Here is a 57,671-nt window from a genome sequence, read left to right on the forward strand (position 1 = left end):
ACAGTCGGGCCACCGGCCTGCCCACCCTCAGCCACCGAAAAGGAAACGGTCCGCCGACTCCGTCGGCGGACCGTCAAGAAAGATCGAGGCTAGGCCATGCACATCAGCTATTCCGCTTGACCCAGTAGCGCTGGACGACGAAAGCAAGCGATGCGACGAGCGCCGCGCACCACATCCCGATCTCGACCTGACCGAATCCGGAACCCAGGAACAGCAGCACAACCAAGAAGACGGCAAGAATCAGGGCCATCTTCCCAACGAGAGGCTTCACGATAGCTCCTAACTAGGCACCGCTGCCATCAATTTTCGTCTTACCGCTACCGTATACCTTGGTCTTGGCCCAAGGATAGAGGGTGGCATAGCAGCCGTACTTCATTACGCAAAGCTGAACCTTGCGCTTCATCATTGAAGTAGCGGAGGAGGCCGGAACCCTGGACTTTGTGTCGGTGAGGCGCCTGTTGTCCACGTCCACGATGTCCTGCTCGTTTGTGAAGTTGTCGTAGCGAGACCCCCAGGCGCGGACCTTGCCACTACCGTAGTTGAACTCGGCGTAGGTGTGATACTTGAAGATGACCGAACCCATATAACCGCGGTGCGTGTGAGTGACATGCGTCATCTTCCACTTACCACCCTTTACCCGGGCGGCCGCTGCAAGTGGGGCGACCTTACTGCTGCTTTCGCCGCCGTCGACCTCAGTCTCCTCGGGAGTGAGGGTGACTTCGTCCGGAACACTCAGGGCGGCGTCCGCAGGCGGCATGATCTCCGCCAACCGCTCCGGAGTCAACGGCTTGCCGTCGCCTCCGACAGAACTTCCGTCCTCATCGAATACGGCCTCCTCGACCTTCACCTCTGTACGACTCGGATCATGCGCGATCTTCGCCAACTCCGGATCACGCTTCACTGCGGCTACATCCGTCGTGGATCCCGTCCCAGCACTGACCCGCTTCAAAATCGCCGCAGTGGCAGCCGCTTTCCATGAAGGCGGTTTTTCGGCCGCGCTGACAGAAGGTGTCAGAGTCGCCGCCAATACCGTCGCAGATATGACCCCTCCGGCCACAGTTCCCCACCCGCGACGGGCACGCAACACATGCATCATTATTCCTTTATGTCATCGGTCCGCGCAAGCCTTCGTGCCATGAACACGATCCCCGATCTCGCGCATGAAGATCATGTGAAGACGGCGACCGATTGCGCAAGCGTGCGAGCAGGGTTTTCGCTTCACGAAGAGGGGAGACCATTCCCGCCCAGGCGCCTTTCCTCAAGAAAGGCTCAAATTCCCGGGTATTGAATTCAAGATTGAACAATAAGCCAGGCGCTCCTACCTGCCTCTTAGGGCGCCGCGAACCCGAGCTGCCCCCCTGACACAGAACCGGCGGAGCGGGCAGGATGCACGTGCCCGCTCCGCCCGAGCGTTGGTTCCGACGGCCGGGGTCGTAGGGGTCAGGTCAGGGTGAGTGACCGCGTACCGGTCCGCTGTTCTTGACCGTCAGCGGCAGCAGCTTCTTGCCGGTGGGGCGATCTGGATGCTGGTGTCCATCTGGGACATATGGAGAAACGCTTAAACCAGCTCTACGCTGCCTGGCATGAGTAAACGAGGACAGCGCCGGCTCGCGGCTGAGCGAGCGGCCTACAACGTAGAAGCCGAGGGGACCGCAGCCGATCTCGCGCTCTTGGAGGAGCTGAAGCAGGCTGAGGCGCTGCTCCCCGAGGACGCTCCCCGGGCGCTCCTGTCGATCCGCTTATCCGTGCTGACGGACGAGACGACATCACCGGTACGTCAGGAACTCGATCTCCGCATCCTGGCGAGGGAGCGAGGTTGCCGAGTCGTCGGCGTCGCTTCGGACCTGAACGTGTCGGCGACGAAGGTCCCGCCGTGGAAGCGGAAGGAACTCGGGGACTGGCTGAAGAACCGCTCCCCCGAGTTCGACGAGATCCTGTTCTGGAAGCTCGATCGCTTCGTGCGCCGTCTCTCCGACCTCTCCACAATGATCGAGTGGAGCCTGAAGCGCGGGAAGAACCTGGTATCGAAGAACGACAGCCTCGACCTCACGACGACCGCCGGGAAGATCATGGTCACGATCATCGGTGGTATCGCCGAGATCGAGGCCGCCAACACCTCCACCCGGGTCACGAGCCTGTGGGACTACGCGAAGTCCCAGGAGGAATGGCTCATCGGGAAGCCGGCGTACGGCTACGTCACTGACGAGGACGACACGGGGAGGGTCGTTCTCGTCATCGATTCTGAGGCTCACAAGGCACTGCACTGGGCACGCCGCATGGCACTTCGCGGACGCTCGGCCCGTTTCATGGTGCGCTGCCTGAAGCGGGCAGGACTCATGAGCCAAGGGCTCACCGTGGTGACGCTCCTTCGCCGGCTCCGTAACCCCGCGCTCCTCGGCTACCGCGTGGAGGAGGACAAGTACGGCGGACAGCGCCGTTCGAAGCCGGTCCTCGGCAAGGACGGCAAGCCGATCAGGGTCGCTCCCCCGATCTTCACCGAGGAGGAGTTCGATACCCTCGGCGGAGCGCTGGACAAGCGGATGAAGAAGCAGCCGCCGCGCCGCCCCGGCGGAGCCACGCAGTTCCTCGGCGTCCTCCTGTGCGCCGAGTGCAAGACCAACATGACCGTGCAGGTCACGAGGAACGGGTTCGGTACCTACCCCTACCTTCGGTGCCGCAACTGCAAGAGCGGCGGACACGGGGCACCCAACCCGGAGCGGGTCTACGAGCGCCTGGTGGAGGACGTCCTGAAGGTGCTCGGAGACTTCCCCGTACAGGTTCGCCAGTACGCCGAGGGCGCCGAGGCGCGGCGGGAGATCAAGCGTCTTCAGGAGTCCATCGCGCTGTACATGAAGGAGCTGGAACCCGGAGGCCGGTACACGAAGACGAGGTTCACCAAGGAGAAGGCGGAGACGACGCTGGACAAGCTCATCGAGCAGCTGGAAGCGATCGACCCCAAGACGGCGAAGGACCGATGGGTCAACGTCCACGGCGGGAAGACGTTCCGTGGGCACTGGCAAGAGGGCGGCATGGAAGCCATGTCCGCAGACCTGTACCGCGTCGGCATTCGCTGCGAGGTCACGCGGACGAAGGTGCCGGGAGTCCGGGCCCCGAAGGTCCACCTTCGCCTGCTCATCCCGAAGGACGTACGCGAACGACTTGTGATCCGCGAAGACGACTTCGCGCAAGCCTTCTGATCACACACCGCGCAGAATGAAGCCGCCTTCCCGTGACGCGGGGAAGGCGGCTTCGCGGCTCACTCGAACCATGCAGTGGCGTCGAACGGTTCCTCGGTGCCGTCCTCATCCACGATCACGATCTCACTCTCGATCAGCTTCGCCACTCTGTCGTCGTTCGAGGACTGAGGAATGGGCAGCGGAGTCATCAACACCCACCGCCCTCTTGCCTGGCATCAGCGCTGAGCCGCCGACACTCCGCGATGTCTTCTGCGACCCAGCCGCGACGAGTGCAGCTCCCGGGGTATGGCCGGAGCCGACGTACTGAACTTGATTGGGTGATGTCGGTGCCGTTCACCTGACAGCCGGCCGTCGGTACCGATAGCCGTTGGGTGTGAGGTATGCGTAGGGCGGAGGGCTGACCGACGCCGAGAGGACCACGCGGGAGCGGTTACGGCTCCAGGCCGTGGAGCGTTTGGAGGGTGGGCAGAAGAGCGCGGAGATTGCCGCTGCCCTGCGGATCAGCTTGCGGTCGGTCCGAGCGGTGGCGCCGGGCCTGGCGCGAGAGCGGCGAGGCGGGAGTCCCGTCGAAGGGGCCGTCGGGAAGACCTCGACTCAGTGAAGCCCAGTTCGACAGGCTGGAGCAGGAGTTGGAGCGTGGTCCACTGGCTCACGGCTGGGCGGACCAGCGGTGGACCCTGGCACGGATCAAGACGCTGATCGGCCGGCTCTTCCACGTCTCCTATACGGTCGAGGGCACCTGGCGGCTGCTGAAGCGCCACGGGGGGGGAGCTGGCAGCAGCCCACTCTACGGGCGATAGAGCGCGATGACGACACGGTCGAGGCGTGGAGGAAGGAGACCTGGCCGCGGGTAAGAGCACCGCGGCGGAGCCCAACGCCTGGATCGTCTTCGAGGACGAGGCCGGGCAGTCGATGACTCCGCCGCGCGCCAGGGCCTGGGACCGGATCGGCCAGACCCCGTCGTGAGGTGAGGGGCCGAGGCTCGGGGCGCGTGTCGATGGCGGGGATGGCCTGCTACAAGCCGGGCCAGCGGTCCCGGCTGATCTACGCGATCCGCGAGTACCGGGGCCGCAAGGACGAACCGAAGGGCTTGGGCTGGCGCGACTTCCGCGACCTGATCGTCCGCGCTCGCATCCAGCTCGGCGGACCGATCGTGCTGGTCTGGGACAACGTCCGCCTGCACCGGACGGCCGGCATGCGCGAGTTCATCGACGCGAACGCCGAGTGGCTCACTGTGTTCCAGCTGCCTACCCATGCCCCGGACCTCAACCCACCGAGGGCGTCTGGTCGCTGGTCAAGCGGGACATCGGCAACCTCGCCGCGGCCGACCTCGGCCAGATCACCCGCGCCGTGAAGCGCAAACTGAAGATGCTGCAGTACCGAACGGAGGCCATCGACGGTTGCCTCGCATCACGAGTTCAAGTTCAGTACCAACACGCATGGCCTCTGGAGGCAGCGCAGAGACCTGGTGAGGGTGCAGAAGGCCGCTCATTGCCCTCACATGGGCTCACACCCACTCCACCTCGGAGTGAACGCCGGAGGAGCTAGCCGGCCCCGGCAGCGGCGTCAGCGGGAGCGCTGGCGCCGACCGCTCCCGCTCCCGTTGCATGCCGAGCGCACTCAGCAACGCCGCCACCTCATCCTCTGTGACCTCCGCCACAGCGTCGGCAAGACGCCGCAGCGGGTCGTCACTCACGTCAGCGACCGTTTCAGCTGTTCGGAGCCGACTTCTTGACCGTCAGCGGCAGCAGCTTCTTGCCGCTCTCGCTCAGTTGTGGCCATGTATCGAACTGAGGACACACCCCGCAGTCGAAGCACGGGGTCCAGCGGCAGTCGTCGACCTCGGTCTCGTCGAGGGCGTCCTGCCAGTCCTCCCAGAGCCAGTCCTTGTCGAGGCCGGAGTCGAGGTGGTCCCAGGGCAGGACCTCCTCGTAGGTGCGCTCGCGGGTGGTGTACCAGTCGACGTCGACGCCGAACTGGGCGAGGGCCTTGTCCGCGCAGGCCATCCAGCGGTCGTAGGAGAAGTGCTCGCGCCAGCCGTCGAAGCGGCCGCCGTCCTCGTAGACCGCGCGGATGACCGCGCCGATCCGGCGGTCACCGCGGGAGAGGAGGCCCTCGACGATGCCGGGCTTGCCGTCGTGGTAGCGGAAGCCGATGGAGCGGCCGTACTTCTTGTCGCCGCGGATCTTGTCGCGCAGCTTGCCCAGGCGTTCGTCGGTCTCCTCGGCGGAGAGCTGCGGGGCCCACTGGAAGGGGGTGTGGGGCTTGGGGACGAAGCCGCCGATGGAGACCGTGCAGCGGATGTCGTTGGAGCCGGAGACCTCGCGGCCCTTGGCGATCACGCGGGTGGCCATGTCGGCGATCTGCAGGACGTCGTCGTCGGTCTCGGTGGGCAGGCCGCACATGAAGTACAGCTTGACCTGGCGCCAGCCGTTGCCGTAGGCCGTGGCCACGGTACGGATGAGGTCGTCCTCGGAGACCATCTTGTTGATGACCTTGCGGATGCGCTCCGAGCCGCCCTCGGGGGCGAACGTGAGGCCGGAACGGCGGCCGTTGCGGGTCAGCTCGTTGGCCAGGTCGATGTTGAAGGCGTCGACGCGGGTGGAGGGGAGGGAGAGACCGATCTTGTCTTCCTCGTAGCGGTCGGCCAGGCCCTTGGCGATGTCGCCGATCTCCGAGTGGTCCGCGGAGGACAGGGAGAGGAGGCCGACTTCCTCGAAGCCGGTGGCCTTCAGGCCCTTGTCGACCATGTCGCCGATGCCGGTGATCGAGCGCTCCCGGACCGGGCGGGTGATCATGCCGGCCTGGCAGAAGCGGCAGCCGCGGGTGCAGCCGCGGAAGATCTCCACGGACATCCGCTCGTGGACCGTCTCGGCGAGCGGGACGAGGGGCTGCTTGGGATAGGGCCACTCGTCGAGGTCCATGACGGTGTGCTTGGACACGCGCCACGGGACGCCCGAGCGGTTGGGGACGACGCGGGCGATGCGGCCGTCGGGGAGGTACTCGACGTCGTAGAAGCCGGGGACGTAGACGCCGCCGGTGCGCGCCAGGCGGAAGAGGAGTTCCTCGCGGCCGCCGGGACGGCCCTCGGCCTTCCAGGCGCGGATGATGCCGGTGATCTCCAGAACGGCCTGCTCGCCGTCGCCGATGACGGCGCAGTCGATGAAGTCGGCGATGGGCTCGGGGTTGAAGGCCGCGTGGCCGCCGGCGACGACGATGGGGTCGTCGAGCGTGCGGTCCTTGGACTCCAGGGGGATCCCGGCCAGGTCCAGGGCGGTGAGCATGTTGGTGTAGCCGAGCTCGGTGGAGAAGCTCAGGCCGAACACGTCGAAGGCCCGCACCGGGCGGTGGCTGTCGACAGTGAACTGCGGGACCTGGTGCTCCCGCATCAGCGCCTCGAGGTCCGGCCAGACGCTGTAGGTGCGCTCGGCGAGGACGCCGTCCTGTTCGTTGAGGACCTCGTAAAGGATCATGACGCCCTGGTTGGGCAGTCCGACCTCGTAGGCGTCGGGGTACATGAGCGCCCAGCGCACGTCGCAGCCCTCCCAGGGCTTGACCGTGGAGTTGAGCTCTCCGCCGACGTACTGGATCGGCTTCTGCACATGCGGGAGGAGCGCTTCGAGCTGCGGGAACACAGACTCGGCGGCTTCGGCAGGCATCTCGCGAACCTTCGTGTGCTGACGGGGGTCTCCCGGAGTGGCCGGGAGGGGTGACCATCCAGCCTAACCCGGTCGGGCGGGTCCCCCGCACGCCGATCAGAGGGTGATGCCCTTGGTGATCGTCTTCCAGGTGTCCGGAAGGGCGGCCTCGGTGAGTTCGGCACGGCGTTCCTCGCGGGCGTGGAGGACGCCGTAGGTGAAGGTGTCCTCGCCGGCGGCGTGGGCGACGGCGGCGAGTTCGCGCAGGGTGTGGCGGGCCATGACGCTGTCCTGGTGGTCGCCGAGGAGTTCCTGGAGGGACTTCATGGCCTTGACGAGGTCCTTGGCGTCCCGGCCGAGGGCGGGGACGGCGGCTTCGGCGGCGTAACGGGTGCGTTTGGTCTTCTTGCGGGCGTCGTGGAGGGCGAGGTCGCGGTCGTGGCCGGGCGGCAGTTCCAGGGCGGTGGTGACGAGGCGGGAGAGCTTGTCGAGGTCCTTGCGGACGGCGCGGGTGAGGACCTTGGCGGGCTTGGCGTGGGCCTTCTTCCGCAGGGGCGGGTCGGCGAGCAGGGCGTCGAGGGTGTCGAGGAGGGCGAGGTGGCGGGCGGAGTCGAGGACGCCGGTGACATGGCCGTGGGCGCTGCTGCGGCGGGCGCCGGACCAGGCGGCCAGGCGGTCGCGGACGGGGCCGCGGACCAGGTCGTCGGGCAGCCGGTCCAGGGCGGTGGTGAGGCGTTCGGCGAGGACCTCCTGGTCGCGTTCGAGGCCGAGTTCGCCGGCCAGCCACTTGAGGTCGGCGCCGATGGGGTCGGTGGTGTCGCGGTGCAGGACGGAGCGGAAGCTGCGGAAGGTGCTGCGCAGGCGGCGGGTGGCGACGCGCATGCGGTGCACGGCGTCGGGGACGTCCTGGCGTACGGCGGGGTCGAGGTCGACGAGGGCGTCGCGCTGGGCGCGGACGTAGGCGAGGACGTGGTCGCCGGCGGTGACGGGCTCGCCGACGGGCCGGGTCTTGCGCTTCTTCTTCGGGGCGGCGGCCGGGGACGGGGCGGGTGCGGGGGCCGCGGCGTCGGGTGACCGGGGTGCGGTGGCGGCGGGGGCCGTGGTGGTCAGGGCGCGGGCCAGTTTGGAGGACGAGGCGGAGGGGGTCAGGCCCGCGTCGCGCAGATGGCGGTCGACGTGGTCGAGGAAGGCGGGGTCTCCGTCGTCGGCGAGTTCGACCTCGATCTCGGTCCAGTGGGCGGTGCCGCCGTGGCCGGTGAGGCGTTCGGCGTGGACGGTGTCGACGCTGACCTCGGCGAGGATCCGGCCGTCGCGGTCGAGGAGGTGGCGGACGTCGCGGTCGGAGCGGAGCCGGACGAGGGGGGTCAGGGCGCGGTCGCGGATCCGGGAGCGGACGAGGCGGGCGAGGGCGTCGGGGAGTTCGTCGGAGAGGGGGGCGTGGATCTCGTCCCGGACTCCGGGGGAGACGGGGAACTTGAGGTGCCAGCCCTCGTCGGAGCCGCCGGTGCGGCGGCGCAGGGTGATGGAGGCCGCGGCGAGGCGTTCGTCGGCCGTGTCGTAGTAGGTGGCGTCGAGGTGGGCGACGCCCCGGTCGGCGATGGTCGCGACGTCGGGGACGCCGGTCAGGTCGGGCAGTCGGCCGTCGCGGGACTCGTACTTCCGCTCGATCTCACGCTTGGTGTCCGCCATGACGTGACTGTAGTCGCCGGGGGTGCGGAGCGGCAGGGGACGGCCGCTCCGCACCCGGCTGTCCGGGTGACGGCCTCGCTCAGGCCGACATGGGTCTCTGGATGCGGAGGGACTGCAGCAGTCCGACGGCGAGCCAGACGGCGAACATGGAGGAGCCGCCGTAGGAGACGAACGGCAGGGGCAGGCCGGTGACGGGCATGATGCCGAGGGTCATCCCGATGTTCTCGAAGGACTGGAAGGCGAACCAGGCGACGATGCCGGCGGCGACGATGGTGCCGTACAGGTCGGTGGTGTCGCGGGCGATGCGGCAGGCGCGCCAGAGGATGATGCCGAGCAGGCCGATGATCAGTGCGCCGCCGACGAAGCCGAGTTCCTCGCCGGCGACGGTGAAGACGAAGTCGGTCTGCTGCTCGGGCACGAACTGGCCGGTCGTCTGGGAACCCTGGAAGAGGCCGGAGCCGGTGAGTCCGCCGGAGCCGATGGCGATGCGGGCCTGGTTGGTGTTGTAGCCGACTCCCGCGGGGTCGAGTTCGGGGTTGGCGAAGGCGGCGAAGCGGTTGATCTGGTATTCGTCCAGGACGCCGAGCTGCCAGACGGTGACGGCGCCGATGGCTCCGGCGCCGAGCAGGCCGAAGACCCAGCGGTTGGAGGCGCCGGAGGCGAGCAGCACGCCGAGCACGATGATGACCATGACCATGACCGACCCGAGGTCGGGCATGAGCATCACGATCAGCATGGGCACGACGGCGAGGCCGAGGGCCTGGAGGACGGTGCGGTGGTCGGGGTGGGGTTTGTCCCCGGCGTCGACCCGGGCCGCCAGCAGCATGGCCATGCCGAGGATGATCGTGAGCTTGACGAACTCGGAGGGCTGCAGGGAGAAGCCGCCGGGGAGTTTGATCCAGGAGTGGGCGCCGTTGATCGTGGAGCCCAGCGGCGTGAGCACGAGCAGGATCAGGAAGACCGAGGCGCCGTACAGGATGGGCACGGCGGTGCGCAGGGCGCGGTGGCCCAGCCAGATGGCGCCGATCATCAGGGCGAGTCCGATGCCGGTGTTCAGCCAGTGCCGGACCAGGAAGTAGTACGGGTCGCCCTGGTTTAGTTCGGTGCGGTTGCGGGTCGCCGAGTAGACCAGCAGGGAGCCGAGCAGCGACAGGACGAGCGCCGACAGCAGTATCGGCCAGTCGAGGCGCCGGACCAGCGAGTCGCGGGCGAGGACGCGGGTCCATCCGCCCCGCTCGGGTCCGTATCCGGAGACCTGGAAGCTGTTCACGCCGCCGGTCATGGGGCGGACCTCCGCTGTGCCTGGCCGCGTGGCCGTCGTGGTGCGGTGGCCCGGGGCGGGGCGCCGCGCTGTGGTGGCCGGGCGGCTGACCGTCCGTCAGCGGGGCGGCCGGCGTCGCAGCAGCCGTCTCCCCCGGGTCCGTCTCCCCCGGGTCCGCCTGCCCGGCGGCCCCGGCCGCGGCGGGCGTCTCTGCGCCGGGTGTCGCGGTTGGCGGGCGGGGGCGTGTTGACGGTGCCGTCCTGCTGCCCGTCGTCGGGTGCCTGTCCGTCGTCGGGTGCCTGTCCGCCGTCCGGGGTGCCCTCGCCCTCCTGGGCGGCTTCCTGGGCGGCCTTCAGCTCCTTCACCGGGTCCTTGGCGATCTTCGGCGAGGCGATGGTGCCGTCCGTGCGGATGGCGGGCAGCTTCTTCTGCGGGGTGGGCAGCAGCGCCTTCTTCTTGTCGATCTCGCCGTCCGGGGAGACGCCGTACAGCGCGTTGTAGATGTTGCGGACGGCGGGGCCGGAGGCGCCGGAACCCGTACCACCCTGGGCGATCGTCATGACGATCGCGTAGTCCTTGGTGTAGGTGGCGAACCAGGAGGTGGTCTGCTTGCCGTAGACCTCCGCGGTACCGGTCTTGGCGTGCATGGGGATCTTGTCCTGCGGCCAGCCGCCGAAGCGCCAGGCCGCCGTGCCGCGGGTGGCGACTCCCTCGAGGGCTTCGTCTATCCGCTTGAGGGTCGTCTTCGTCATCGGCAGCTTGCCCTGCGCCTCGGGCTCGATCTCCGTGATGCTCTTGCCGTCGGGGCTGATGACGGCCTTGCCGACGGTGGGGCTGTGCATGGTGCCGCCGTTGGAGATGGCGGCGTAGATGGAGGCCATCTGGATGGGGGTGACGAGGGTGTCGCCCTGGCCGATGGAGTAGTTGACGGAGTCACCGGCGCGCAGGCGGTTGCCTTCGAGGCAGTTCTCGTAGGCGATCTGCTCGGCGTAGCTGCCGCCCTTCTTGCCGGTCCTGCACCAGGCGTCCTTGTTGGCCTTCCAGTAGTCCGCCTTCCACTGGCGGTCGGGGACGCGGCCGGTGACCTCGTTGGGCAGGTCGATGCCGGTCTCCTGGCCGAGGCCGAACTGGTGGGCGGTCTTGTAGAACCAGTCCTTGGCGTTCTTCTTGGGCTTGTTGCCGCCGTCGCGCTTCCACTCCTCGTGGGAGAGGCGGTAGAAGACGGTGTCGCAGGAGACCTCCAGGGCCCGGCCGAGGCTGATCCCGCCGAAGCTCTGCGACTCGAAGTTCTTGAAGACCTGGCCGCCGATGGAGTACGAGCTGGAGCACTCGTAGGGGCCGTCGAAGGAGTACCCGGCGTTGATCGCGGCGGCCGTCGGGATGACCTTGAAGATGGAGCCGGGGGCCGACTGGCCCTGGATGGCACGGTTGAGCAGCGGGTAGTTGCTGTTCTTGCCGGTGAGGCGGGCGTAGTCCTTGGAGGAGATGCCGCCGACCCAGGCATTGGGGTCGTAGCTGGGGTTGGAGGCCATGGCGACGACGCGGCCGGTCTTGGCCTCCATGACGACGACGGCCCCGGAGTCGGCCTCGTAGTTGCGGTTGGTGTTGCGGTCGTGCTCCTTGCGGGCGGCCTTCATCGCCTCGTTGAGCTCGTACTCGGCGACGCGCTGGACGCGGGCGTCGATGCTGGTGACGAGGTTGGCGCCGGGCTGGGCCGGGTCCGCCTGGGCCTGGCCGATGACGCGGCCCAGCTTGTCGACCTCGTAGCGGGTGACGCCGGCCTTGCCGCGCAGCTGCTTGTCGTACTGCCGTTCCAGTCCGGAGCGGCCGACCATGTCGGAGCGCAGGTAGGGCGACTCGGTGTCCTGGGCCTTGGTGATCTCCTCGTCGGTGACGGGTGAGAGATAGCCGAGGACCTGGGCGGTGTTGGACTTGCCGGGTCCGGCGTAGCGCCGCACGGCCTGGGGTTCGGCGGTGATGCCGGGGAAGTCCTCGGCGCGCTCGCGGATCTGCAGGGCCTGCTTGGCGGTGGCCTCGTCGGTGATGGGGATGGGCTGGTAGGGCGAGCCGTTCCAGCAGGGCTGGGGGGTCTTGGCGTCGCACAGCCGGACCTTCTCCATGACCTCCTTGGGGGCCATGTCCAGGACGCCGGCCAGCTTGGTGAGGACGGCCTTGCCGTCGTCCGGCATCTTCATCAGGTCGGTGCGGGAGGCGGAGACGACGAGCCGGGTCTCGTTGTCCGCGAGGGCGACGCCGCGGGCGTCCAGGATGGAGCCGCGGACGGCGGGCTGGACGACCTGCTGGACGTGGTTGCCGGACGCCTCCTTGGCGTATTCGGCGCCCTCCCGGATCTGGAGGTACCACAGGCGCCCGCCGAGCGTGCCGAGGAGGGAGAGGACGAGTACCTGGATGACGACGAGCCGGATCTGGACCCGTGAGCTGCGGCCGGTCTCGGGGATGTTGGTCACGCGCGCTTCTCCCCCTCTCGCTGCGTGGACGTGTGTGCGGGTACGCGTGTGGAACGGCGGGGACCCGGCCCCCGGTTCCGTCGAGCCTCACCCGTCCGGGTGAACTTCGCCCGGTTCACAGGCGCTTGACCCCCTTGATGCGTCCGGCGCGGGCGACGCGCGCCCGCGCGGTCTTCACGCGCAGTCCGCCGCGCTGGTTGCCGATGCGCAGGCCGGTGCCGCCGGAGAGCCAGCCGGAGGCGATGTCGCCGCCGGACTTGGTGGAGGTGTTCTCGGCGAGCGGATCGTTCTCGGCGCGTCTGGCCAGTGCCATCACGCCGGGGACGACGAACGGGGCGAGCAGCAGGTCGTACAGGGCCGCGGTGAACAGCAGGCTGCCGAGGCCGACGTGGCGGGCGGCGGTGTCGCCGACGAGGGCGCCGACCCCGGCGTAGAGCAGGGTGGAGCCGACGGCCGCGGCGACGACCACGACCATGGGGCCGGTGGCCGACTTGACCTGCCCGGTCTCGGGTTTGACCAGCCCGGCCAGGTAGCCGATGACGCACAGCACCAGGGCGTAGCGGCCGGCGGCGTGGTCGGCGGGCGGGGCGAGGTCGGCGAGGAGTCCGGCGGCGAAGCCGACGAGGGCGCCGCCGACGTGCCCGTAGACCAGGGCCAGGCCGAGGACGGTGAGCAGCAGCAGGTCGGGGACGGCGCCCGGCAGGTGGAGGCGGGCGAGGACGCTCACCTGGACCACCAGGGCCACGACGAGCAGTGCGCTGGAGAGCAGGATCCGGTTGACGCGCATGGGGTGACAGCTCCTACTGCTCTGGCTGGACCTGGCCGCCGGCCGGGGCGGACGGGGTGACGGTCACCGTCACGGTCGGCGTGGGGGTCGGCTTGGGCTTGCGGGGCAGCACCGTGTCGCGCGGGTCCTTCTGGGGCGCCTGGACGACGACGCCGACGATGTCCAGCTTGGTGAAGCCGACGAACGGCGTCACGTAGACGGTGCGGGTCAGGTCGCCGCCGGAGGGGTCGACGCGGGAGACCACGCCGACCGGGACGCCGGGCACGAAGGGCTTGTCGGCCTGCGAGCCGAAGGTGACCAGGCGGTCGCCCTTCTTGATCTCGGCCTTGCCGTTGAGGAGTTCCACGCGCAGCGGGCGGTCGCCCTGGCCGGAGGCGAAGCCGAGTTCGTCGCCGGCCTCCATGCGGGTGCCGACGGTGAAGTCGGGGTCGCTGGCGAGCAGCACGGTCGCGGTGTTGGGTCCGACGGTGGTGACGCGTCCGACGAGGCCGTCGCCGTTGAGGACGGTCATGTCGCGTTCGATGCCGTCGTTGGCGCCGGCGTCGATGGTGATGGTCCAGGAGAAGCCCTGGGCCGCTCCTATGGCGATGACCTGGGCGCCCTTGATGCCGTACTGGCCCTGGCCGGCGACCTTCAGCATCTTGTCGAGCTGCTTGAGGCGGCTGCGGTTGCGGTCGTCGCTGCCGAGCTCGGCCTTGAGGGCGGCGTTCTCCTGTTCCAGGCGGGCGAGGCGGTCGTGGCGTTCGCCGGAGTCGCGGATCGCGGAGACCGCGTTGCCGATCGGATCGACCGCGCTGGACACGCCGTTCTCGATCGGGCCGAAGACCGTTGCCGCGGCCCCCCGGGCACCGTCGACCGGTGAGTCCTCCCCGCCGCGGATGTCCACCGTGATCAGTGCGAACGCGATGGCGATCAGCAGCACCAGGAGCAGCCGGCTCTCTCGTGTGTCCCTCACGTGCGGCGGCCGTGCCTTTCCTCGTCGAGATCGGTTGTGTCGAGAACGGGTCGGAGGTGTCGGATGGTCGGATGTGCGGGTGGTGCGGGGTGGTGCGTTGGTGCGGTGCGGTGATGCGGGGTGGTGCGTTGGTGCGGTGCGGTGATGCGGGGTGGTGCGTTGGTGCGGTGCGGTGATGCGGGGCGGTGCGGTGATGCCGTGGTGCGGTGGTGCGGTGGTGCGGGTGTGCCGCCCCCGTTCGGACGGTACGGCCCGTTGTGGGAGCTTATGCCTCTATATCAACGATCCGCCGTACGAGAGGAGATCGTCCCGTACGGCGGAATCAAAACGTTGTGTCATCTGCGCGGCTGGGCGTCCAGCACCTGCTGCAGCGCCTCGAACTCCTCGACGCACTTGCCGGAGCCGAGCGCGACGCTGTCCAGCGGGTCCTCGGCGATGTGGATCGGCATGCCGGTCTCGCGGCGCAGCCGTTCGTCGAGGCCGCGCAGCAGTGCGCCGCCGCCGGTGAGGACGATGCCCCGGTCCATGATGTCGCCGGACAGCTCCGGCGGGCACTTGTCGAGGGTCGTCTTCACGGCGTCCACGATGGCGTTGACCGGTTCCTCGATCGCCTTGCGCACCTCGGCGGCGGAGATGACGACGGTCTTGGGCAGTCCGGAGACGAGGTCCCGGCCGCGGATCTCGGTGTGCTCGTCGGTGTCCAGGTCGTACGCCGAACCGATCGTGATCTTGATCTGTTCGGCCGTCCGCTCACCCAGCAGCAGCGAGTACTCCTTCTTGATGTGCTGGATGATCGCGTTGTCCAGCTCGTCGCCCGCGACGCGGATGGACTGGGCGGTGACGATGCCGCCGAGGGAGATGACCGCGACCTCCGTGGTGCCGCCGCCGATGTCCACCACCATGTTGCCCGTGGCCTCGTGGACCGGCAGGCCGGAGCCGATGGCCGCGGCCATGGGCTCCTCGATGATGTGCACCTGACGGGCGCCGGCCTGGGACGACGCCTCGATGACGGCGCGGCGCTCGACGCCGGTGATGCCGGAGGGCACACAGACGACGACCCGCGGACGCGCCAGATACCGCCGCTTGTGGATCTTCAGGATGAAGTAGCGGAGCATCCGCTCGGTGATCTCGAAGTCGGCGATGACGCCGTCCTTCAGCGGACGCACGGCGACGATGTTTCCCGGCGTGCGCCCGATCATCTTCTTCGCTTCGGCACCGACCGCGAGGATGCCACCGGTATTGGTGTTGATCGCTACGACGGACGGCTCGTTGAGTACGATCCCGCGACCCCTGACGTACACCAGCGTGTTGGCGGTCCCGAGGTCGACAGCCATGTCACGGCCGATGAACGACATTGAGTTCCCCATCAGGATTCGTCTGGCCTTCCCACGAGCTTTTGAGGGCTTTTCAGGTTGGCGAGGTGGGTGCGGTGACGCGATGGCTTCCATGGTAGACGCGCCTTCGCGAACACTGTGCGAGGGTCTTCGCCATTGTCATCAGATGGCGTCCCCCGCTGCGTGTGGAGACGGGCCATCGGGGGCATGCGTTCCCCCGAACGCCGCGCATATGCCAAAAATGGTCCGGGGGCAAAACCCCCGAACCATCCGACAGGCGGCCGAAGCCGTCGCGGGCCGTCGCCGGCCGCCGCGACGAGATCGTTACGCGCGGCCCGGGAAGAAGATCTTCACCTCGCGCTCGGCGGACTCCTCCGAGTCCGAGGCGTGGATCAGGTTCTCCCGCACGATGACACCGAAGTCGCCGCGGATCGAGCCCGGCGCGGCGGCGATCGGGTCGGTCGGACCGGCCAGTTGGCGCACACCCTCGATGACCCGGTCGCCCTCGACGATCAGGGCGACGACCGGACCCGACGCCATGAACTCCATCAGCGGCTCGTAGAACGGCTTGCCCTGGTGCTCGCCGTAGTGCTGCTCCAGCGTGTCCTGGTCCAGGGTGCGCAGTTCCAGCGCGGTGATGCGCCAGCCGGCCTTGCGCTCGATGCGGCTGATGATCTCGCCGGTCAGGCCACGACGGACGGCGTCGGGCTTGAGGAGGACGAGGGTGCGCTGGGTCACGGCGGAGCTCCTTGCGAGTCAAAGGTGTGCGGGGACACGAGATTACCCGGCGTGTCGCCGCACTTGTCACGCAGCGTCAGGCTGCTCCGCCTGTTCGGCGAACCGGGCCTTCGCCTCGTCCACCTTTCGCCCGTAATGCACCGAAGCCCACCACAGCGCCGCGAACACCGCGCCGAGGAAGTACATCGTCGGGACGAAGAACCCGGAGGCGACCAGGGCGATCTGCAGCGCCCAGCCGAGGGCCACGCCGCCCGGCCGCGTGATCATGCCGCACAGCAGCACGCACAGGAACATGGCGACACCGCACACGGTCCACACCGTGTTCATGGACATGTCCGGGTCCTTCATCGCCACCAGACCGGCGAAGCCGATGACGAGGAACTCCCCGATCAGCGTCGAGGCGCAGAGCGTACGCACCGTTACTCAGCCCTTCCCCAGAAGCAGCCGGGCCTCGCCGACCGTGATGACGGAACCGGTGACGAGCACACCGCCGCCGGCGAACTCGCCCTCCTCCTCGGCCAGCGTGATCGCCGACTCCAGCGCGTCGGGCAGCCGGGGCTCCACCTGGACCCGGTCCTCACCGAACACCTCCACGGCGACCGCCGCGAGGGCGTCGGCGTCCATGGCCCGGTGGGTGGAGTTCTGGGTGACCACGATCTCGGCGAAGACCGGCTCGAACGCCTCCAGCAGCCCGCGCACGTTCTTGTCGCCGCTCGCGCCGACGACCCCGATGAGCCGGGTGAACTGGAACGCCTCACCGACCGCGGCGGCCGCGGCCCGCGCGCCCGCCGGGTTGTGGGCGGCGTCCAGCACCACGGTGGGCGAGCGGCGCACGACCTCAAGGCGGCCCGGCGAGGCCACCGCGGCGAACGCCTTGCGCACGGTGTCGATGTCGAGCGGTTCGGCGCGCTGGGCGCCGACGCCGAAGAACGCCTCCACGGCGGAGAGCGCCACGGCCGCGTTGTGCGCCTGGTGGGCGCCGTGCAGCGGCAGGTACACCTCGGGGTACTCACCGCCCAGACCGCGCAGCGTGAGCAGCTGGCCGCCGACCGCGATCTGCCGGGACACCACCCCGAACTCCAGGCCCTCGCGGGCGACGGTGGCGTCCACCTCGACGGCCTTCTTCAGCAGCACCTGGGCCGCGTCCACCGGCTGCTGCGCCATGATCACCGTGGCGTCGCGCTTGATGATGCCGGCCTTCTCCCCCGCGATCTCGGCGGGGGTGGTGCCGAGCCGGTCCGTGTGGTCGAGGTCTATGGGCGTGACCACGGCGACACTGCCGTCGATCACGTTGGTCGCGTCCCAGCTGCCGCCCATGCCGACCTCGACGACGGCGACATCCACCGGCGCGTCGGCGAAGGCGGCGTACGCCATGCCGGTCAGCACCTCGAAGAACGACAGCCGGTACTCCTGCCGGGCGTCGGTCATCTCGACGTACGGCGCGATGTCCTGGTACGTCTCCACGAACCGCTCGGCGGAGATCGGCGCCCCGTCGAGGCTGATGCGCTCGGTGACGGACTGCACGTGGGGCGAGGTGTACCGGCCGGTGCGCAGCTCGAAGGCACCGAGCAGGGCCTCGATCATGCGGGCGGTGGAGGTCTTGCCGTTGGTGCCGGTGATGTGGATCGAGGGGTACGCGCGCTGCGGCTCGCCGAGCACGTCCATCAGCGCGGAGATCCGGGCGACCGACGGCTCCAGCTTGGTCTCGCCCCAGCGGGTCGCCAGCTCGGCCTCGACCTCCCGCAGCGCCTTGTCGACCTCCGGGTCGGCCGGCCGTGCGGGCACCCCGGCCTCCGGCGGGCCGCCCTGCGTGCGCAGGGTGCGGCTGCCGGCCTCGATCACCGCGAGGTCGGGGTCGCGGCTGGTCTCGGCCTCGATGATCTCCTCGAAGGAGTCGAGGGGGTCGGGCTCGTCGGCGTCGCTGTTCGGGGGGAGGTCGCTCACGGGAGCCAGTCTACGGAAGGGCGGTCGGCGGACGCGGTCACGGCTCCCGCGAGCGGTACGGGTACGGGCCCGGCGCGTGCACGCCGGGCCCGTTCGCCGTCCTGCGGCGGGAGCCGGCGGCCCCGCGCCACACGCCGGCGGTCAGCTCTCGGGCAGCTTGGAGAGCTGGTTGTCGATGCGGACGATGTCCTCCTCCGCCTTGGCGAGGCGGGTGCGGATCTTGTCCACGACGTGGTCGGGCGCCTTGGCGAGGAACGCCTCGTTGCCCAGCTTGGCCTGCGCCTGCTGGCGCTCCTTCTGCGCGGCGGCGAGGTCCTTGGCGAGCCGCTTGCGCTCGGCGGCGACGTCGATCGTGCCGGACAGGTCCAGCGCGACCTCCGCGCCGCCGACCGGCAGGGTCGCCGTGGCGGTGAAGGCGTCGCCCTCCGGCTGGAGGCGCAGCAGCTGGCGGATGGCCGCCTCGTGCCGGGCCAGCGTGGTGCCGTCGAGGGTGAGCCGGGCCGGGACCCGCTGGCCGGGCTGCAGGCCCTGGTCGGCGCGGAAGCGGCGGACCTCGGTGATCACCGACTGGAGCGTGGCGATCTCGCGCTCGGCGCCGGCGTCCCGGAAGCCGCTGTCGGTGGGCCAGTCGGCGATGACGACCGACTCACCCCCGGTCAGCGTGGTCCACAACGTCTCGGTGACGAAGGGGACGACCGGGTGCAGCAGCCGCAGCGTGACGTCGAGAACCTCGCCCAGGACCCGCTTGCTGACCTCGGCGGCCTCGCCGCCCGCCTGGAAGGTGGTCTTGGACAGCTCGACGTACCAGTCGAACACCTCGTCCCACGCGAAGTGGAACAGCGCGTCCGACAGCTTGGCGAACTGGAAGTCCTCGTAGTACGCGTCGACTTCGGCCACGACCGTGTTCAGCCGGGACAGGATCCAGCGGTCGGTCGGCGACATCGCCGAGGCGTCCGGCAGCGGGCCCTCGACGGTCGCGCCGTTCATCAGCGCGAACCGGGTCGCGTTCCAGATCTTGTTGGCGAAGTTGCGCGAGCCCTGGACCCAGTCCTCGCCGATCGGCACGTCGACGCCCGGGTTGGCGCCGCGGGCGAGCGTGAAGCGCAGGGCGTCGGAGCCGTACTTGTCCATCCAGTCCAGCGGGTTGACCGCGTTGCCGAAGGACTTCGACATCTTCTTGCCGAACTGGTCGCGGACCATGCCGTGCAGGGCGATGGTGTGGAACGGCGGGGTGCCGTCCATCGCGTACAGACCGAACATCATCATCCGGGCGACCCAGAAGAAGAGGATGTCGTAGCCGGTGACCAGGACGGAGTTCGGGTAGAACTTCGCGAGCGACTCGGTCTGCTCCGGCCAGCCCAGCGTGGAGAACGGCCACAGGCCGGAGGAGAACCAGGTGTCCAGGACGTCGGTGTCCTGGTGCCAGCCCTCGCCGGTGGGCGCCTCGTCGTCGGGTCCGACGCAGACGACCTCGCCGTCCGGCCCGTACCAGACCGGGATGCGGTGGCCCCACCACAACTGGCGGGAGATGCACCAGTCGTGGAGGTTGTCGACCCAGTCGAAGTACCGCTTCTCCATCTCCTGCGGGTGGATCTTGACGCGGCCGTCGCGGACGGCGTCACCGGCCGCCTTGGCGAGCGGGCCGACCTTGACCCACCACTGCATGGACAGCCGCGGCTCGATGGTGGTCTTGCAGCGCGAGCAGTGGCCGACCGAGTGGACGTACGGCCGCTTCTCGGCGACGATCCGCCCCTCGGCGCGCAGCGCGGCGACGATGGCGGAGCGGGCCTCCAGCCGGTCCTGGCCCTGGAAGGGGCCGTGGGCGGTGATGACCGCGTGCTCGTCCATGACCGCGATCGCGGGCAGGTCGTGCCGGCGGCCGATCTCGAAGTCGTTCGGGTCGTGCGCCGGGGTCACCTTGACCGCGCCGGTCCCGAACTCGGGGTCGACGTGCTCGTCGGCGACGACCGGGATCGAGCGGTCGGTCAGCGGCAGCTTGATCAGCTTGCCGACCAGGTGCTTGTACCGCTCGTCGTCGGGGTGGACGGCGACGGCCGTGTCACCGAGCATCGTCTCGGCACGGGTCGTCGCGACGACGATGGTGTCGTCCCCGTCGCCGTACTTCATGGAGACGAGCTCGCCGTCGTCGTCCTGGTACTCGACCTCGATGTCGGAGATCGCGGTCAGGCAGCGCGGGCACCAGTTGATGATGCGCTCGGCGCGGTAGATCAGCTCGTCGTCGTAGAGCCGCTTGAAGATGGTCTGGACGGCCCGGGACAGGCCCTCGTCCATCGTGAAGCGCTCACGCGACCAGGCGACGCCGTCGCCGAGGCGGCGCATCTGGCCGCTGATCTGGCCACCGGACTCGTTCTTCCACTGCCAGACCCGCTCGACGAACGCCTCACGGCCCAGGTCGTGGCGGGACTTGCCCTCCTTGGCCAGCTCCCGCTCGACGACGTTCTGCGTGGCGATGCCGGCGTGGTCCATGCCCGGCTGCCACAGTGTCTCGTGGCCCTGCATGCGCTTGCGGCGGGTCAGCGCGTCGATGAGCGTGTGCTCGAAGGCGTGCCCCAGGTGCAGGCTGCCCGTGACGTTCGGCGGGGGGATGACGACGGTGTACGGGGGCTTCTCGCTCTTGGCGTCGGCCTCGAAGTACCCCCGCTCTACCCAGCGCTCGTACAGCGGCCCCTCTACGTCGGCCGGCGCGTACTGGGTCGGCAGTCCGGTGGTGGGCGCTGATGCTGGCTGCTGAGTGTTCTCGGTCACGGGCATGAGTTTACGGGTGTCACGGCCCAGTCCCGAAACGCGATTCCTTTGTAACGGTGCGTCCCCCGCCGGTCTGAAGGGTTTCCTCCTGAGCCAGGATGTCAACGACACGTAAGTATCTGGAGGGGAACCCAGACGATGAGCTACAACCAGCCGGGCCCGTACGGCGGGCAGCCCCAGCAGCCCGGGCCGTACGGCCAGCCGGGTCCTTACGGCCAGCAGCCGCAGGCTCCGCAGCCCGGCTACGGCTACCCCCAGCAGCAGCCCGGCCAGCCCGGTGTCCCGCCGCAGCAGCCCCCCTACGGCCAGGCGCCGTACGGCATGCCGCCCCAGCCTCCGGCGCCGGGCGGCGGCGGCAAGAAGGCCGGAATCATCATCGGCGCGGTGGCGGTCGTCGCCGCGATCGGCGTGGGCGCCTACTTCGTCATAGGCGGGGGCGGCGGCGCCGGCAGCGGGCTGGAGGACGACGGGCCGCACAAGCTGGACGCGCCGAGGACGGTGCTGAGCGAGTACACGCGCGTCGGTCAGCCCGGCGGGAGCTCCGGGAGCAACGACGCCGCCAAGCTGGCCAAGGGCGGCGTCAAGGACGGCACCTCCGTCGGCGCCTCCTACTCGACCGCCGACTTCAGCGGGTACGACCCGCAGGACCGCTCCACGCTGCCGTCCGAGGCCGAGTTGCTCGGCGCCAAGGGCGTGACCTTCCTCGGCGCCTACGGCAAGGTCGCCGACCCGGAGGGCACGCTCGACAGGATCTTCGCGTCCCTGAAGGCGAACACGGAGAAGGAGCAGAACAACGAGCTCATGACCGAACTGGTCGGTGAGCCGGAGTCGGTCGAGATCAACGGTGCGGTCATGAAGTGCCAGGCGGGACAGGGCACCAACAACCTCACCAAGAAGGAAACGACCAACTGGTTCTGTGCCTGGGCCGACTACAGCACGATCGCCATCGTCTCCCCCGGGGACAACACCAAGGACATCACCAAGGACGCCGCCGTGGACATCACCACGGAGCTCCGCGACGAGATCCGCGTCGAGGACTGACCCGCGCGGGACGGACGGTCCCACCGCAGCACGGAGGGCGCCCGGCGACATTCGCCGGGCGCCCTCCGTGTGGTGATGCCTAGGCCGTCTTCTGCTCCCCCGGTCCCCGGCCCCGCGCGTCGCGCGGGATGAGGGTGGGGTTGACGTTGGAGAGGACCACGTCGGCGGTGATGACGACCCGGGCGACGTCCTTGCGGGACGGCACCTCGTACATCACGCCCTGGAGGACCTCCTCCATGATGGCGCGCAGACCGCGCGCGCCGGTCTGGCGCAGGATGGCCTGGTCGGCGATGGCCTCCAGCGCCTCGCGCTCGAAGTCCAGCTCCACGCCGTCGAGTTCGAACAGCCGCTGGTACTGCTTCACCAGCGCGTTGCGCGGCTCGACGAGGATCTGGAGCAGGGCCTCGCGGTCGAGGTTGTGGACCGAGGTGATGACCGGGAGCCGGCCGATGAACTCGGGAATCATGCCGAACTTGACCAGGTCCTCCGGCATGACCTGCTCGAACTGGTCCTTGCTCTCCAGTTCCCGCTTGGAGCGGATCGTCGCGCCGAAGCCGATGCCCTTAGCGCCCGCCCGGCCCTCGATGATCTTCTCCAGGCCCGCGAAGGCGCCGCCCACGATGAACAGCACGTTCGTCGTGTCGATCTGGATGAACTCCTGGTGCGGGTGCTTGCGCCCGCCCTGCGGCGGTACGGAGGCGGTGGTGCCCTCCAGGATCTTCAGCAGGGCCTGCTGGACGCCCTCGCCGGAGACGTCACGCGTGATGGAGGGGTTCTCGCTCTTCCGCGCGACCTTGTCGATCTCGTCGATGTAGATGATCCCGGTCTCGGCCTTCTTGACGTCGTAGTCGGCCGCCTGGATCAGCTTCAGCAGGATGTTCTCGACGTCCTCGCCCACGTATCCCGCCTCGGTGAGCGCCGTGGCGTCGGCGATCGCGAAGGGGACGTTCAGCATGCGGGCGAGCGTCTGCGCCAGCAGGGTCTTGCCGGAGCCCGTGGGGCCCAGCAGGAGGATGTTGGACTTCGCCAGCTCGATGGCGTCCTCGCGGCCCTGCGCGCCGCCGTTCTCACCGGCCTGGACCCGTTTGTAGTGGTTGTACACCGCGACGGAGAGGGCCTTCTTGGCCGCCTCCTGGCCCACCACGTACCCCTCGAGGAACTCGTAGATCTCGCGGGGCTTGGGGAGCTCCTCCCAGCGGACCTCGCTGGTCTCGGCGAGCTCTTCCTCGATGATCTCGTTGCAGAGATCGATGCACTCGTCGCAGATGTACACACCGGGCCCTGCGATGAGCTTCTTGACCTGCTTCTGGCTCTTGCCGCAGAACGAGCACTTGAGCAGATCGCCGCCGTCACCGATGCGTGCCACGGTGTGCTTCCCCTTCGCCTGGGAGACGACTGGACGTCAACGTCCAGCGGCTCCTGGTGCTGCCTTATGTCCGACGGTACCTTGCCGGGCCCCTCGTTCGGGCCCCCCTTGGCACGGTTCGCTGTGACGTGGACCGGGTCAAACCGTGCCAAGGGGCGGCAGACGTCACGCCCCCACCCGTGTCAGCGCAGGCTGGAGTTGTCCAGCTTGCGGGTGGTGATGATCTGGTCGATCAGGCCGTACTCCAGCGCGTCCTCGGCCGTGAGGATCTTGTCGCGCTCGATGTCCTCGCGGATCTTGTCCAGCGGGCGGGTGGAGTGCTTGGCCAGCATCTCCTCCAGCTGGGTCCGCATGCGCAGGATCTCGTTGGCGGCGATCTCCAGGTCGGAGACCTGGCCGCGGCCGGTCTCGCTGTAGGGCTGGTGGATCAGCACGCGGGCGTTCGGCAGGGCCATGCGCTTGCCGGGCGTGCCGGCGGCGAGCAGGACGGCGGCGGCGGAGGCGGCCTGGCCCATGCACACCGTCTGGATGTCCGGCTTCACGTACTGCATGGTGTCGTAGATCGCCGTCAGCGCGGTGAAGGAGCCGCCGGGGCTGTTGATGTAGACCGAGATGTCGCGGTCGGGGTCCATCGACTCCAGGCACAGCAGCTGCGCCATGACGTCGTTGGCGGAGGCGTCGTCGATCTGGACGCCGAGGAAGATCACCCGCTCCTCGAAGAGCTTCGCGTACGGGTCGTACTCGCGGATGCCCTGCGAGGTGCGCTCGACGAAGCGCGGGATGACGTAGCGGGACTCGGCCTGCGGGCCGGTGTACCGGGCCTGGGAGGCGCTCATGTCCTGCGCGGACATGCGGTCGTACAGGCCGCGGCCGGGGAAGTCGTTCACGGTTTCTCCTGAAGGGGGCTGAGGCGGTCGGCTGGGGCTGCTCGGGCCGCACCGGGTCGCCGGCGGGCGGTGCCGGTGGGGCCCACGGGGCCGTCGGGCCCCGTGGGGCCGGTCAGGCCCCGGTGCCGCCGCCGCCCGGCATACCGGCGGCCGTGGGAATCACGTCGTCGATGAGGCCGTACTCCTTGGCCTCGAAGGCGTCGAACCAGCGGTCACGGTCGGAGTCGCGGGTGATCTGCTCGACCGACTGGCCCGTGTGCTGGGACGTGAGCTCGGCCATGCGCTTCTTGGTGTGCAGCAGCCGCTCGGCGTGGATCTTGATGTCCGAAGCCGAACCGGCGAGGCCGGCGGAGGGCTGGTGGATCAGGATCTCGGCATTGGGCAGCGCGAAGCGCTTGCCGGGGGTGCCCGCGCTGAGCAGGAACTGACCCATCGAGGCCGCGAGGCCCATGGCGATCGTCACCACGTCGTTCTTGATGAACTGCATGGTGTCGTAGATCGCCATGCCGGCCGTGATCGAGCCGCCGGGGCTGTTGATGTACAGGTAGATGTCCTTGTCCGGGTCGGCGGCAAGGAGCAGCAGCTGTGCGGTGATCTTGTTGGCGATGTCGTCGTCGACCGGCTGGCCGAGGAAGATGATCCGCTCGTTGAGCAGCCGGTTGTAGACCTGGTCGCCGAGGCCACCACCGATGGAAGGCTCTCCGGCGGCTGAGGGCATCAGATTCGTCACGTATCCACCTGCTCGTCTTACGACGGCGCCGGGCCGTCTCACGTTTCCCTGCGGGGCTGGGGCCGTTTCGGTGACTCACCTGCCCTGGTATTCAAGGACCCTAACGCGGTGGCCTCGCCGGGGAATCCCGGTAACGGGAGTGTTCGCCGGGGGCGTACTTTCACCGGCCGACCAGGGCGGGGGCATTCCGGTGTGCGCGCGGGCGCGGCGCGGAGGGGGCGGCGGGTGCGCGGGCCCGCGCCGCGGGGAAGACGGGCGGGCCCCGGGTCGCCGTGGACCCGGGGCCCGCCCGTCACTCACGAGGGTGCCGTACGGCTCAGCCCTCGGACTTCTTCTCCTCGGTGGCGGCCTCGCCGGTCTCGGCCTCGCCGGTCTCGGCCGCGTCGGTGGACTCGGCAGCGGCCTCGCCGGCCTCGTCCTCCTCGTCGTCCAGGTCGATGATCTCGCCGTTGGTGTCCTTGACCGTGGCCTTCTCGACCACGACGGCCAGGGCCTTGCCGCGGGCGACCTCGCCGACCAGGAGCGGAACCTGACCGCCCTCGACGACGGCCTGGGCGAACTGGTCGGGGGACATGCCGGAGGAGGCGGCGCGCCGCATGAGGTGCTCGGTGAGCTCCTCCTGGTTGACGTTCAGCTTCTCCTGCTTGACGAGCTCGTCCAGCACGAACTGGGTCTTGATGCCCTTGACCGCGGCCTCACGGGTCTCGGTCTCGAACTCCTCCTCGGTCTTGCCCTGGATCTCCAGGTACTTCGGGAGGTCGAGGCCCATCTGGCCGAGCTGGTGGTGCTCGAGGTTGTGCTTGCGGGTGTTGATCTCGTCCTCGAGCAGCTTCTCGGGGACGGGGACCTCGACCAGTTCGAGCAGCTTCTCCAGGACACGCTCCTGGGCCTGCGTGGCCTGGTCGAACTGCTTCATGTTCTCGAGGCGCTTGCGGCTGTCCGCGCGCATCTCCTCAAGGGTGTCGAACTCGGAGGCGAGCTGCGCGAACTCGTCGTCCAGCTCGGGCAGTTCACGCTCGGCGACCTGGGTGACCTTCACGGTGACCTCGGCCTCCTTGCCGGCCCCGGTGCCACCCTTCAGCTCGGAGGTGAAGGTGGCCTCCTCACCCGCGGACAGGCCCTTCACGGCGTCGTCGATGCCGTCCAGCAGTTCGCCGGAGCCGATGGTGTAGGAGACGCCGCTGGCGACGCCGTCCTCGAGGACCTCGCCGTCGACCTTGGCCTCCAGGTCGATGGTGACGACGTCGCCGTCACCGGCGGCGCGCTCGACGGGCGAGGTGGAGGCGAAGCGCTCGCGCAGCTGCTCGACCGACTGGTCGACGTCCTCCTCGGTGACCTCGACGGCGTCGACCTCGACCTCGATGCCGGAGTAGTCCGGGATCTCGATGGAGGGGCGGATGTCGACCTCGGCGGTGAAGTTCAGCGTCTCGCCGTCCTTCAGCTCCGTGATGTCGACCTCGGGCTGGCCCAGGGGGCTCAGCTCGGCCTCGTTGACCGCGTCGGTGTAGAACTTCGGGAGGGCGTCGTTGACGGCCTCCTCCAGCACGGCACCGCGGCCGAACCGCTGGTCGATGACCCGGGCCGGGACCTTGCCCTTGCGGAAGCCCTTCACCGTGACCTGCTGGTTGATCTTCTTGTACGCCGCGTCGAGGCTGTCCTTGAGCTCCTCGAAGGGCACCTCGACAGTGAGCCGAACCCGGGTCGGGTTCAGGGTCTCCACGGCGCTCTTCACGGTTCGGTCTCCTTGTGGCTGACTTCTTGGTTTCCGCCGGTACCAGAACGGACCGGCCGATGCGTCGCCCGGAGGACTTCATCAGACGCTCGGAGAGCTGAGAGACACGGGCGTGCAGCTTGATAGTAACGGCAGCGACTACGGCGCCCCAAAGGCGATCATCGGTGGACGATCGGGTGACTGGTCGGGGTGGCGGGATTTGAACCCACGGCCTTCCGCTCCCAAAGCGGACGCGCTACCAAGCTGCGCCACACCCCGTCTGGTGCGACGAGTAGGGTACATGCCGCCGGGCGAGGAGGCCGCAGCATTTCCCGGGCTCGGTGCGGCGCGGCGACGCCACCGGCGGGGGTGTGCGGCGAGGGCCTCCGACCCGCTACGATGCCTGTCAGTGCCGCTGGTCCGCGACCTGCGGCGCACGCGTGCGGGCGTAGCTCAATGGTAGAGCCCCAGTCTTCCAAACTGGCTACGCGGGTTCGATTCCCGTCGCCCGCTCTGCACGGCTCAGGGCCAGGCCGGAGGTTCACTCCTCCGCCTGGCCCTGACCGCTTTCCGGGGCTCGGTGGCGAGGCCGCCCGGCCCCCGGGCTCACTCGGCGGGCAGGGCCTCGCGCAGGGCGCGGGCGGTGGCGGCCGGGTCGTAGTCCTCGGGGACGCCGTCGACCAGGACGATGTCGCCGGCGATGTGCCGGGAGCGCAGGGGTGCGATGGCGCGGTAGGCGGGTGAGTCCCACCACGCGCGGGCCTCGGCGGTGCCGGGGAAGCCGATCATGACGACGTGGCCGGGCCAGCTGCCCTCCTTCACCTCGTGCGCCGTGCCGTGCACGAGGAAGCGTCCGCCGTAGGGCTCGAAGGTCGCGGGGATGCGCTCGATGTACTCGGCGATCTCCGGGTGCGGGGCGGCCTCCTGGAGGTGGGCGATGACGTAGGCGGTCATGGGGCGGGTCCTTCCGGTCGCTCGGCTGGGCACGTCCGAGCCTGCCGGGGTGCCGCCCTCGCGTCGATGACCTCGGAGGTAAGGGCGGCGGCGGAAGCCGCCCCTCCCGTGCCGGCCCGCGGTGTGCCGTCGCTGCCCGTCCCGGGGGTCAGAAACTGATGGAGTTGATCGTCTCCGCTATCGAGTTGAGGAACCGGTTGATGGACGGGGCCATGCCGGTCGAGGCGAGGAAGAAGCCGAAGAGCACCGCCACGATCGCGGGACCCGCCTTGATGGAGCCGCCTCTCATCAGCACCACAAGGATGATCGCCAACAGCAGCACCACTGACAGTGAAATGGCCACAACTGATCACACCCTCGATCGGTCCGCACACTCCCGGGCCCGGGGGACGCGACCCCGCGCACCCCGCCAGAACCATCGTGCCACCAACGGGGCCGCCCTATGCGGCAGGTGACGCATCATCCGCCCTCCGGTCGCCGGGACCGGCCGGGCGGGCCCCGTCGGCACGAGGTCGACGGCGCGGCGTCGCACGGTAATTCGAGGAGCCACCCGGACCGGGAATTCGGCCGCATCGTTTCACATTCCCCACACCGCGTTCGCAGCCAATTCGAATTGCGGTCACGGGTGTTCCGACTCACCCGCGGAAAGATCGGGAAACGGGCTGAAGCGATCGTTCCGTTGGGGCGGGCTGCCCCGTCTATGCACCGTTTGGTCCGGATGAATCCTGACAAGAGAGGCGCAGGTGGTGCACAGGACCCGTACCGGTGCGGCGCGTTGAGGGTGTGTCGACCGTCACGCCCGCCATGCCGTCGGCATTACCGAATCGGGGGTACCCGGGGTGAATACCGGTAATGACGTCGGACGTTTTACGAATACGCGCGGACAACGCTAGGGTGCCTCAGATGTTTCACGCTGCCTCGTCCCCCGCAAGCGCAGCGAGCTCCCCGCTCCTGACCCCGAGTTCCCGCAGGGAGGGTCAGTGACGGCCTCGCCGCGACCGAACGGCAACCACCGCGGTACGCCTCTCCCCCCGGCTCCGTCACCGTCGTCCGGGGTGCCGGGTGCGCCCGCCCCCGAGAGCGGCGGCCGGGACGCGCGCCGCCCGGCGGCCCCCGCGGCCAAACGGCGTGACGCGTTCTTCGACAACGCCAAGTACCTGGCCATCGTGCTGGTGGCCGTCGGCCACGCCTGGGAGCCTCTGAAGGGCGACAGCCGCTCGCTCCAGGCCGCCTACATGGTCGTGTACGCCTTCCACATGCCGGCGTTCATCCTCATCTCCGGCTTCTTCTCGCGCAGTTTCGACATGCGCCCCGACCGGCTGCGACGCCTCATCACCGGGGTCGCCGTGCCGTACATCGTCTTCGAGACGGCGTACCCGCTGTTCAAGCGGTTCGTGGACAACGACCCGCAGCAGGAAATCAGCCTGCTCGACCCCTGGTACCTGACCTGGTTCCTGTGCGCGTTGTTCATCTGGCGGCTCACCACGCCGATCTGGAAGGCCGTGCGGCATCCGCTGCCGCTGGCCCTGCTGGTGGCGATGCTGGCGAGTGTCACCCCGGAGATCGGGGACGACCTCGACCTCCAGCGCGTCCTCCAGTTCCTGCCGTTCTTCGTGCTGGGCCTGTGCCTGAAGCCGGAGCACTTCCACCTGGTGCGCCGCCGTTCGGTGCGGATCGCGGCCGTGCCGGTGTTCGCCGCCGCGCTGGCCTTCGCCTGGTGGGCGGCGCCCCGGATGAACACCGGCTGGTTCTACCACCGCGACTCCGCGCAGGAACTGGGCGCGCCCTGGTGGGCCGGACCGGTCATGGTGCTGGCCCTCTTCGGCTGTTCGCTGGTGCTGACCGCCTGCTTCTTCGCCTGGGTGCCGGGCCGCCGCATGTGGTTCACGGCACTCGGCGCGGGCACCCTGTGCGGCTACCTGCTGCACGGCTTCGTGGTGAAGGCCGGTGACTACAAGGGCTGGTTCGAGGTGTCCGCGCTCCAGGGGCCGTCCGGCGAGATCCTGGTGACCGTGCTGGCCGCCGCGATGGTGACGCTGCTGTGCACCGCACCGGTGCGCCGGGTCTTCCGGCCGGTGCTGGAGCCCGCGATGGACTGGGCGTTCAAGCGGGACCCGGCCGAGGCGGCGCGGGAACGCGAGCGGCACGAAGCGGGCCGGACCCGCGAGAAGGTCTCCGCCTGAGGCGTCCGGGAGATCCCGGACGGCCCCCTGTCACCGCCCGCCCGCAGCGAGGCCGAGGAGTGCGCGCATGCGCGTGTACTTCTCGGCCAGCCGCGTCCGGGTGGCCTCGTCCAGCACGGCCAGCCGCGCCGGGTCGGCGTTGTGCGCCAGGTCCGCCTCCTTCACCAGCAGCGCGCCGGGGGTGGCCCGGATGCGGGCCGCGTATGCCTCGGGCGGCTCCCCCGGCCGCTTGGTGACCGCGCGGACGATGTCCTTGGTCCGCGCCGTCAGGGCGGCCCGGGCCAGCCAGTCCTCGGACAGCCGGTGGTCCTCGACGGCGTCGTGCAGCCAGGCCGCCGCGATCTGCTCCGCGTCGCCGCCCCGCTTCCGTACGCCCTCGGCGACGGCGCTCAGGTGCTCGGCGTAGGGGCGGCCGGCCTTGTCGGTCTGGCCGTCGTGCGCGGCGCGGGCGACGGCTTCGACCTCGGCCACGGACAGGTACGGCGAGGGGCTGCGCGGTGTCTGGCTCACCCGTTCAGTGTGCACCGGCGGGTGCCGGTCAGCGGTGTGCGGCGGCCGTGGGGCCCTCGCGGCAGATCAGCAGCAGGGCGCGGTCGTCGTTGACGTCCTTGGCGACGGCTTCGATGAGGTGCCAGGCCGCGCCGTGGAAGCCGCCGGCGACGTAGCGGTCGGCCTCGCCGGTGAGGCGGTCGATGCCTTCGACGATGTCCCGGTCGGAGGTCTCCACGAGGCCGTCGGTGAACAGCATCAGCACGTCGCCTGGGCGCAGGGAGCCCTTCACCGGGTCGAACTGGGCGCCGTCGTACACGCCCAGCAGCGGGCCGTCGGCGGCCTTCTCCTCCCAGCGGCCGGTGCCCGCGCTGAGCTGGAGGCCCGGCGGGTGCCCCGCGGTGTACAGCTCGTAGTCGCCGGAATCCAGGTCGAGGACGAGGTGGGTGGAGGTGGCGAAGCCCTCGTCCCACTCCTGGCGCAGGAGGTAGCCGTTGGCCGCCGGGAGGAAGGCGTGCGGGGGCAGGCTGCCGAGGAGGCCGCCGAAGGCGCCGGAGAGCAGCAGGGCGCGGGAGCCGGCGTCCATGCCCTTGCCGGAGACGTCAGTGAGGACGACCTCCAGGGTGCGGCCGCCGTTGGTGCGGGCCGCGACGACGAAGTCGCCGGAGAAGGACTGGCCGCCCGCGGGCCGCAGGGCCATCTCCTGGTGCCATCCGCCGGGCAGCGCTGGCAGCTGGCTCTGCACCCTGATGCGTTCGCGGAGGTCGAACAGCATGGTGCCGCCGCGCCGCCAGGGCACGCCGACGCGGCTGCGGAACTGGGCGACGAGCAGGCCGAAGAACCCGCAGGCGGCGACGACCAGGACGACGCCGGGGGTGACCCGGGCGGCGCCCTCGGTGTAGGGGCCGAGCTGGACGGCCTCGACGATGAGCGCGGTGGCCGCGACGGCGTACAGGCCGAGGAGGCTGGCCGGGCGGAGCAGCAGCCCGCCCGCGACGATCGGCAGGACGAGGGCGGCGGGCGGGCACCACACGGAGTTGGCGAGCGTGCCCGCCGTGAAGAGCGGGATGGTCAGGAGCAGACCGGCGAGGGCCACCCAGTCGGAGCCGTTGCCCCGGAAGTAGTCGACGGCGGCCCGGCGCACGCCGACGCGGGCCCGGTGCCACTGCTTCTTCCACCGGGCCGTGAACGTCTCGGCGGCCGCGCGCCGTTCTCGTCCTGCTGCCATTAGTTCGGGACCCTATCCATCGGACCGGCCGCTTGGCACGGGAGGTCCTGGTTGTCCCCCGTAGCGGGGACCGACTTCACAGTGAACTTCACCGGACGCCGTCGCGTGGCCGCCCGGGAAAAATTGCCTCGCTCCTCCCGGATCGCACTGGTAGGCATGGCGTATGGCGAGCGAACGGACGAGCACGGCGGGCACGGTGAGCGCACCTCGGGTGCTGCGGCAGGACGAGTGGGACCGGTGGTACGGCACCCTCGTCCGCGCCTTCAGCGGGGTGCCCGAGGCCGACGAGGAACGGGAGCTGTGGCGCTCGCTGACCGAATTCGGCCGTTCCGTCGGCGTATGGGACGGGGAGACGTGCGTGGGCACGGCGGGGGCGTTCTCGTTCCGGCTGACGGTGCCCGGCGGGGCGTCCGTGCCGGCCGCGGGCGTCACGATGGTGAGCGTGGCGGCCACGCACCGGCGGCGCGGGCTGCTGACGTCGATGATGCGGCGGCAGCTGGACGACGTACGGTCCTGGGGGGAGCCGCTGGCGGTGCTCACGGCGTCCGAGCCGCCGATCTACGGCCGGTTCGGCTACGCGGCGGCCACCCATCAGCTGGGCGCCACGATCGACACCGGCCGGGTCACCCTGTCCGTGCCCGACGGGACGGACGGCGTAAGGCTGCGGTACGCGGAGCCCGCGAGTGTCCTGGACGCGTGCGAGTCGGTCTACGCCCGGCTGGTGCCGCTGCGTCCGGGCATGCTGGTCCGGCGGCCCGGCTGGGAGCGGGTGGCGCTGCTCGACCCGGAGAGCGACCGGGACGGCGGGTCGCCCCTGCAGTGCGTGGTGGCCGAGCGGGACGGCGAGGTCGTCGGGTACGCGCGGTTCCATGTGAAGCCGGGCTGGGGTCCGGCCGGGCCGGACGGCACGGTGGTGCTGCGGGACGTGGCCGCCCTGGACCCGGCGGCGGACGCGGCCCTGTGGCGGTTCCTGTTCGACGTGGACCTGACGTCGACGCTGGTGGTCCGCAACCGGCCGGTGGACGACGCCTGGCAGTACCTGGTGTCCGACCCGCGGCGCTGCCTGCCGACGCTGCGGGACAGCCTGTACGTCCGGCTGGTCGACGTGGGCGCGGCGCTGGCGGCGCGGACCTACCAGGCGCCGGTGGACGTCGTGCTGGAGGTCGAGGACGCCTTCTGCCCGTGGAACGCGGGGCGCTGGCGGCTCAGCGGCAACGCCAAGGGGGCGTCCTGCGAGCGGACCGACGAGGCGGCCGATCTCGCCCTGTCGGTACGGGAGTTGGCGGCGGCGTATCTGGGCGGGGTGAGCCTGGCGGCGCTGGCCCGGTCGGGCCGGGTGTGGGAGCTGCGGCGGGGCGCGCTGGCGGAGGCGTCCGTCGGGTTCGGCGGTGTCACCCCCTGGCTGCCGCACGGCTTCTGAGCGCACGCGGGGCCGGGCGGACCGGGACGGTGCGGGACCGGCCGGGGCGGAGCGGACCGGTGTGGGGCCGGCCCGGGCGAAACAGACCGGTGCAGGGCCGGCCGGTCCGGAGCGGGTCCGGGCGCGGGGTCAGGCCCGCTGGCAGCCCGGGCACCAGAAGAGGTTGCGGGCGGCCAGCCCGGCCGTGCGGATCTCCTCGCCGCAGAGGTGGCAGGGCAGGGCGGCGCGGCGGTAGACGTAGACCTCGCCGCCGTGGTCGTCGACGCGCGGCGGGCGGCCCATGGCCTCCGGGCTGTGCTCGGGGCGCACGGTGTCGATGCGGTTGGTCCGCACGCCCTCCCGCATGAGGGCGGCCAGGTCGGTCCAGATCGCGTCCCACTCGGCCGGGGTGATGTCCCGGCCCGCGCGGTACGGGTCGATGCCGTGCCGGAAGAGGACCTCGGCGCGGTAGACGTTGCCCACACCGGCGATGACCTTCTGGTCCATCAGCAGGGCGGCGACGGTCGTACGGCTGCGGCTGATCCTGCGGTACGCGGCGGCCGGGTCCGCGTCGGGGCGGAGCGGGTCGGGGCCGAGGCGGGCGTGCACGGCCTGCTTCTCGGCGTCGGTGACGAGGGCACAGGTGGTGGGTCCGCGCAGGTCGGCATAGCCGTGGTCGTCGGCGAGGCGCAGGCGCACGGTGTCGGTGGGCGGCGGCGCGGGCGCCGGTCCGAAGGCGACCTTGCCGAACAGGCCGAGGTGGATGTGGACCCAGTCGGTGTGCCCGGGGCCGGGGTCGCGGAAGCCGAGGAAGAGGTGCTTGCCGTGGGCGTCGGCGGTGTGCAGGGGGCTGCGGTCGAGCAGGGCGGCCGCGTCGCTGAACTCGCCCTGGGGGCTGGTGACCCGCAGCGGTCCGCGGCCCGCGAAGGCGGCCGCGTAGTCCTCGGCCAGCCGGTGAATCGTGTGCCCCTCCGGCACCGCGTCCCCCTTCTCGCTCGTGTTTCTCGCTCGTGCCTCTTCCCCGCCCGTCCCGCCCGTCCCGCCCGTCCCGGGCGGTCGCGCCCGCTCGCGTCGCCGCCCCCGCCGGGGCCGTGCGGTCCGGGCGGGGGCGGCGCGCGGCCGGGCTACTGCTGGGGGTGGTGGGCCGGGACCGGGGGAAGGTCGCCGGTGGTCTCGTAGGCGCTGAGCATGTCGATCCGGCGGATGTGGCGCTCGTCGCCCGAGAACGGCGTCCCGAGGAAGATCTCCACGAACTTCGTCGCCTCGTCGAGGCTGTGCATGCGCGCCCCGACCGCGACGACGTTGGCGTTGTTGTGCTGGCGGCCCAGAGCGGCGGTCTCCTCGCTCCACGCCAGGGCCGCCCGCACGCCCCTGACCTTGTTGGCTGCGATCTGCTCGCCGTTGCCGGAGCCGCCGATCACGATGCCGAGGGCGTCGGCGTCCGCAGCGGTGCGCTCGGCGGCACGCAGGCAGAAGGGCGGGTAGTCGTCCTGGGCGTCGTAGATGTGGGGCCCGCAGTCGACGGGCTCGTGCCCGGCGCCCTTGAGCCACTCGACGAGGTGGTTCTTGAGTTCGTAGCCGGCATGGTCGGAACCGAGGTACACGCGCATGGACAGAGTGTGGCACGGGACGGTCCGGGAAGGCGCGCGGGGTGGAGTCGCCGAAAACGCCCGATTCCGCCGGGTCCCGGGTCAGAGCACCGTGAACGTCTTCTTCACCCGTTCATAGACCTCCAGCGCCCCGGCCTCGTCGGCCGGGCGGTACCAGGTGTTGATCTGGTAGGACGTGCCGCCCACGTTGAACCCGAGCAGGCGCGCGTGCCAGGGGACACCCTTGAGCGTGAACCGGTACTCCCAGACCACCGCCGGGTGGCCGCGGAACGTCGTCTCCTCCAGCCGGATCTTCTCGTAGTCCTGCCCCTGGTGGGCGTTGCGCTCCGAGGTCTGCCAGGTCGTCAGCAGATTCCCCCGCGCCAGGGCGGACTTGGCGACGAGTTCCTGGCCCCCGTCCGGCGAGGTGTAGTGCACCTCCGCGCCCGTCTGCACGTCCCGGCGCCAGCCCTCGGGCGGCGTCCAGGCGAACCCGCCGGCCTCGCGGCGGGCGCCCGGCGGAAGTGTCGCGGGACGGGACGTCCCGCCGACCGTGGGTGAGGCGTCACCCGTGGCGGAGGGTGCGGTGGCCGAGGGGCCCGCACGCTCCCGTTCGCCGCCCGGCGAACCCGAGGCGGCCGTCAGGACGACCGCCACGACCGTGCCCGTGACGGCGACACCCACCGCCGCGGCGACGACGGCCGCCCGCCGTCGCCGGGGTGCCCGCGGCCCGGGCTCCGGTCCCTCCTCCCCCGGCACGGGCTCCGGCTCCCCCGCCGGCCCGGGCGGCGGCCCGAAGGCCGGGTGCGGCCGCTGCTCGGTGACGGCGCGGGCCCGGTCGAGGGAGACCCCGGGCGGGCGGGGAGCGGTGGCCGGGTCGCCGCCGGACGTCCCCCCGCTGCGGGACGTGGCGGCCGCCGGCCCGGGGAGGGACGCGGCGGCCGCCGGCCCGGGGACGGGCTCGGCCGGGGCCGTGACCGCTTCCGGGCCGGGGAGGGCAGGGGCAGCGCCGGCCGCCGCATCGGATCCGGCAGGTGCGGCGGCGGAGGCGGTACGGGCTGTGGGTGCGGTTGCCGGGGCGGTGCCTGCCGGGGCGGGAGCGGGATCCCGGAGTTCGCCGGCCCCGTGCGGGGCCGAGTTCCCGGGCGGGCCGGCCGGCGGATCGAGAGCCGGGACGGGGTCCCGGTCGGGAGCCGGATCGAGGGCGGGGACGGGCACCGTCGGAGTCGGAGTCGGACTCGGAGCCGGAGTCGGAGTCGGCGCCGGAGTCGGAGTCGGCGCCGGAGTCGGCGTCGGCGCCGGAGTCGACGGCAGGGGCGTCGGTGTCGGCGGCAGGGGCGGTGGTGGCGCGGTCAACGCCCGCAGAGCCGCCTCCAGTTGGTCGAGGCCGGGGCGGGCCCCGGGCTCCTTCCTCAGCAGGGCGGCGAGGACGTCCCGCAACGGGCCCGCCCCGGCCGGGATCTCGGGCTCCTCGTACAGCACGGCGTGGAGGGTCGCCAGGGTGGTGCCGCGGGCGAAGGGGGACCGGCCGCCCAGGGCCGCGCAGAGGGTCGCGCCCAGGGACCAGACGTCGGACGGGGGACCCTGTGGGCGGCCGGAGACACGCTCCGGGGCCATGTAGTCGGGGGAGCCGACCAGCATGCCCACCACGGTGAGCGCCTTGGCGTCCTGGATGGCGGCGATGCCGAAGTCCGTGAGCACGACGCGGTGTTCACGGTCCGGGCCGCCCGCCCGCTCAGCCGGGAGGGCCTCCACCAGGACGTTCCCGGGCTTGATGTCACGGTGCAGCACCCCCCGGGCGTGGACCTGCCGCAGCGCCGCCACCAGGCCCAGCCCGATGCGCGCGGCGTCCCGGGGGCCGAGGGCGCCGCCCTCCGCGAGAATCCGCTCCAGGGACCGGCCGTTCACCAACTCCATGACGATCCACAGGCGTTCGCCCTCGTCGACCACGTCGTAGACCCGGACCACGTTGGGGTGGTCGATCCGCGCGGTGGCCCTCGCCTCCCGCAGGGTGCGTTCCCGGCGGGTGCGGGAGTCCTCCGCGTCGTGTCCGTCGATGCGCATCTCCTTGACGGCTACCTGCCGGTCGAGGATGTCGTCGACGGCCCGCCACACCCGCCCCATTCCCCCCTGGCCGATACTCTCGACCAGCCGGTAGCGACCCGCCACCCATTTCCCTGGAACACCGCCGTTGTCCGTGATTCCCGGCAATCCGCTGCACCCCCTGCAATCCGCCCCGAGTGAAACACGACGGTCACACTTCGGGCCGTCCCAGCATAGTGCGGACAAATCTTGTGGTACCTCTTCAAGTACTGCGAATTCACGCAGACAAGGGGGACGAACATGAGTTCTCGTCAGAGGATGGCCGTCACAGGATCGCTGGTCGCAGCATCTTTCTCGGCGGTTCTGATCCTTTCCGGGACGGCCGGTGCCGACGATCAGGGGCCGGGAAGCAGTAAGGGGGGAAAGGCCGTCGACGAGGCGCCGGCGGGGGTCGAGTTGACCACGCTGCTGCCCGAGAAGATCTCGGTCGACAACAGCACGGAAAAGACGGCGATTACCGCCACGGTAAAGAATGGGGGCACCGAGGACAGCGGGAAGATCAGCCTATTGGTCGTCGGTTTCGACGGCCTGACCGTCAAGGGCGTCAAGGGCTGTTCCCCGCTCGCGGACGACCGGTTGCCGGAAGGATCGAACAGCGGTTTCAGCTGCGCGATCGACAACCTCGCGGCGGGCGCCTCCCGTTCGTACGCCGTGGACGCGTCCTACGACCTGGGCAGGGCCGGGAAGATCTGCCTTCCGGTGCTGTCGGAGGACGGGAAGAGGACGTACTGGCAGCAGGGCCCGGTGCCGTTCGGCACCACGAACCCCTCGCCGGACGCGCCCGCCACTCCCCTGCTGCTCGGCACCGACAACGAGCCGGTGAACCCGGGGGCGGACGAGCTGCCGAGGACCGGCGCGGCGCGTGATCTGGTGCCGCTGGGCACGCTCGGCGCGTCCCTGCTCGCGGCGGGCGCGGCCGGGATGTGGTGGTCGGCGCGGCGGCAGCCGGGCCGGACGGCTCCGTAGGCCGCACCGGGCGGGGTGGCTCGGAGTGGGCGGGCCGCCGTGGCCGGTCGCGGCGCCGGGCCCTCGGACACGACGACGGCCCCCGGCGGATCGCCGGGGGCCGTCGTGCGGTGCGGTGCCGCGGTCAGCGCTTGTCGACGAACTTCCAGGCGGTGGGCAGCAGTCCCATCGCGAGGGCAGCCTTCAGGGCGTCCCCGATGAGGAAGGGGGTCAGGCCGGCCGCGATCGCGGCGGAGGCGGACATGCCGGTGGCGAGGGCCAGGTAGGGCACGCCGACGGCGTAGATGACGGCGGAGCCGAGCAGCATCGAGCCGGCGGTGCGCAGCACCGAGCGGTCGGCGCCGCGCCGGGCGAGGGCGCCGACGAGGGCGGCGGCGAGCACCATGCCGAGGATGTAGCCGAAGGACGGCATGCCGAACCCGGAGGTGCCCTCCGCGAACCACGGCACGCCCGCCATGCCGGCCAGGGCGTACAGGGCGAGGGAGAGGACGCCGCGGCGGGCCCCGAGGGCGGTGCCGACGAGCAGCGCGGCGAAGGTCTGGCCGGTCACCGGCACCGGGGAGCCGGGGACGGGCACGGCGATCTGCGCGGCGAGACCGGTGAGGGCGGCGCCGCCGAGGACCAGGGTGGCGTTGCGCACGCGGGAGGCCGGGAGCAGGTCGGCGAGGACCAGTCCGGGGCGGGCGGTGGTGGCGGCGGCGGCTGTGCTCATCGGGACTCCGCGGGGTGAGGGCAGTTGGGGACACCGTGACGCTATCCCGGCCGCTCGCGCCGATCACCGTCAGCGCTCGACAAAGGCGGGACCACGAGGTTGGTGGGCTCCTGACAAAGTAGGCGGGTCACACCTCACAGGAGGTGATGCCGGTCACTGAGGCAGGGAGGCTTCCCTCACCCGGGCGGGCCGCCGGCGACTGTAGGGTTTCGCCAATCGGGCGGCCGAGGCCGCCCCGCCCCCCTCTTACGGCAGGTCAGGGGGCGGGTACCGAGCGTGCGCCGGGTGTCCGTATCGTGGGCGGTCGCGGCTCCGTGGGCGTCCGGGCGCCCAGACTGTCGGCGTTTTGCCCGGCCGTCGGCCCTGCCCGGGGGAAGCCCCACGTCCTCCTTCCGCGCGCCCGGCGGATCCTTCCGCACGTACCCCCCATGTCTACGCATTGGACGAACCGCGTGTCCAACACCACCGTGACCACGCCTCCGAAGGCGGACGGCACCTCCCTGTCCCACGGCCTGAAGCAGCGCCACCTGTCGATGATCGCCCTCGGCGGGGTGATCGGGGCCGGTCTGTTCGTCGGCTCCGGCGCGGGCATCGCGGCCGCGGGGCCGTCGATCGTCCTCGCCTACACCCTCTCCGGCCTGCTGGTCATGCTGGTGATGCGGATGCTCGGCGAGATGTCGGCCGCGTATCCGTCGTCGGGTTCGTTCTCGGCGCACGCCGAGCGGGCGATCGGGCCGTGGGCGGGCTTCACGGCGGGCTGGTCGTTCTGGGTGCTGCTGTGCACGGCGGTCGGCCTGGAGGGCATCGGCGCGGCGAAGATCGTCACCGGCTGGCTGCCCGGGACGCCCGAGTGGGCGTGGGTGGCGCTGTTCATGGTGGTGTTCTGCGCGACCAACCTGGCGGCGGTGAAGAACTTCGGTGAGTTCGAGTTCTGGTTCGCGGCACTGAAGGTCGGCGCGATCAGCCTGTTCCTGGTGCTGGGCGTGCTGGCGGTGGCGGGCGTGCTGCCGGGCACCGACTCGCCGGGCGGCGCGAACCTCACCGAGCTGCTGCCGAACGGCGCCGAGGGGCTGGTGATCGGGCTGCTGGCGTCGGTGTTCGCGTACGGCGGCCTGGAGACGGTGACGATCGCGGCGGCCGAGTCGGAGAACCCGGTGCGGGGCGTGGCGAGCGCGGTGCGCACCGCGATGTGGCGGATCGCGCTGTTCTATATCGGCTCGATGGCGGTCATCGTCACCCTGGTCCCGTGGGACTCCCCCGCGGTGGTCGAGGCCGGCCCGTACGTGGCCGCCCTGGACCGGCTGGGCATTCCGGGCGCCGGTCAGCTGATGAACGTGGTGGTGCTGGTCGCGCTGCTGTCCGCGATGAACGCGAACATCTACGGCGCCTCCCGGATCGGCTACTCGCTGGTGGAGCGCGGTCAGGGCCCGAAGGTGCTCGGCCGGGTGTCGGGCGGCGTGCCGCGGCTCGCGGTGCTGGCGTCGTCGGTCTTCGGTTTCCTGTGCGTGCTGCTGAGCTACTGGCGGCCGGACGACGTCTTCTCCTGGCTGCTGAACATGATCGGCGCGGTGATCCTGATCGTGTGGATCTTCATCGCGGTGTCGCAGCTGCGGCTGCGCCGCCGGCTGGAGCGGGAGGCGCCGGAGCGGCTGACCGTGCGGATGTGGGCGTTCCCCGTGCTGACGTGGGTGGCGCTGGCCGGTATGGCGGCGGTGTTCGTGCTGATGGCGCGGGAGCCGGACACGCGCGTGCAGTTGTACTCGACGGGCGGCATGACGCTGTTCCTGTCGGCCGTGGGCTACGCCTGGCAGCGGGCGCGCGCCCGCACCTGAGCCGCATCTCTTCCCGGCAGGGCCCCCGCGTGGACGGAACACGCGGGGGCCCTTTCTTTCGTGTGTCCGGACCCGCGCATCCCTCTTCTGCTGTTAACGTGCAGTTGCAAGCTCTTTGCAATAAGAGGTTCGGAGGGGACCCCCGCATGCCCGTCTACACGCTGCCCGACCTGCCCTACGACCACGCCGCGCTGGCGCCCGTCATCAGCCCCGAGATCATCGAGCTGCACCACGACAAGCACCACGCGGCGTACGTGAAGGGCGCCAACGACACGCTGGAGCAGCTCGCCGAGGCGCGGGACCAGGAGTCGTGGGGCTCGGTCAACGGGCTGGAGAAGAACCTGGCGTTCCACCTCTCCGGGCACATCCTGCATTCGATCTACTGGCAGAACATGACCGGCCCGAAGGAGGGCGGCGGCGAGCCCCTGGCGCAGGACGGCGTGGGCGAGCTCGCCGACGCGATCACCGAGTCGTTCGGCTCGTTCGCCGGTTTCAAGGCGCAGCTGTCCAAGGCGGCCGCGACCACGCAGGGCTCGGGCTGGGGCGTCCTGGCGTACGAGCCGCTGAGCGGGCGCCTGATCGTGGAGCAGGTCTACGATCACCAGGGCAACGTCGGCCAGGGCGCCACCCCCATCCTGGTCTTCGACGCCTGGGAGCACGCCTTCTACCTGCAGTACCGCAACCAGAAGGTGGACTTCATCGAGGCGATGTGGCAGGTCGTCAACTGGCAGGACGTCGCCCGCCGCCACGCCGCGGCGAAGTCCCGCACGGACGTGCTGCTGCTCGCGCCATGACGGCGGCCCCAAGGTCTTTCGTCTGATCATGCCGGTTCACGCCGCGAGCCCGGCATGATCCGGACGAGAGGCCCCGAGCGTCCTGCCTCGTGATCGTCTTCTCACCGTTCACCCGGCAGGCGGAAAGAGGGAAGCCCCCGCGACGACCTGAGTCGCGGGGGCTTCCGGCTCGGGGCACCCCCGGGCAGAGTGGGGCAATGGCGACACCGAGAACCATGAAACTGCCCTGCTGGACCTGCGGGACGGCCCAGCGGCACCGTCAGCTGCACCGCACCGAGCAGGACTGGCTCAAGGAGCGGCTGGGCCGCTCGGGGGTCAACGAGTTCTGGCTGTGCGAGAACGTCCTCGACCCGGACACCGGACGGCAGTGCCGCAACCTGCGCACCGGGTTCGTCATGAAGCCGTTCCCCAAGGCCGTCCGGGTGCCCGTCCCGGAGTGAGGCCGGTCACAGGTTGCTGAAGTCGGGGTCCTTGGTGCGCGAGCGCTTGATCTCGTAGAAGCCGGGGACCGAGGCGACCGCGAGGGTGCCGTCCCACAGGCGGGCGGCCTCCTCGCCCTTGGGCGCGGGGGTGACGACCGGGCCGAAGAAGGCGATCTGCTCGCCGTCGGGGCCGGGCACCGCGATGACCGGGGTGCCGACGTCCTGGCCGACCTTCTCGATGCCTTCCTGGTGGGAGGCGCGCAGTTGTGCCTCGTACGGGGTGTCGTCCCAGTGCTGCATCAGCGTCCCGGGCAGGCCGACGTCCTTCAGGGCGGCGGCGACGGTCTCCTTGCCGGGGCCCTCGTCCTTGTTGTGGATGCGGGTGCCGAGCGCGGTGTACAGGTCGCCGAGGACCTCCGCGCCGTGCTCCTCCTGGGCGGCGATCACGATCCGCACCGGGCCCCACGCCTTGGTCTCCAGCAGCTCGCGGTACTCCTCGGGGAGCTCGTCCAGCCGGTCCTCGTTCAGCACGGCGAGGCTCATCAGGTGCCAGCGCACCTCGATGTTCCGGACCTTCTCCACCTCCAGCACCCAGCGCGAGGTCATCCAGGCCCAGGGGCACAGCGGGTCGAACCAGAAGTCGACGGGGGTGGGGGTGGACTGCTCGGACATGTCGCTCCTCACGGGGAAGGGGTGGAAGGGGTCCTTCCTCAGGGAACACCAGGTCGCCTCCCGGCCATTCCCGGCTGCTCCCTGTCAGGGGCGCATGGCAGGATCGGTGCTGTTCAGCCATGTCGACGACGCATGAGGAGTGCCGCCCGTGCCCGGTGAGAATCTGACCCGCGACGAGGCCCGGGAGCGGGCCGCCCTGCTGTCGGTCGACGGGTACGAGGTGTCCCTCGACCTGCGCTCGGCGACCGGCGACGCGGGCGGCGAGGACCCCCGCACCTTCCGCTCGGTCACCACGCTGCGCTTCCGCTGCGCGGAGCCCGGGGCGAGCAGCTTCGCCGACCTGATCGCGCCGAGTGTGACGGCCGTCTCCCTCAACGGGCGGGACCTGGACCCGGGCGAGGTCTTCGACGGCACCCGGATCCTGCTGGAGGACCTGGCCGCCGACAACGAGCTGATCGTGGACGCGCAGTGCGCCTACTCCCGCACCGGCGAGGGCATGCACCGCTTCGTCGACCCGGAGGACGGCGAGGTGTACCTGTACACCCAGTACGAGCCGGCCGACGCCCGCCGGGTCTTCGCCAATTTCGAGCAGCCCGACCTCAAGGCCCCCTACCGCTTCGAGGTACGCGCGCCCGAGGGGTGGACGGTGTGGAGCAACGGCGCCGGTGAACTGGCCGACGGAGTGTGGCGGTTCGCCGAGACCAAGCCGATCTCGACGTACATCACCTGTGTCGTCGCCGGCCCCTACCACTACGTCACGGACACCTACGAGCGGGAGTTCGCCGACGGCACGCGCCTGGAGATCCCGCTCGGCGCGATGTGCCGCAAGGCGCTGGCGCCGCACTTCGACGCCGACGACGTGTTCCTGGTGACCAAGCAGGGCCTGGACTTCTTCCACGACCACGTCGACTACCCGTACCCGTTCGGCAAGTACGACCAGGCGTTCGTGCCCGAGTACAACCTGGGCGCCATGGAGAACCCGGGAATGGTGACCTTCCGCGAGGAGTTCATCTTCCGGGGCAAGGTGACGCAGGCGTCGTACGAGGGCCGGGCCAACGTCATCCTGCACGAGATGGCGCACATGTGGTTCGGCGACCTGGTCACCATGGAGTGGTGGGACGACCTGTGGCTGAAGGAGTCCTTCGCCGACTTCATGGGCGCGTTCTCCCTGGTGGGCGCCACCCGCTTCACCGACGGCTGGATCACCTTCGCCAACCGCCGCAAGGCGTGGGCGTACCGCGCGGACCAGCTCCCGTCGACGCACCCGGTCACGGCGGACATCCGTGATCTGCAGGACGCCAAGCTGAACTTCGACGGCATCACCTACGCCAAGGGCGCCTCGGTGCTCAAGCAGCTCGTGGCGTACGTCGGCCAGGAGGCGTTCCTGGAGGGCGCCCGGCGCTACTTCAAGCGCCACGCGTACGGCAACACCCGCCTCGGCGACCTGCTGTCGGTGCTGGAGGAGACCAGCGGACGGGACATGGCGGCCTGGTCGCGCGCCTGGCTGCAGACGGCCGGCGTCAACTCCCTCACCCCGCAGGTGCTGCTGACCGCCGAGGGCCGGATCGACGAGCTGGCCGTGGTGCAGGAGGCCGCCGAGTCCCACCCCGAGCTGCGCCCGCACCGGGTGGCGATCGGCCTGTACCGGCGCACCGGCTCCGGCACGCTGGAGCGGTACGCCCGCGCCGAGGCGGACGTCGACGGCGCCCGCACGGTCGTCGCCGAGCTCGCCGGGGCCGAGGCGCCGGAGCTCGTCCTGGTCAACGACGACGACCTCACCTACTGCAAGATCCGCTTCGACGAGACCTCGCTGGCCACGCTGCGCGAGCACCTGGGCGCGCTGACCGACCCGCTGGCCCGCGCGCTGTGCTGGTCGGCGCTGTGGAACATGACCCGGGACGCGCTGCTGCCCGCGCGGGACTTCATCGGCCTGGTGCTGCGCTTCGCCGGCCGGGAGTCCGACATCGGTGTGCTCCAGATGCTGCACGCCTGGGCCGAGTCGGCCCTCGTCCACTACACGGCGCCCGCCCGGCGCGAGACGGCCGGGGTGCGGCTCGCCGAGGGCGCCCGCCGCGAGCTGCAGAGCGCGGTGGCGGGCAGTGAACAGCAGCTGGCCTGGGCGCGGTTCCTCGCGTCGGTGGCCTCCGCGCCGGGCGACCTGCAGCTGCTCCAGGACCTGCTGTCCGGCACGGTCACGATCGACGGGCTGGACGTGGACCAGGAGCTGCGCTGGGCGTTCCTGGAGCCGCTGGCCGCGCACGGGGTCGCGGACGAGAAGACGCTGGCCGAGGAACTGGCCCGCGACGACACCGCCTCCGGCAAGCGGCACCAGGTGCGCTGCCTGGCGGCCCGGCCCTCGGCGGAGGTCAAGGCCCGCTGCTGGGAGCAGGTCGTGGAGTCCGACACCCTGTCGAACGCCCTGGTGGAGGCCACCATCGCGGGCTTCGCCCGGCCGTCCCAGCGGGACCTGCTCGCCCCGTACACGCAGAAGTACTTCGAGGCGATCGAGCGGGTGTGGTCCGAGCGGTCGATCCAGATCGGCATGGACGTGGTGCGCGGGCTGTTCCCGTCCTACCAGGACTCCCCGGAGACGCTGGCGGCGACGGACGCGTGGCTCGCCGCGCACGAGGACGCTCCGTCGGCCCTGCGCCGTCTGGTCCTGGAGGCCCGGGACGACCTGGCGCGCGGGCTGCGCGGCCAGAGCCGCGACGCGGCGGCCGACGCGCAGGCGTGACGGGTCCGTGACGCCCGGGGCCTCGTCCCGTGCCGGGACGGGGCCCCCTGCGGCAACCGTTACGAACTTCGGGCAATCACAGCCGTAACCCCTGGTCACACCCGAATGGACCAGGGGTTTTCGGCATCCGAACACGCGTCCTTTAGCGCAGGCTTGTCCCCGTTTGTCGACGGACCTGTAACAGGGGTTCGGTGGCCGACGAGGCACGGGGACATTGCCGGTCATGACCCACAACACCCCGCTCTCCCCCCGCCCCCTGCACCACCTCGCCGACGTCCGCCGCCGGGTGCTGACCACCGCCCAGCTGCGCGCCCACGGCGTGTCGGCCGCCGAGACGAACGAGCAGTGCCGCCCCGGCGGTTCCTGGCAGCAGCTGCTGCCCGGCGTCGTCCTGCTCCACCCCGGGCCGCCGACCAGCGAGGAGCGGCTGCACGCGGTGCTGATGTACACGGCGCGGGAGCGGTCCGCGGGCGTCCCGGTCCAGCCCCGCCCGGACACCCCGCCCGTCTCCTCCTACGGCGAGGCGATGATCACCGGCCTGGCGGCGCTCACCCTGCACGGCTTCTGCGGCACTCCCCCGCTGCCGTCCCTGGACGCCTTCGACGTCCTGGTGCCCCGGCTGCGCCGCCTGCGCTCGACCGGCTGCGTCCGCATCGTCCGCACCTCCGCCCTCCCGGACGCCGAGCAGGTCACCGGCCTGCCGGTGGCTCCGGTGCCGCGCGCGCTGGCCGACGCGGTGGCCCGGCTGGACGACGCGGTCGCGGTGCGCCGCCTGCTGACCGAGGCGGTGCGCGGCGGCCACTGCGACGCGGCGTCGGTGGTGCGCGAACTGACCCGGGCGCGGCTGCTGAACCGGCCCCACGTCGTCGACGCGGTGGACACCCTGGTGGCGGAGGGCCGGGCGTTCGCGGAGGACCGCCTGTACACGATGGTGCGCGAACACGGCCTGCCCGACCCGGTGTGGAACGTCGACCTCCGGCTGCCCGGCGGCCCGCACCTCGGCGGCCTGGACGCCTACTGGCCGGAACAGGCCGTCGCCGTGGAGCTGGACACCCACGCGCCCCGGCAGGACGACGACGCCCTGTGGTCGGAGTACGCCCGCAAGCGCGAGGTCCTGGAACGGCTGGGCATCACGGTCGTGCACGTCACCCCGCGCAAGCTGCGCGACGCCCCGGACCAGCAGGCGGCCGTGCTCCGCACGGCCCTGATGGCCGCCCCCGACCGGGAACCGGCGGCCTACGTCGTCGTGCTGCCCCGGTAGGGGGCCCGGCCGCCGGAGCCAGGAGGGGAGCGGAGGGGCCGCCGGGCACACGGCGGCCCCTCCTCGTGTCCGGGACGCGGGCAGTCCCTCCTCGTGTCCGGGACGCGGGCCGCCCCTCCTCGTGTCCGGGCCGCAGGCAGTCCCTCCCGGAGGGTCCGCTTCACTCCACGGCGGTCGCGCGTCCCGCCGCCGGGCGCTCCCGCCACAGCCGCAGGGCGATGTCCACCATGGGGACCCGTACCAGGCCGGAGACGGCGTCCAGGGGCTGCCAGGCGGCGAGTTCGGTGCTGCCGCCGATCTCGTTGCGCAGGTCGCCGCCGGTGATGCGGCCCTCGTAGACGAGCTGCACGCTGTGGTGGTCGGCGGGACGGCGCAGCCCGCGGCCGGGAAGGGTGCCGCGGAAGGAGCCCACGCCGAGCAGGCCGGTGACCTCGATGAGGTAGCCGGTCTCCTCCTCCACCTCCCGGCGCACGGTGTCGTAAGGGTCCTCGCCGTGTTCCATACCGCCGCCCGGCATGACCCACTCGGAGGGTCCGCCGGGCACGGGAGAGCGGGCGAGCAAGAGCTGTCCGTCGCGTACCACCACGGCGTAGGCCGCCACCCTCAACGTCTTTCGCACCCAGGGACGTTAGCGCCGAACCGGGCGGACCGGCAGGTGAATATCCGGGCGGACCGCGCCCCGGCGCGGTGTCCGGGCCCCTCGGGCGACTTGCCCGCTTCGGGGGGCATCCACCCATACGCGTACCGGGGGTTTTCCCCATACATCCATTTCGTTTTCGGTCAACCCTCCCCAAACACCCGGCCCTTGCGACAGGCTCTGCGATCGTCCGGGTTCCTTTTCCGGATCTTCGCGACCGGGGCCGATCGGCCCGGGTCGCTCCACGATCGTTCCTTTACTTCAAGGGATGCCGATGACCCATTCCCCTCAGCGCGACTCGATATCGGGCGCGAGACGCGTCGCCCGCATCGCCGTGGCCGCCGGCCTGGTCGCCGCGCTCTCCGCGGCCGGGCCGGTCCCCATGGCTCTCGCCGCCGACGCGCCGCCCGCCGCCCCGGTCGACGGGGACGTCAAGTCCGCGCCCGACAAGCTGGGGTCGAAGGACGCCGACCTGCTCGCCGAGGCCAAGGCCGAGGGCGCCAAGCACGTCACCATGATGATCGCCACGGCGCCCGGGAAGACCGAGCAGGTCGCCGAGAAGCTGAACGCGGTCAAGGGCGGCTCCGTCGGACAGACCCACGACAAGCTGGGCTACGTCCGCGCCACCGTCCCCACCGCCAAGGCGGACGCGGCCATCGCCGCCGCCGCGAAGCTCTCCACCGTGCACGGCATCGACCTGCGCGAGGAGATCCCGCTCGACGACCCGACGCCGAGCGCCGACACCACCAAGGGCGCCAAGGGCAAGGGCGGCAAGGGCACCTACAGGGCGCCCGACAAGCGGACCCCGGCCAAGAACCCGTACAACCCGTCCTTCGAGACCGGTGCCGTCGACTTCGTCAAGCACAACCGCAAGGCGGACGGCCGCGGCGTCACCATCGGCATCCTCGACTCCGGCGTGGACCTCGCCCACCCGGCGCTGCAGAAGACCACCACCGGCGAGCGGAAGATCGTCGACTGGGTCACGGCGACCGACCCGATCGTGGACAACGACCGGACCTGGCGCCCCATGGTGTCGTCCGTGTCCGGGCCCAGCTTCGCCTACGACGGCAAGACCTGGAAGGCCCCGGCGGGCGACTACCGCATCAGCACCTTCCTGGAGTCGTACACCATCGGCGGTGACGCGAACGGCGACACCAACCTCGACGGTGACACCACCGACTCCTGGGGCGTCCTCTACGACGCCGAGGCGGGCACGGTCCGCGTCGACCTGAACAACAACCAGGACTTCTCGGACGACACCCCGATGAAGCCCTACAAGGACAAGTTCCACGTCGGGTACTTCGGCACCGACGACCCGAAGACCGACGTCGCCGAGCGCCAGCCGTTCGTCGTGGAGATCCGCAAGGACGTCCCGATGGACCCCTACGGCGGCGACTGGGTCGGCAAGAAGGCCGACTTCGTCAACATCGGCCTCATCGAGGGGTCGCACGGCTCGCACGTGGCCGGCATCACCGCCGCCCACGGCCTGTTCGGCGGCAAGATGAACGGTGCCGCGCCCGGCGCGAAGCTGGTCTCCTCCCGCGCCTGCACCTGGTCCGGCGGCTGCACCAACGTGGCGCTCACCGAGGGCATGATCGACCTCGTCGCCAACCGGGGCGTCGACATCGTCAACATGTCCATCGGCGGCCTGCCCGCGCTCAACGACGGCAACAACGCCCGCGCCGAGCTGTACAACCGGCTCATCGACACCTACGGCGTCCAGATCGTCATCTCCGCCGGCAACTCCGGCCCCGGCGCCAACACCATCGGCGACCCGGCCCTCGCCGACAAGGTCATCTCCGTCGGCGCATCCGTCTCCCGCGAGACCTGGGCCGCCAACTACGGCTCCGTGGTGAAGAAGAAGTACGGCATGATGCCCTTCTCCTCGCGCGGTCCGCGTGAGGACGGCGGCTTCACGCCGACGCTGGTCGCCCCCGGCGCCTCGGTCAACACCATCCAGACGTGGGCCGCGGGCGCCCCGGTCGCCGAGGCGGGCTACGGCCTGCCGGCCGGCTACGGGATGCTCCAGGGCACCTCGATGGCCTCCCCGCAGGCCGCCGGCGCGGCGGCGCTGCTGCTGTCCGCCGCGAAGCAGAAGCGCATCGACCTCACCCCCGCGAAGCTGCGCACCGCCCTCACCTCCACGACCGAGCGCATCAAGGACGTGCAGGCCTACGAGCAGGGCGCCGGCCTCATCGACATCGAGGAGGCCTGGGACGCCATCCGGGACGGCGCCACCGCGCACACGTACACGGTGAAGGCGCCGGTCGACACCGCGATCGACCAGTTCCTGAAGACCCCCGGCTTCGGCACCGGTCTCTACGACCGCGAGGGCGGCCTCAAGGTCCGCCAGAAGAAGACGTACGACATCACCATCACCCGTACGTCCGGCCCGGACCGTGCGATCAAGCACGAACTGGACCTGGAGAACAACGCCGACCGCACCTTCCGCATCGTCGGCGACGACGAGGTGCGGCTGCCGCTGAACAAGCCGGTGACCGTCAAGGTCCAGGCGAACCCGACGTCGGCCGGCCTGAAGAGCGCGATCCTCGAGGTCGACGACCCGCGCACCGAGGGCGTGGACCACCAGGTCCTCAACACCGTCGTCGTCTCGGCGCCCCTGAAGTACACCTTCGCGGCGTCCGGCAAGGCCCAGCGCAACGACACCACGTCGTACTTCGTCACCGTGCCCGAGGGCGCGAAGACGCTGGAGATCGCGATGAGCGGCCTGAAGGCCGACAGCCAGACCCGGTTCATCGCCATCCACCCCTACGGTGTCCCGGCCGACCCGACCTCCACGGTCAACTGCTACCCGAACTACAGCAACCCGGCCAACACCTGCCGCCCCGACGTGCGGTCCTACCCGGACCCGCAGCCGGGCGTCTGGGAGATCGAGGTCGAGTCGCGCCGCACGTCGCCGCTGCTCGACAACCCGTACAAGCTGAACGTCGCCGTCCTCGGCGCGGCCTTCGACCCGGAGACCGTGAACGTGCCCGAGGCGAAGGTCGGCGAGCCGGCCGCCGCCTCCTGGAAGGTGACGAACCGCCTCGCCGCCCTGGACGGCAAGCTGGTCGGGGGCCCGCTCGGCTCCGCCAACACCGACCGGCCGTCCATCAAGACCGGTGACAAGCACACCACCACGGTCGAGGTGCCCGCGGGCGCCGCGTCCCTGGACGTGGCCATCGGCAACGTCACCGACACCGCCGCCGACCTGGACCTGGCGGTCTACAAGGACGGCGTCCGCGTCGCCCAGTCCGCCGACGGCGACTCCGAGGAGTCGGTGTCCATCGCCAAGCCGGCCGCCGGCACGTACACCGTCGAGGTCGTGGGCTACTCCGTCCCGGCCGGCACCGCCGAGTACGACTACCGGGACGTCTTCTTCTCGGAGACCCTCGGCACCATCACCGTCGACGGCTCCGCGCCGGTGAAGCTGGGCACGGGCGACTCCGCCACCGTCTCCGGGACCGTCACGGCCGCCGCCGAGGCGCCCGAGGGACGCGAGTTCTTCGGCCGCGTCCAGCTGGTCAACGAGCGCGGCACGGTCGCGGGCCTCAGCAGCGTGACGATCGAGAAGGTCGTCCCGTAACGACGGGTCCGTCGCCACGGCGCACGGCGTAACAGGAGGGGCGGGTGCCTGACGGGCACCCGCCCCTTCGCCGTGCCGCCTCCCGGCCATCCCCTTACTGGCAGGCCAGGCGGTCCGCCTCGGGCAGCGTCGCGGTGACCCAGGCCCGGGCGAGGGCCACGTTCTGCGCACCGGTGACGAGCAGGTCCGGCCGGTCGCCCTCACGGGGCAGGACGACGAGGACGTCGTCCCCCACGCCGGGACTGCTCTGCGTCGACGCTCCCAGCAGGAACGTCACCGGGGTGCCCTCCTCCCCCTTGTGCAGGCGGGTCACGGCGAGCGTGACGCGCCGCACGTCCCCGCCCGGCACCGGCCGCACCGCCGTCACGGTGCCCTCCGCGACGAGCCGCGCACAGGCCAGCCGACGCGCGCTGCCGACCGGGTCCTGCTGCTCGGCGCCCGGGGGTGCCGGGGCGTCCTCGGCGCCACCCGGGACACTCCGGTCGCCGGCGGCGACCCCGGCGTCGGCACTGGACGCGTCCTGGGTCGCTCCGGGCTGCACCACGAGCCATCCCAGCCCGGCCACGAAGGTCGCGGCGGCGGCCACGGCGAGCGACCCCAGGGCGACCCGGAGGGGCCGCCGGGGGCGACGGGGGCCCGGGCGGCGGCCTGGTCCGCGTGAGCCGCGTGACGCGCGTGCTTCGTGCCCGTGGGGACGGCGTGGTGGGTTTGCTGCGGGGGGTGTCCTGTCGGCGGGGCCTGTGCGGTCGGCGGGGCCCGTGCGGTCGGCGGGTGCCTCGTGGCCGCCCTCGCCGGGGGCGGCGTCGACGGGTTCGGTGAGCACGTCCCCGAGGAGGGCCAGCTGCTCGCGGAGCACCGCCAGGTCGGCCAGGGCGGCCTCGTGCTCCGCCCGGAACGCCGGGTCCCGCCGGGCGTCCGCGGGCGGCGGCTCGGCCAGGATCGCGACCATCAGGGGGTCGTAGTCATGGATGCGGTCCACGCCGTGGGGGCGGCCGTCGTCCGGCGTGCGGCCGTCGTCGTGGGCGCGGTCGACGCCGTGGGGGCGGCCGTCGTCCGGCGTGCGGCCGTCGTCGTGGGCGCGGTCGTCACCGTGGGGGCGCTCGTCCTCCGGCATCCGGTCGTCGTCACGGGTGCGGTCGTCGTCGTGGGCGGCCATGTCACACCACCTCGTCCTCATGCAGGCGGGCGCGCAGGGCCCGTACCGCCGTGTGCAGCCTGCTCTTGACCGTGCCCTCGGGGACGCCGAGCTGGTCGGCGATCGACCGCACCGGCAGGTCCGCGTAGAAGCGCAGCACGACGACCTGGCGCTGGGCGTCGGTCAGCGCGTCCAGTCCGCGGGCGACGGCGAGGGAGAGCAGGCTGTTCTCCTCACCGGAGGGTGCTTCCGCCGGGCGCAGCGCGGCCAGGCGTTCGCCGAGGCGCTCCTGGCGCCGCTTGGCCCGGTGCCAGTCCATGGCGAGGTTGGAGGCGACCACCGCCGCCCACGCCGACACGTCCCGCGGCGCCTCCCGTCCGCTCGCGGCCCGTTCCAGCAGCCGCAGGCGGACCTGCTGCACCCCGTCCGGCAGGTCCGCCTGCGGTACCCCGCCCAGCGCGAGCACCGCCCGCACCCGGCGCTCCTGCGCGGCGTCCAGCGGGTCGTCGCCCGCGGCGGGGTCCGTCCCCCGCCCGCGCCGGGCCCCTGTGCGCAGCACCGCCCCACCCCCTCACGCTGTCCCCCCTACGACGCCGCTGCCGCCCGGAACGTTCGCCCGGCCTGCGTGACGCCGGGCGAGGCGTACGTCACACCCCGTCGAGGCGTACGTCACACCTTCGTGTGGGCCGGACCGGGTTGGGCAGGGGACCTTGCGGTCCATGACCTCCGGTGGCTGAATTCCTGCAGTTCACGGGGGTGGTGGCCGAAGGTCCGCAGCCGGTCCCCGACCGGCGTCCGTGCCGTTCGTGTCCCAGTACGCGGGCAGATCGGGCAAAGAATTGGACAGCCGGACCGTGGTCGGCCGCATGATGGAAGAGCCTCGGCCAGGCATTCAGGTACGTACAGGACGCAGTAGGGAGTCGTCGTGAGGGTCGGAATCGTCGGAGCCACCGGTCAGGTGGGCACGGTCATGCGCGGGATCCTCAAGGAGCGCGACTTCCCGGTCACCGAGCTGCGCCTGTTCGCGTCGGCCCGCTCGGCGGGCACGGAGCTGGACGGCGTGACGGTGGAGGACGCGTCCACCGCCGACTACTCCGGTCTGGACATCGTGCTGTTCTCGGCGGGCGGCGCGACCTCGAAGGCGCTGGCCGAGAAGGTCGCCTCGCAGGGCGCCGTGGTGATCGACAACTCCTCGGCCTGGCGCAAGGACCCCGAGGTCCCGCTGGTCGTCTCCGAGGTGAACCCGCAGGCGATCGCCGACCGCCCCAAGGGCATCATCGCCAACCCGAACTGCACCACGATGGCCGCGATGCCCGTCCTGCGTCCGCTGCACGCGGAGGCGGGCCTGGAGGCCCTGGTCGTCGCCACCTACCAGGCGGTGTCCGGTTCCGGTGTCGCGGGCGTCGCCGAGCTGCACGGCCAGGCGCAGAAGGTGATCGACGAGGCCGACAAGCTGACCCACGGCGGTTCGGCGGTCGACTTCCCCGAGCCGGCCGTCTACCAGCGCCCCATCGCCTTCAACGTGGTGCCCCTCGCCGGCGGCATCGTCGACGACGGCCTGAACGAGACCGACGAGGAGCAGAAGCTCCGCAACGAGTCCCGCAAGATCCTGGACATCCCGGAGCTGAAGGTCTCCGGGACCTGCGTCCGCGTCCCGGTGTTCTCCGGTCATTCGCTGCAGATCAACGCCCGCTTCGCCCGCCCGATCAGCCCGGAGCGCGCGGCCGAGCTGCTGGGCGAGGCGCCCGGTGTCGTCCTCAGCGACATCCCGACGCCGCTCGAGGCGGCCGGTCAGGACCCGTCGTACGTCGGCCGGATCCGCCGCGACGAGACGGTGGACAACGGCCTGGCGCTGTTCGTCTCCAACGACAACCTCCGCAAGGGGGCCGCGCTCAACGCGGTGCAGATCGCGGAGCTGGTGGCGGCCGAGCTGAAGGGCTGAGCCCTCCACAGGTGTGAGCGGCGGGCGCGTCCCCTCGGGGGCGCGCCCGCCGCTCTGTCGTCCGGGGCCTCCACGCAGCCCCACGGCCGGATGCCTCCCCTCCTGACCAGGGCGCTGCACTGCACGCCTCCCCGGAGACGGTCGCCTCCGCCCCGGCGGCATCATCCGATCAGCAGACTTCGGCAGGGTCCGCCCCGGCCCGGCGCCGTACCCTCACGTCCGAGGAGTGCGCCCCGCCCGGCAGACCCCGAGGCCGCCGGGCACCGCCCCGACGGAGACGAGCACCGCCATGCCGACCGCGAAGAACCTCCAGGCCAACCGCGCCGCCCTGGCCCACCGCCTCTCCTACGCGCTGCGGCACCCGGACCGAATACCCCGGCACCTGCGCCGCGCCGCCCGCGACGCCTGGCTGCGGTACCGCTCCCCCGACCACATCGCCTACTACCGGGCCGTGATGCGCTCCGACACCCGCCGGAACCCCGACGCCGCCGTGGGCAGCCAGAGCCGGGAGCGCTGGAACGCCCTCGGCAGGATGCAGTTCGACTACCTGGTGGACCACGGGCTGCGCCCCGAGCACCGCATGCTGGAGATCGGCTGCGGCAACCTGCGGGCCGGCCGCCACTTCATCGGCCACCTGCACCCCGGCCACTACTACGGCATCGACATCTCCCCCGACATCCTCTTCGCCGCCCAGGACACCCTGGTCGCCCACGGCCTCCAGGACCGGCTGCCCGCCCTCACCCCGGTCCGCGACCTCACCCTGCGTTTCCTGCCCCCGGCGCACTTCGACGTCGTGCACGCCCACAGCGTCTTCTCGCACTCCCCGCTGCCGGTCATCGAGCAGTGCCTGGCGAACGTCGGGCGGGTGCTCGCGCCGGGCGGCTGGTTCGACTTCACCTTCGACCGCACCGAGGGCGAGGAGCACCACGTGCTGCGGGAGGACTTCTACTACCGGACCGAGACCCTGACCGGCCTGGCCGCCCGGTACGGGCTCACGGCCCGCCTCATGGAGGACTGGGAGCGCCTCCCGCACGGCCAGTCCAAGATCCGCGTCACCCACGCCGACCGCCCGGCGCCACCGGAAGCACCGGAGCCGCCGCCCGCAGGATCGTGACCCGGCCCGGCGCCGCCCGCGTCCTGGCCCCCCAGCCCGTGACCCGGCCGGCGCCCGCCTCCTGGCCCCCCGGTCCGTGACTCAACCCCGGCGGCGCCCAGGACCCGCCTCCGCCTCGTAGTCCTCCCGCCGCACCTCGTACAGGAAGCAGCCGTGCTCCACGGCCCGCACGTGCACCAGCGCCACGTCCGGGTCCGCGAACGCCTCCGCGAACGCGGGCTCGAAGTCGTCGGCCGCCCCGACCAGCCGCCCGCCCACGATGCGCCCTGCGGCCGAGTACCGGCGCACGGTGCGCGGCGCCCGCGTGAAGGGCAGCCCCACGCCGTCCGCGGGCCCCCCGCACTCCCCGGCGTGCACGAACACCGGCCCCTGCTCGTCGTACGCCCCCGGATCGGCGCCCGTCGCGGCCGCCCACCGCCGCAGCGGTGCGTACGAGACGAGGGCGATCGACTCGCCGGGCCGGCTGTGGCGCAGGCAGCAGCGCAGCGGGGCGCCGCCCTCCTCGTCGGTGAACGGAACCGGCGGGCGGCCGGCGTCGTCCACCACGCGGAGTTCCTTCAGCACGGAAGCGGGAACGGGGCGTGCGGCACGGGCTGTCGTGGAGGTCGTCATGCACCCCAGCGTCCCGCCCGGCACAACGCGCCACCGGCGGTAAACGGACATCGCGTTACCGCAGGTCCCGTGGAAGGATGGCGCAACCCACACATCACGAGGAGATGACCGCGTGCCTGGCACAAACCTGACTCGCGAAGAGGCGCGGCAGCGGGCGGAGCTGCTGACCGTTGACTCCTACGAGATCGACCTCGATCTCTCCGGCGCGCAAGAGGGCGGCACCTACAGGTCCGTGACCACGGTGCGCTTCGACGTCGCCGAGCACGGCGACGGCGCGCAGTCCTTCATCGACCTGGTGGCCCCCACCGTGCACGAGGTCACCCTGAACGGGGACGCCCTCGACCCCGCCGAGGTCTTCGCGGACTCCCGCATCACCCTGCCCGGCCTGCTCAAGGGCCGCAACATCCTGCGCGTGAGCGCCGACTGCGCCTACACCAACACCGGTGAGGGCCTGCACCGGTTCGTCGACCCCGTCGACAACCAGGCCTACCTGTACACCCAGTTCGAGGTGCCCGACGCCCGCCGCGTCTTCGCCAGCTTCGAACAGCCCGACCTCAAGGCCACCTTCCAGTTCACCGTGAAGGCTCCCGAGGGCTGGACCGTCATCTCGAACTCCCCGACGCCCGAACCCCGGGACAACGTCTGGACGTTCGAGCCCACGCCGCGCATCTCGACGTACATCACCGCGCTGATCGTCGGCCCGTACCACAGCGTCCACAGCGTCTACGAGAAGGACGGCCAGTCCGTCCCCCTCGGCATCTACTGCCGGCCCTCGCTCGCCGAGTACCTCGACGCCGACGCCATCTTCGAGGTCACCCGGCAGGGCTTCGACTGGTTCCAGGAGAAGTTCGACTACGCCTACCCCTTCGCCAAGTACGACCAGCTGTTCGTCCCGGAGTTCAACGCGGGCGCCATGGAGAACGCGGGCGCGGTCACCATCCGCGACCAGTACGTCTTCCGCTCCAAGGTGACGGACGCGGCGTACGAGGTGCGGGCCGAGACCATCCTGCACGAGCTGGCCCACATGTGGTTCGGCGACCTCGTCACCATGGAGTGGTGGAACGACCTGTGGCTGAACGAGTCGTTCGCCACCTACACCTCCATCGCCTGCCAGGCCGCGGCGCCCGGCTCGCGCTGGCCCCACTCGTGGACCACCTTCGCCAACTCCATGAAGACCTGGGCCTATCGCCAGGACCAGCTGCCGTCCACGCACCCGATCATGGCCGACATCAGCGACCTGGACGACGTGCTCGTCAACTTCGACGGCATCACGTACGCCAAGGGCGCCTCCGTCCTCAAGCAGCTCGTCGCCTACGTCGGCGAGGACGCCTTCTTCCGCGGCGTCCAGGCGTACTTCAAGCGCCACGCCTACGGCAACACCCGCCTCTCCGACCTGCTCGGCGCCCTGGAGGAGACCTCCGGCCGCGACCTGAGGACCTGGTCGAAGAAGTGGCTCGAGACGGCCGGCATCAACATCCTGCGCCCCCGCATCGAGACCGACGCCGACGGCGTCATCACCTCCTTCGCCGTCCAGCAGGAGGCCCCCGCCCTCCCGGCCGGCGCCAAGGGCGAGCCCACCCTGCGCCCGCACCGCATCGCCATCGGCCTCTATGACCTCGACGAGGGCAGCGGCAAGCTGGTGCGCACCGAGCGCGTCGAACTCGACGTCGACGGTGAGCTGACCCAGGTCCCGCAGCTCACCGGCAAGCGGCGCCCCGCCGTCGTCCTCCTCAACGACGACGACCTCTCCTACGCCAAGGTCCGCCTCGACGAGCAGTCCCTCGCCTTCGTCACCGAGCACCTCGGCGACTTCGAGGCGTCCCTGCCGCGCGCCCTGTGCTGGGCGTCCGCCTGGGACATGACCCGCGACGCGGAACTCGCCGCCCGCGACTACCTCTCGCTGGTCCTGTCGGGCATCGGCAAGGAGTCCGACATCGGCGTCGTGCAGTCCCTGCACCGCCAGGTCAAGCTGGCCATCGACCTGTACGCCGACCCGGCCGCCCGCGAGACCCTCCTCGGCCGCTGGACCGACGCCACCCTCGCCCAGCTGCGCGCCGCCGCTCCCGGCAGCGACCACCAGCTCGCCTGGGCCCGCGCCTTCGCCGCCACCGCCCGCACGCCCGAGCAGCTCGACCTCCTGGAGGCCCTGCTCACCGGCGAGCAGACCGTCGAGGGCCTCGCCGTCGACACCGAGCTGCGCTGGACCTTCGTCCAGCGGCTGGCCGCGGTCGGCCGCTACGACGAGACGGAGATCGCCGGCGAGTACGAGCGCGACCGCACGGCTGCCGGTGAACGCCACGCCGCCACCGCCCGCGCGGCCCGCCCCACGGAGGAGGCCAAGGCGGAGGCCTGGTCCTCGGTCGTCGACTCCGACAAGCTGCCGAACGCCGTCCAGGAAGCCGTCATCGCCGGCTTCGTCCAGACCGACCAGCGCGAACTGCTCGCGCCGTACACCGAGCGCTACTTCGAGGTCCTCGCGGACGTCTGGGACTCCCGCTCCCACGAGATGGCCCAGCAGATCGCCGTCGGCCTCTACCCGGCCGTCCAGGTCTCCCGCGACACCCTCGACCGCACGGACGCCTGGCTCTCCTCCGCCGACCCGAGCGCCGCCCTGCGCCGCCTGGTCTCGGAATCCCGAGCCGGCGTCGAACGCGCCCTCCGCGCCCAGGCCGCGGACGCTGCGGCAGCGGGGGCGTAGCCTCCGGCGGTACGTGTTCTGGGGCGCCCGGCTCTATGCCGGGCGCCCTTCGCGTGTGCTGGGGGTGGCGGCGCAGTACGACGCGGTGGCGCTCACG

Annotated in this window: 46 protein-coding genes, 2 tRNA genes and 1 pseudogene; 17 read left to right on the forward strand and 32 right to left on the reverse strand. The window is 71.0% G+C overall.

Features of this window, described 5'->3' with window-relative positions:
• Nucleotides 1-103: 103 nt before the first annotated feature.
• Together ACIRPP_RS26540 and ACIRPP_RS26545 are read right to left on the reverse strand one after the other, a co-directional pair.
• The gene (locus ACIRPP_RS26540) at nt 104-250 is read right to left on the reverse strand and encodes a hypothetical protein (RefSeq protein ID WP_403647623.1); all 147 of its coding nucleotides are present in this window, start codon (nt 248-250) and stop codon (nt 104-106) included.
• Between the two features lie 33 nt (nt 251-283).
• Nucleotides 284-901 (reverse strand): hypothetical protein, encoded by a 618-nt coding sequence (locus ACIRPP_RS26545; RefSeq protein ID WP_403647626.1) that lies wholly within the window; start codon nt 899-901, stop codon nt 284-286.
• A 682-nt stretch (nt 902-1,583) separates the two neighbouring features.
• On the opposite strand from ACIRPP_RS26545, the gene ACIRPP_RS26550 reads away from it, so the two are divergent.
• Nucleotides 1,584-3,197: a recombinase family protein gene (locus ACIRPP_RS26550; protein WP_403647629.1), complete on the forward strand. Its 1,614-nt coding sequence runs from the start codon at nt 1,584-1,586 to the stop codon at nt 3,195-3,197.
• 59 nt (nt 3,198-3,256) lie between these two features.
• Here ACIRPP_RS26550 and ACIRPP_RS26555 read toward each other — a convergent pair whose 3' ends face one another.
• On the reverse strand, nt 3,257-3,391 hold the full coding sequence (locus tag ACIRPP_RS26555) for a hypothetical protein (protein ID WP_403647632.1): 135 nt from the start codon (nt 3,389-3,391) through the stop codon (nt 3,257-3,259).
• A 203-nt stretch (nt 3,392-3,594) separates the two neighbouring features.
• On the opposite strand from ACIRPP_RS26555, the pseudogene ACIRPP_RS26560 reads away from it, so the two are divergent.
• Nucleotides 3,595-4,113: pseudogene (locus ACIRPP_RS26560) on the forward strand (winged helix-turn-helix domain-containing protein).
• A 90-nt stretch (nt 4,114-4,203) separates the two neighbouring features.
• Nucleotides 4,204-4,551 carry a transposase gene (locus ACIRPP_RS26565; protein WP_403647635.1) on the forward strand — a complete coding sequence of 116 codons (348 nt, stop codon included), beginning with the start codon at nt 4,204-4,206 and terminating at the stop codon, nt 4,549-4,551.
• Nucleotides 4,552-4,906: 355 nt separating this feature from the next.
• On the opposite strand, the gene ACIRPP_RS26570 is transcribed toward ACIRPP_RS26565, so the two are convergent.
• The 11 genes from ACIRPP_RS26570 to ACIRPP_RS26620 form a co-directional block, all read right to left on the reverse strand.
• Nucleotides 4,907-6,856: a TIGR03960 family B12-binding radical SAM protein gene (locus tag ACIRPP_RS26570; RefSeq protein WP_403647638.1), complete on the reverse strand. Its 1,950-nt coding sequence runs from the start codon at nt 6,854-6,856 to the stop codon at nt 4,907-4,909.
• A gap of 96 nt (nt 6,857-6,952) precedes the next feature.
• Nucleotides 6,953-8,524 carry a CHAD domain-containing protein gene (locus ACIRPP_RS26575; RefSeq protein ID WP_403647641.1) on the reverse strand — a complete coding sequence of 524 codons (1,572 nt, stop codon included), beginning with the start codon at nt 8,522-8,524 and terminating at the stop codon, nt 6,953-6,955.
• 79 nt (nt 8,525-8,603) lie between these two features.
• Nucleotides 8,604-9,806 (reverse strand): rod shape-determining protein RodA, encoded by a 1,203-nt coding sequence (gene rodA / locus ACIRPP_RS26580; protein WP_403647644.1) that lies wholly within the window; start codon nt 9,804-9,806, stop codon nt 8,604-8,606.
• The gene (gene mrdA, locus ACIRPP_RS26585) at nt 9,803-12,253 is read right to left on the reverse strand and encodes a penicillin-binding protein 2 (protein WP_403647647.1); all 2,451 of its coding nucleotides are present in this window, start codon (nt 12,251-12,253) and stop codon (nt 9,803-9,805) included. The genes rodA and mrdA overlap by 4 nt, the downstream gene beginning before the upstream one ends.
• A gap of 115 nt (nt 12,254-12,368) precedes the next feature.
• Complete coding sequence (gene mreD / locus ACIRPP_RS26590) at nt 12,369-13,040, reverse strand: rod shape-determining protein MreD (RefSeq protein WP_164347916.1); 672 nt, start codon at nt 13,038-13,040, stop codon at nt 12,369-12,371.
• Nucleotides 13,041-13,053: 13 nt separating this feature from the next.
• A complete protein-coding gene (gene mreC / locus ACIRPP_RS26595; RefSeq protein WP_403647650.1) occupies nt 13,054-13,995 on the reverse strand; it encodes a rod shape-determining protein MreC in 942 nt (313 codons plus the stop codon).
• A 335-nt stretch (nt 13,996-14,330) separates the two neighbouring features.
• Nucleotides 14,331-15,350: a rod shape-determining protein gene (locus tag ACIRPP_RS26600; RefSeq protein ID WP_006133575.1), complete on the reverse strand. Its 1,020-nt coding sequence runs from the start codon at nt 15,348-15,350 to the stop codon at nt 14,331-14,333.
• Between the two features lie 303 nt (nt 15,351-15,653).
• Nucleotides 15,654-16,067: a nucleoside-diphosphate kinase gene (gene ndk, locus ACIRPP_RS26605; RefSeq protein ID WP_403647654.1), complete on the reverse strand. Its 414-nt coding sequence runs from the start codon at nt 16,065-16,067 to the stop codon at nt 15,654-15,656.
• Nucleotides 16,068-16,133: 66 nt separating this feature from the next.
• On the reverse strand, nt 16,134-16,484 hold the full coding sequence (locus ACIRPP_RS26610) for a DUF4233 domain-containing protein (protein WP_403647657.1): 351 nt from the start codon (nt 16,482-16,484) through the stop codon (nt 16,134-16,136).
• Nucleotides 16,485-16,490: 6 nt separating this feature from the next.
• Complete coding sequence (locus tag ACIRPP_RS26615) at nt 16,491-18,011, reverse strand: bifunctional folylpolyglutamate synthase/dihydrofolate synthase (protein ID WP_403647660.1); 1,521 nt, start codon at nt 18,009-18,011, stop codon at nt 16,491-16,493.
• A 141-nt stretch (nt 18,012-18,152) separates the two neighbouring features.
• Nucleotides 18,153-20,777 carry a valine--tRNA ligase gene (locus ACIRPP_RS26620; RefSeq protein ID WP_403647663.1) on the reverse strand — a complete coding sequence of 875 codons (2,625 nt, stop codon included), beginning with the start codon at nt 20,775-20,777 and terminating at the stop codon, nt 18,153-18,155.
• A 138-nt stretch (nt 20,778-20,915) separates the two neighbouring features.
• Between ACIRPP_RS26620 and ACIRPP_RS26625 the strand changes: the two genes are divergently transcribed.
• The gene (locus ACIRPP_RS26625; RefSeq protein WP_403647667.1) at nt 20,916-21,818 is read left to right on the forward strand and encodes a hypothetical protein; all 903 of its coding nucleotides are present in this window, start codon (nt 20,916-20,918) and stop codon (nt 21,816-21,818) included.
• 79 nt (nt 21,819-21,897) lie between these two features.
• Here ACIRPP_RS26625 and clpX read toward each other — a convergent pair whose 3' ends face one another.
• The 5 genes from clpX to ACIRPP_RS26650 form a co-directional block, all read right to left on the reverse strand.
• Nucleotides 21,898-23,184, reverse strand: coding sequence for an ATP-dependent Clp protease ATP-binding subunit ClpX (gene clpX / locus ACIRPP_RS26630; protein ID WP_164336149.1), 1,287 nt, complete (start codon nt 23,182-23,184; stop codon nt 21,898-21,900).
• A gap of 182 nt (nt 23,185-23,366) precedes the next feature.
• Nucleotides 23,367-24,071, reverse strand: a complete 705-nt coding sequence (locus ACIRPP_RS26635) for an ATP-dependent Clp protease proteolytic subunit (RefSeq protein WP_164336145.1) — start codon at nt 24,069-24,071, stop codon at nt 23,367-23,369.
• Between the two features lie 112 nt (nt 24,072-24,183).
• Nucleotides 24,184-24,789, reverse strand: coding sequence for an ATP-dependent Clp protease proteolytic subunit (locus ACIRPP_RS26640; RefSeq protein ID WP_030818448.1), 606 nt, complete (start codon nt 24,787-24,789; stop codon nt 24,184-24,186).
• Between the two features lie 328 nt (nt 24,790-25,117).
• Complete coding sequence (gene tig, locus ACIRPP_RS26645; protein WP_403647671.1) at nt 25,118-26,533, reverse strand: trigger factor; 1,416 nt, start codon at nt 26,531-26,533, stop codon at nt 25,118-25,120.
• 181 nt (nt 26,534-26,714) lie between these two features.
• A tRNA-Pro gene (locus ACIRPP_RS26650) sits at nt 26,715-26,791 on the reverse strand.
• A gap of 163 nt (nt 26,792-26,954) precedes the next feature.
• Between ACIRPP_RS26650 and ACIRPP_RS26655 the strand changes: the two genes are divergently transcribed.
• Nucleotides 26,955-27,025 (forward strand) — tRNA-Gly (locus ACIRPP_RS26655).
• Between the two features lie 93 nt (nt 27,026-27,118).
• On the opposite strand, the gene ACIRPP_RS26660 is transcribed toward ACIRPP_RS26655, so the two are convergent.
• Nucleotides 27,119-27,466, reverse strand: a complete 348-nt coding sequence (locus tag ACIRPP_RS26660; protein WP_403647674.1) for a DUF1330 domain-containing protein — start codon at nt 27,464-27,466, stop codon at nt 27,119-27,121.
• A 148-nt stretch (nt 27,467-27,614) separates the two neighbouring features.
• A complete protein-coding gene (locus ACIRPP_RS26665) occupies nt 27,615-27,809 on the reverse strand; it encodes a hypothetical protein (protein ID WP_108014675.1) in 195 nt (64 codons plus the stop codon).
• Nucleotides 27,810-28,446: 637 nt separating this feature from the next.
• Here ACIRPP_RS26665 and ACIRPP_RS26670 point away from each other — a divergent pair.
• Complete coding sequence (locus ACIRPP_RS26670; RefSeq protein ID WP_403647677.1) at nt 28,447-29,649, forward strand: acyltransferase family protein; 1,203 nt, start codon at nt 28,447-28,449, stop codon at nt 29,647-29,649.
• Nucleotides 29,650-29,679: 30 nt separating this feature from the next.
• Here the strand turns inward: ACIRPP_RS26670 and ACIRPP_RS26675 are convergent, their stop codons facing one another.
• On the reverse strand, nt 29,680-30,159 hold the full coding sequence (locus ACIRPP_RS26675; RefSeq protein ID WP_403647680.1) for an HD domain-containing protein: 480 nt from the start codon (nt 30,157-30,159) through the stop codon (nt 29,680-29,682).
• Nucleotides 30,160-30,187: 28 nt separating this feature from the next.
• Entirely contained in the window at nt 30,188-31,366 is a 1,179-nt protein-coding gene (locus ACIRPP_RS26680) for a PP2C family protein-serine/threonine phosphatase (RefSeq protein ID WP_403647682.1), read from the reverse strand.
• A 163-nt stretch (nt 31,367-31,529) separates the two neighbouring features.
• On the opposite strand from ACIRPP_RS26680, the gene ACIRPP_RS26685 reads away from it, so the two are divergent.
• A complete protein-coding gene (locus ACIRPP_RS26685) occupies nt 31,530-32,786 on the forward strand; it encodes a GNAT family N-acetyltransferase (RefSeq protein ID WP_403647685.1) in 1,257 nt (418 codons plus the stop codon).
• Nucleotides 32,787-32,915: 129 nt separating this feature from the next.
• Here the strand turns inward: ACIRPP_RS26685 and ACIRPP_RS26690 are convergent, their stop codons facing one another.
• From ACIRPP_RS26690 to ACIRPP_RS26700, 3 genes are all read right to left on the reverse strand, one after another.
• The gene (locus ACIRPP_RS26690) at nt 32,916-33,743 is read right to left on the reverse strand and encodes an Fpg/Nei family DNA glycosylase (RefSeq protein WP_403647688.1); all 828 of its coding nucleotides are present in this window, start codon (nt 33,741-33,743) and stop codon (nt 32,916-32,918) included.
• Between the two features lie 146 nt (nt 33,744-33,889).
• Nucleotides 33,890-34,375: a ribose-5-phosphate isomerase gene (locus ACIRPP_RS26695; RefSeq protein WP_403647691.1), complete on the reverse strand. Its 486-nt coding sequence runs from the start codon at nt 34,373-34,375 to the stop codon at nt 33,890-33,892.
• 81 nt (nt 34,376-34,456) lie between these two features.
• Entirely contained in the window at nt 34,457-36,523 is a 2,067-nt protein-coding gene (locus tag ACIRPP_RS26700) for a protein kinase (protein WP_403647694.1), read from the reverse strand.
• Nucleotides 36,524-36,697: 174 nt separating this feature from the next.
• On the opposite strand from ACIRPP_RS26700, the gene ACIRPP_RS26705 reads away from it, so the two are divergent.
• On the forward strand, nt 36,698-37,423 hold the full coding sequence (locus ACIRPP_RS26705; protein WP_403647697.1) for a hypothetical protein: 726 nt from the start codon (nt 36,698-36,700) through the stop codon (nt 37,421-37,423).
• 124 nt (nt 37,424-37,547) lie between these two features.
• Here ACIRPP_RS26705 and ACIRPP_RS26710 read toward each other — a convergent pair whose 3' ends face one another.
• Nucleotides 37,548-38,135, reverse strand: coding sequence for a biotin transporter BioY (locus ACIRPP_RS26710; RefSeq protein WP_403647700.1), 588 nt, complete (start codon nt 38,133-38,135; stop codon nt 37,548-37,550).
• Nucleotides 38,136-38,587: 452 nt separating this feature from the next.
• Between ACIRPP_RS26710 and ACIRPP_RS26715 the strand changes: the two genes are divergently transcribed.
• From ACIRPP_RS26715 to ACIRPP_RS26725, 3 genes are all read left to right on the forward strand, one after another.
• A complete protein-coding gene (locus tag ACIRPP_RS26715; RefSeq protein WP_403647703.1) occupies nt 38,588-39,967 on the forward strand; it encodes an amino acid permease in 1,380 nt (459 codons plus the stop codon).
• Between the two features lie 146 nt (nt 39,968-40,113).
• A complete protein-coding gene (locus ACIRPP_RS26720; protein WP_403647706.1) occupies nt 40,114-40,761 on the forward strand; it encodes a superoxide dismutase in 648 nt (215 codons plus the stop codon).
• 197 nt (nt 40,762-40,958) lie between these two features.
• A complete protein-coding gene (locus ACIRPP_RS26725) occupies nt 40,959-41,201 on the forward strand; it encodes a hypothetical protein (RefSeq protein WP_164343580.1) in 243 nt (80 codons plus the stop codon).
• 6 nt (nt 41,202-41,207) lie between these two features.
• Here ACIRPP_RS26725 and ACIRPP_RS26730 read toward each other — a convergent pair whose 3' ends face one another.
• Complete coding sequence (locus ACIRPP_RS26730) at nt 41,208-41,855, reverse strand: DsbA family protein (RefSeq protein ID WP_403647709.1); 648 nt, start codon at nt 41,853-41,855, stop codon at nt 41,208-41,210.
• A gap of 148 nt (nt 41,856-42,003) precedes the next feature.
• Between ACIRPP_RS26730 and pepN (ACIRPP_RS26735) the strand changes: the two genes are divergently transcribed.
• Nucleotides 42,004-44,589 carry an aminopeptidase N gene (pepN, locus tag ACIRPP_RS26735; RefSeq protein WP_403647712.1) on the forward strand — a complete coding sequence of 862 codons (2,586 nt, stop codon included), beginning with the start codon at nt 42,004-42,006 and terminating at the stop codon, nt 44,587-44,589.
• Between the two features lie 223 nt (nt 44,590-44,812).
• Complete coding sequence (locus ACIRPP_RS26740) at nt 44,813-45,850, forward strand: hypothetical protein (RefSeq protein WP_403647715.1); 1,038 nt, start codon at nt 44,813-44,815, stop codon at nt 45,848-45,850.
• A 160-nt stretch (nt 45,851-46,010) separates the two neighbouring features.
• Here ACIRPP_RS26740 and ACIRPP_RS26745 read toward each other — a convergent pair whose 3' ends face one another.
• Nucleotides 46,011-46,469, reverse strand: coding sequence for an NUDIX hydrolase (locus tag ACIRPP_RS26745; RefSeq protein WP_403647718.1), 459 nt, complete (start codon nt 46,467-46,469; stop codon nt 46,011-46,013).
• 292 nt (nt 46,470-46,761) lie between these two features.
• Here ACIRPP_RS26745 and ACIRPP_RS26750 point away from each other — a divergent pair, with 292 nt between their 5' ends.
• Nucleotides 46,762-50,073, forward strand: a complete 3,312-nt coding sequence (locus ACIRPP_RS26750; protein WP_403647721.1) for a S8 family serine peptidase — start codon at nt 46,762-46,764, stop codon at nt 50,071-50,073.
• Between the two features lie 94 nt (nt 50,074-50,167).
• On the opposite strand, the gene ACIRPP_RS26755 is transcribed toward ACIRPP_RS26750, so the two are convergent.
• On the reverse strand, nt 50,168-51,229 hold the full coding sequence (locus ACIRPP_RS26755) for a hypothetical protein (RefSeq protein ID WP_403647724.1): 1,062 nt from the start codon (nt 51,227-51,229) through the stop codon (nt 50,168-50,170).
• Between the two features lies 1 nt (nt 51,230).
• On the reverse strand, nt 51,231-51,767 hold the full coding sequence (locus ACIRPP_RS26760) for an RNA polymerase sigma factor (RefSeq protein ID WP_382965028.1): 537 nt from the start codon (nt 51,765-51,767) through the stop codon (nt 51,231-51,233).
• Between the two features lie 366 nt (nt 51,768-52,133).
• Here ACIRPP_RS26760 and ACIRPP_RS26765 point away from each other — a divergent pair, with 366 nt between their 5' ends.
• Nucleotides 52,134-53,150: an aspartate-semialdehyde dehydrogenase gene (locus tag ACIRPP_RS26765; RefSeq protein ID WP_403647728.1), complete on the forward strand. Its 1,017-nt coding sequence runs from the start codon at nt 52,134-52,136 to the stop codon at nt 53,148-53,150.
• A gap of 289 nt (nt 53,151-53,439) precedes the next feature.
• Nucleotides 53,440-54,264: a class I SAM-dependent methyltransferase gene (locus ACIRPP_RS26770; protein ID WP_403647731.1), complete on the forward strand. Its 825-nt coding sequence runs from the start codon at nt 53,440-53,442 to the stop codon at nt 54,262-54,264.
• 81 nt (nt 54,265-54,345) lie between these two features.
• Here the strand turns inward: ACIRPP_RS26770 and ACIRPP_RS26775 are convergent, their stop codons facing one another.
• A complete protein-coding gene (locus ACIRPP_RS26775; protein WP_403647734.1) occupies nt 54,346-54,876 on the reverse strand; it encodes a DUF1203 domain-containing protein in 531 nt (176 codons plus the stop codon).
• Between the two features lie 112 nt (nt 54,877-54,988).
• Between ACIRPP_RS26775 and pepN (ACIRPP_RS26780) the strand changes: the two genes are divergently transcribed.
• A complete protein-coding gene (gene pepN / locus ACIRPP_RS26780) occupies nt 54,989-57,574 on the forward strand; it encodes an aminopeptidase N (RefSeq protein ID WP_403647736.1) in 2,586 nt (861 codons plus the stop codon).
• Nucleotides 57,575-57,671 lie beyond the last annotated feature (97 nt).

The sequence above is a fragment of the Streptomyces sp. NPDC101219 genome (assembly GCF_044767675.1).
GTDB lineage: Bacteria > Actinomycetota > Actinomycetes > Streptomycetales > Streptomycetaceae > Streptomyces.

Coding starts and splice junctions, on each gene's coding strand:
- ACIRPP_RS26600 (WP_006133575.1), bottom strand. CDS start 15,350: ATGTCGTTCATCGGCCGTGACATGGCTGTCGACCTCGGGACCGCCAAC.
- ACIRPP_RS26770 (WP_403647731.1), top strand. CDS start 53,440: ATGCCGACCGCGAAGAACCTCCAGGCCAACCGCGCCGCCCTGGCCCAC.
- ACIRPP_RS26740 (WP_403647715.1), top strand. CDS start 44,813: ATGACCCACAACACCCCGCTCTCCCCCCGCCCCCTGCACCACCTCGCC.
- ACIRPP_RS26705 (WP_403647697.1), top strand. CDS start 36,698: ATGAGTTCTCGTCAGAGGATGGCCGTCACAGGATCGCTGGTCGCAGCA.
- mreD (WP_164347916.1), bottom strand. CDS start 13,040: ATGCGCGTCAACCGGATCCTGCTCTCCAGCGCACTGCTCGTCGTGGCC.
- ACIRPP_RS26540 (WP_403647623.1), bottom strand. CDS start 250: ATGGCCCTGATTCTTGCCGTCTTCTTGGTTGTGCTGCTGTTCCTGGGT.
- ACIRPP_RS26570 (WP_403647638.1), bottom strand. CDS start 6,856: ATGCCTGCCGAAGCCGCCGAGTCTGTGTTCCCGCAGCTCGAAGCGCTC.
- ACIRPP_RS26750 (WP_403647721.1), top strand. CDS start 46,762: ATGACCCATTCCCCTCAGCGCGACTCGATATCGGGCGCGAGACGCGTC.
- ACIRPP_RS26725 (WP_164343580.1), top strand. CDS start 40,959: ATGGCGACACCGAGAACCATGAAACTGCCCTGCTGGACCTGCGGGACG.
- ACIRPP_RS26730 (WP_403647709.1), bottom strand. CDS start 41,855: ATGTCCGAGCAGTCCACCCCCACCCCCGTCGACTTCTGGTTCGACCCG.
- ACIRPP_RS26755 (WP_403647724.1), bottom strand. CDS start 51,229: ATGGCCGCCCACGACGACGACCGCACCCGTGACGACGACCGGATGCCG.
- ACIRPP_RS26720 (WP_403647706.1), top strand. CDS start 40,114: ATGCCCGTCTACACGCTGCCCGACCTGCCCTACGACCACGCCGCGCTG.
- ACIRPP_RS26695 (WP_403647691.1), bottom strand. CDS start 34,375: ATGCGCGTGTACCTCGGTTCCGACCATGCCGGCTACGAACTCAAGAAC.
- ACIRPP_RS26640 (WP_030818448.1), bottom strand. CDS start 24,789: ATGCCCTCAGCCGCCGGAGAGCCTTCCATCGGTGGTGGCCTCGGCGAC.
- ACIRPP_RS26550 (WP_403647629.1), top strand. CDS start 1,584: ATGAGTAAACGAGGACAGCGCCGGCTCGCGGCTGAGCGAGCGGCCTAC.
- ACIRPP_RS26625 (WP_403647667.1), top strand. CDS start 20,916: ATGAGCTACAACCAGCCGGGCCCGTACGGCGGGCAGCCCCAGCAGCCC.
- ACIRPP_RS26710 (WP_403647700.1), bottom strand. CDS start 38,135: ATGAGCACAGCCGCCGCCGCCACCACCGCCCGCCCCGGACTGGTCCTC.
- ACIRPP_RS26575 (WP_403647641.1), bottom strand. CDS start 8,524: ATGGCGGACACCAAGCGTGAGATCGAGCGGAAGTACGAGTCCCGCGAC.
- ACIRPP_RS26685 (WP_403647685.1), top strand. CDS start 31,530: ATGGCGAGCGAACGGACGAGCACGGCGGGCACGGTGAGCGCACCTCGG.
- rodA (WP_403647644.1), bottom strand. CDS start 9,806: ATGACCGGCGGCGTGAACAGCTTCCAGGTCTCCGGATACGGACCCGAG.
- ACIRPP_RS26680 (WP_403647682.1), bottom strand. CDS start 31,366: ATGGCAGCAGGACGAGAACGGCGCGCGGCCGCCGAGACGTTCACGGCC.
- ACIRPP_RS26775 (WP_403647734.1), bottom strand. CDS start 54,876: ATGACGACCTCCACGACAGCCCGTGCCGCACGCCCCGTTCCCGCTTCC.
- ACIRPP_RS26660 (WP_403647674.1), bottom strand. CDS start 27,466: ATGACCGCCTACGTCATCGCCCACCTCCAGGAGGCCGCCCCGCACCCG.
- ACIRPP_RS26565 (WP_403647635.1), top strand. CDS start 4,204: ATGGCCTGCTACAAGCCGGGCCAGCGGTCCCGGCTGATCTACGCGATC.